46 protein-coding genes are annotated in these 42,097 nt (G+C 61.4%); 25 read left to right on the top strand and 21 right to left on the bottom strand.

Annotated features, from left to right (window positions below; genetic code table 11):
* Positions 1 to 84 precede the first annotated feature (84 nt).
* The 9 genes from QZ190_RS00770 to QZ190_RS00730 form a co-directional block, all read right to left on the bottom strand.
* Positions 85 to 513 (bottom strand): YidB family protein, encoded by a 429-nt coding sequence (locus QZ190_RS00770; protein ID WP_291912364.1) that lies wholly within the window; start codon positions 511 to 513, stop codon positions 85 to 87.
* A 116-nt stretch (positions 514 to 629) separates the two neighbouring features.
* Positions 630 to 1,424, bottom strand: coding sequence for a uroporphyrinogen-III C-methyltransferase (gene cobA / locus QZ190_RS00765; protein ID WP_291912362.1), 795 nt, complete (start codon positions 1,422 to 1,424; stop codon positions 630 to 632).
* Entirely contained in the window at positions 1,421 to 2,329 is a 909-nt protein-coding gene (gene ybiB / locus QZ190_RS00760; RefSeq protein ID WP_291912360.1) for a DNA-binding protein YbiB, read from the bottom strand. The genes cobA and ybiB overlap by 4 nt, the downstream gene beginning before the upstream one ends.
* A gap of 204 nt (positions 2,330 to 2,533) precedes the next feature.
* Positions 2,534 to 3,358, bottom strand: a complete 825-nt coding sequence (locus QZ190_RS00755) for a carbohydrate ABC transporter permease (protein ID WP_291912358.1) — start codon at positions 3,356 to 3,358, stop codon at positions 2,534 to 2,536.
* Positions 3,355 to 4,233: a carbohydrate ABC transporter permease gene (locus QZ190_RS00750; protein ID WP_291912356.1), complete on the bottom strand. Its 879-nt coding sequence runs from the start codon at positions 4,231 to 4,233 to the stop codon at positions 3,355 to 3,357. Before QZ190_RS00750 ends, QZ190_RS00755 begins: the two co-directional genes overlap by 4 nt.
* Before the next feature lie 18 nt (positions 4,234 to 4,251).
* The gene (locus tag QZ190_RS00745; protein ID WP_291912354.1) at positions 4,252 to 5,595 is read right to left on the bottom strand and encodes an extracellular solute-binding protein; all 1,344 of its coding nucleotides are present in this window, start codon (positions 5,593 to 5,595) and stop codon (positions 4,252 to 4,254) included.
* Complete coding sequence (locus QZ190_RS00740; RefSeq protein WP_291912352.1) at positions 5,595 to 6,716, bottom strand: ABC transporter ATP-binding protein; 1,122 nt, start codon at positions 6,714 to 6,716, stop codon at positions 5,595 to 5,597. Before QZ190_RS00740 ends, QZ190_RS00745 begins: the two co-directional genes overlap by 1 nt.
* A complete protein-coding gene (locus QZ190_RS00735) occupies positions 6,703 to 7,428 on the bottom strand; it encodes a cytochrome b561 domain-containing protein (RefSeq protein ID WP_291912351.1) in 726 nt (241 codons plus the stop codon). Before QZ190_RS00735 ends, QZ190_RS00740 begins: the two co-directional genes overlap by 14 nt.
* Positions 7,425 to 8,348 carry an SMP-30/gluconolactonase/LRE family protein gene (locus tag QZ190_RS00730; RefSeq protein ID WP_291912349.1) on the bottom strand — a complete coding sequence of 308 codons (924 nt, stop codon included), beginning with the start codon at positions 8,346 to 8,348 and terminating at the stop codon, positions 7,425 to 7,427. Before QZ190_RS00730 ends, QZ190_RS00735 begins: the two co-directional genes overlap by 4 nt.
* 193 nt (positions 8,349 to 8,541) lie before the next feature.
* Between QZ190_RS00730 and QZ190_RS00725 the strand changes: the two genes are divergently transcribed.
* Positions 8,542 to 9,615, top strand: coding sequence for a LacI family DNA-binding transcriptional regulator (locus QZ190_RS00725; RefSeq protein WP_291912347.1), 1,074 nt, complete (start codon positions 8,542 to 8,544; stop codon positions 9,613 to 9,615).
* A gap of 68 nt (positions 9,616 to 9,683) precedes the next feature.
* Here the strand turns inward: QZ190_RS00725 and QZ190_RS00720 are convergent, their stop codons facing one another.
* Positions 9,684 to 10,373, bottom strand: a complete 690-nt coding sequence (locus QZ190_RS00720) for a substrate-binding domain-containing protein (RefSeq protein WP_291912345.1) — start codon at positions 10,371 to 10,373, stop codon at positions 9,684 to 9,686.
* Between the two features lie 120 nt (positions 10,374 to 10,493).
* Here QZ190_RS00720 and tsaD point away from each other — a divergent pair, with 120 nt between their 5' ends.
* The 9 genes from tsaD (at position 10,494) to QZ190_RS00675 (ending at position 22,584) form a co-directional block, all read left to right on the top strand.
* Positions 10,494 to 11,543: a tRNA (adenosine(37)-N6)-threonylcarbamoyltransferase complex transferase subunit TsaD gene (gene tsaD / locus QZ190_RS00715; RefSeq protein WP_291912343.1), complete on the top strand. Its 1,050-nt coding sequence runs from the start codon at positions 10,494 to 10,496 to the stop codon at positions 11,541 to 11,543.
* A gap of 138 nt (positions 11,544 to 11,681) precedes the next feature.
* Complete coding sequence (locus QZ190_RS00710; protein ID WP_291912341.1) at positions 11,682 to 12,959, top strand: branched-chain amino acid ABC transporter substrate-binding protein; 1,278 nt, start codon at positions 11,682 to 11,684, stop codon at positions 12,957 to 12,959.
* Between the two features lie 303 nt (positions 12,960 to 13,262).
* Complete coding sequence (locus QZ190_RS00705; RefSeq protein ID WP_291912338.1) at positions 13,263 to 13,874, top strand: hypothetical protein; 612 nt, start codon at positions 13,263 to 13,265, stop codon at positions 13,872 to 13,874.
* Between the two features lie 304 nt (positions 13,875 to 14,178).
* The gene (locus QZ190_RS00700) at positions 14,179 to 15,642 is read left to right on the top strand and encodes an aldehyde dehydrogenase family protein (protein WP_291912335.1); all 1,464 of its coding nucleotides are present in this window, start codon (positions 14,179 to 14,181) and stop codon (positions 15,640 to 15,642) included.
* A 9-nt stretch (positions 15,643 to 15,651) separates the two neighbouring features.
* On the top strand, positions 15,652 to 17,394 hold the full coding sequence (locus QZ190_RS00695; protein ID WP_291912333.1) for a thiamine pyrophosphate-requiring protein: 1,743 nt from the start codon (positions 15,652 to 15,654) through the stop codon (positions 17,392 to 17,394).
* Positions 17,395 to 17,425: 31 nt separating this feature from the next.
* The gene (locus QZ190_RS00690) at positions 17,426 to 18,427 is read left to right on the top strand and encodes a tripartite tricarboxylate transporter substrate binding protein (RefSeq protein WP_291912331.1); all 1,002 of its coding nucleotides are present in this window, start codon (positions 17,426 to 17,428) and stop codon (positions 18,425 to 18,427) included.
* Complete coding sequence (locus QZ190_RS00685) at positions 18,424 to 19,620, top strand: FAD-dependent monooxygenase (RefSeq protein WP_291912329.1); 1,197 nt, start codon at positions 18,424 to 18,426, stop codon at positions 19,618 to 19,620. Before QZ190_RS00690 ends, QZ190_RS00685 begins: the two co-directional genes overlap by 4 nt.
* Complete coding sequence (locus QZ190_RS00680) at positions 19,617 to 21,284, top strand: FAD-dependent monooxygenase (RefSeq protein WP_291912327.1); 1,668 nt, start codon at positions 19,617 to 19,619, stop codon at positions 21,282 to 21,284. The genes QZ190_RS00685 and QZ190_RS00680 overlap by 4 nt, the downstream gene beginning before the upstream one ends.
* A gap of 61 nt (positions 21,285 to 21,345) precedes the next feature.
* Positions 21,346 to 22,584, top strand: a complete 1,239-nt coding sequence (locus QZ190_RS00675) for an MFS transporter (RefSeq protein WP_291912325.1) — start codon at positions 21,346 to 21,348, stop codon at positions 22,582 to 22,584.
* Between the two features lie 153 nt (positions 22,585 to 22,737).
* On the opposite strand, the gene QZ190_RS00670 is transcribed toward QZ190_RS00675, so the two are convergent.
* Positions 22,738 to 24,237: a M81 family metallopeptidase gene (locus QZ190_RS00670; protein ID WP_291912324.1), complete on the bottom strand. Its 1,500-nt coding sequence runs from the start codon at positions 24,235 to 24,237 to the stop codon at positions 22,738 to 22,740.
* 329 nt (positions 24,238 to 24,566) lie between these two features.
* On the opposite strand from QZ190_RS00670, the gene QZ190_RS00665 reads away from it, so the two are divergent.
* Complete coding sequence (locus tag QZ190_RS00665; protein WP_291912321.1) at positions 24,567 to 25,802, top strand: C45 family peptidase; 1,236 nt, start codon at positions 24,567 to 24,569, stop codon at positions 25,800 to 25,802.
* On the opposite strand, the gene QZ190_RS00660 is transcribed toward QZ190_RS00665, so the two are convergent.
* From QZ190_RS00660 to QZ190_RS00650, 3 genes are read right to left on the bottom strand one after another with little or no spacing between them, the layout of a single operon-like run.
* Complete coding sequence (locus tag QZ190_RS00660) at positions 25,768 to 26,646, bottom strand: dienelactone hydrolase family protein (protein WP_291912319.1); 879 nt, start codon at positions 26,644 to 26,646, stop codon at positions 25,768 to 25,770. The genes QZ190_RS00665 and QZ190_RS00660 overlap by 35 nt on opposite strands.
* Before the next feature lie 5 nt (positions 26,647 to 26,651).
* Positions 26,652 to 27,038 (bottom strand): hypothetical protein, encoded by a 387-nt coding sequence (locus QZ190_RS00655; RefSeq protein ID WP_291912317.1) that lies wholly within the window; start codon positions 27,036 to 27,038, stop codon positions 26,652 to 26,654.
* Positions 27,035 to 27,712: a transglutaminase family protein gene (locus QZ190_RS00650; protein WP_291912316.1), complete on the bottom strand. Its 678-nt coding sequence runs from the start codon at positions 27,710 to 27,712 to the stop codon at positions 27,035 to 27,037. The genes QZ190_RS00655 and QZ190_RS00650 overlap by 4 nt, the downstream gene beginning before the upstream one ends.
* Positions 27,713 to 27,808: 96 nt before the next feature.
* Here QZ190_RS00650 and QZ190_RS00645 point away from each other — a divergent pair, with 96 nt between their 5' ends.
* From QZ190_RS00645 to QZ190_RS00605, 9 genes are all read left to right on the top strand, one after another.
* A complete protein-coding gene (locus QZ190_RS00645; protein ID WP_291912314.1) occupies positions 27,809 to 28,702 on the top strand; it encodes an MBL fold metallo-hydrolase in 894 nt (297 codons plus the stop codon).
* A gap of 117 nt (positions 28,703 to 28,819) precedes the next feature.
* Positions 28,820 to 29,635: a fumarylacetoacetate hydrolase family protein gene (locus tag QZ190_RS00640; RefSeq protein ID WP_291912312.1), complete on the top strand. Its 816-nt coding sequence runs from the start codon at positions 28,820 to 28,822 to the stop codon at positions 29,633 to 29,635.
* Between the two features lie 99 nt (positions 29,636 to 29,734).
* Positions 29,735 to 30,031 carry a type II toxin-antitoxin system RelE/ParE family toxin gene (locus QZ190_RS00635; protein WP_291912309.1) on the top strand — a complete coding sequence of 99 codons (297 nt, stop codon included), beginning with the start codon at positions 29,735 to 29,737 and terminating at the stop codon, positions 30,029 to 30,031.
* 3 nt (positions 30,032 to 30,034) lie between these two features.
* Positions 30,035 to 30,325: an addiction module antidote protein gene (locus QZ190_RS00630; protein WP_291912307.1), complete on the top strand. Its 291-nt coding sequence runs from the start codon at positions 30,035 to 30,037 to the stop codon at positions 30,323 to 30,325.
* A gap of 195 nt (positions 30,326 to 30,520) precedes the next feature.
* A complete protein-coding gene (locus QZ190_RS00625; protein WP_291912305.1) occupies positions 30,521 to 30,952 on the top strand; it encodes a LexA family transcriptional regulator in 432 nt (143 codons plus the stop codon).
* A gap of 16 nt (positions 30,953 to 30,968) precedes the next feature.
* A complete protein-coding gene (gene cho / locus QZ190_RS00620; RefSeq protein WP_291912303.1) occupies positions 30,969 to 31,844 on the top strand; it encodes an excinuclease Cho in 876 nt (291 codons plus the stop codon).
* A gap of 208 nt (positions 31,845 to 32,052) precedes the next feature.
* The gene (locus tag QZ190_RS00615; RefSeq protein ID WP_291912300.1) at positions 32,053 to 32,358 is read left to right on the top strand and encodes a hypothetical protein; all 306 of its coding nucleotides are present in this window, start codon (positions 32,053 to 32,055) and stop codon (positions 32,356 to 32,358) included.
* A 31-nt stretch (positions 32,359 to 32,389) separates the two neighbouring features.
* On the top strand, positions 32,390 to 33,547 hold the full coding sequence (locus QZ190_RS00610) for a serine hydrolase (protein WP_291912297.1): 1,158 nt from the start codon (positions 32,390 to 32,392) through the stop codon (positions 33,545 to 33,547).
* 144 nt (positions 33,548 to 33,691) lie between these two features.
* Entirely contained in the window at positions 33,692 to 34,264 is a 573-nt protein-coding gene (locus QZ190_RS00605; RefSeq protein WP_291912295.1) for a pyridoxamine 5'-phosphate oxidase family protein, read from the top strand.
* Between the two features lie 48 nt (positions 34,265 to 34,312).
* Here QZ190_RS00605 and QZ190_RS00600 read toward each other — a convergent pair whose 3' ends face one another.
* Positions 34,313 to 34,717 (bottom strand): dihydroneopterin aldolase, encoded by a 405-nt coding sequence (locus QZ190_RS00600; protein WP_291912292.1) that lies wholly within the window; start codon positions 34,715 to 34,717, stop codon positions 34,313 to 34,315.
* 197 nt (positions 34,718 to 34,914) lie between these two features.
* Here QZ190_RS00600 and QZ190_RS00595 point away from each other — a divergent pair, with 197 nt between their 5' ends.
* Together QZ190_RS00595 and QZ190_RS00590 are read left to right on the top strand one after the other, a co-directional pair.
* Positions 34,915 to 35,304: a hypothetical protein gene (locus tag QZ190_RS00595; RefSeq protein ID WP_291912291.1), complete on the top strand. Its 390-nt coding sequence runs from the start codon at positions 34,915 to 34,917 to the stop codon at positions 35,302 to 35,304.
* Positions 35,305 to 35,452: 148 nt separating this feature from the next.
* Positions 35,453 to 35,845 carry a DUF4149 domain-containing protein gene (locus QZ190_RS00590; RefSeq protein WP_291912289.1) on the top strand — a complete coding sequence of 131 codons (393 nt, stop codon included), beginning with the start codon at positions 35,453 to 35,455 and terminating at the stop codon, positions 35,843 to 35,845.
* A 21-nt stretch (positions 35,846 to 35,866) separates the two neighbouring features.
* Here QZ190_RS00590 and QZ190_RS00585 read toward each other — a convergent pair whose 3' ends face one another.
* Together QZ190_RS00585 and QZ190_RS00580 are read right to left on the bottom strand one after the other, a co-directional pair.
* Positions 35,867 to 36,220 (bottom strand): HNH endonuclease signature motif containing protein, encoded by a 354-nt coding sequence (locus QZ190_RS00585; RefSeq protein WP_291912287.1) that lies wholly within the window; start codon positions 36,218 to 36,220, stop codon positions 35,867 to 35,869.
* Positions 36,221 to 36,310: 90 nt separating this feature from the next.
* On the bottom strand, positions 36,311 to 36,838 hold the full coding sequence (locus QZ190_RS00580; RefSeq protein WP_291912285.1) for a heme-binding protein: 528 nt from the start codon (positions 36,836 to 36,838) through the stop codon (positions 36,311 to 36,313).
* Positions 36,839 to 37,131: 293 nt separating this feature from the next.
* Between QZ190_RS00580 and QZ190_RS00575 the strand changes: the two genes are divergently transcribed.
* Together QZ190_RS00575 and QZ190_RS00570 are read left to right on the top strand one after the other, a co-directional pair.
* Complete coding sequence (locus QZ190_RS00575; RefSeq protein ID WP_291912283.1) at positions 37,132 to 37,626, top strand: ABC transporter substrate-binding protein; 495 nt, start codon at positions 37,132 to 37,134, stop codon at positions 37,624 to 37,626.
* Between the two features lie 62 nt (positions 37,627 to 37,688).
* The gene (locus QZ190_RS00570; protein WP_291912281.1) at positions 37,689 to 38,729 is read left to right on the top strand and encodes an ABC transporter substrate-binding protein; all 1,041 of its coding nucleotides are present in this window, start codon (positions 37,689 to 37,691) and stop codon (positions 38,727 to 38,729) included.
* Between the two features lie 99 nt (positions 38,730 to 38,828).
* On the opposite strand, the gene QZ190_RS00565 is transcribed toward QZ190_RS00570, so the two are convergent.
* The 3 genes from QZ190_RS00565 to QZ190_RS00555 all read right to left on the bottom strand — a co-directional run bounded on the left by QZ190_RS00565 (position 38,829) and on the right by QZ190_RS00555 (position 40,827).
* On the bottom strand, positions 38,829 to 39,902 hold the full coding sequence (locus tag QZ190_RS00565) for a DUF533 domain-containing protein (protein WP_291912279.1): 1,074 nt from the start codon (positions 39,900 to 39,902) through the stop codon (positions 38,829 to 38,831).
* A 179-nt stretch (positions 39,903 to 40,081) separates the two neighbouring features.
* Complete coding sequence (locus tag QZ190_RS00560; protein ID WP_291912276.1) at positions 40,082 to 40,384, bottom strand: type II toxin-antitoxin system RelE/ParE family toxin; 303 nt, start codon at positions 40,382 to 40,384, stop codon at positions 40,082 to 40,084.
* Positions 40,381 to 40,827: a hypothetical protein gene (locus tag QZ190_RS00555; protein ID WP_291912275.1), complete on the bottom strand. Its 447-nt coding sequence runs from the start codon at positions 40,825 to 40,827 to the stop codon at positions 40,381 to 40,383. Before QZ190_RS00555 ends, QZ190_RS00560 begins: the two co-directional genes overlap by 4 nt.
* Before the next feature lie 134 nt (positions 40,828 to 40,961).
* Between QZ190_RS00555 and QZ190_RS00550 the strand changes: the two genes are divergently transcribed.
* Positions 40,962 to 41,222 carry a hypothetical protein gene (locus tag QZ190_RS00550; protein WP_291912273.1) on the top strand — a complete coding sequence of 87 codons (261 nt, stop codon included), beginning with the start codon at positions 40,962 to 40,964 and terminating at the stop codon, positions 41,220 to 41,222.
* A 6-nt stretch (positions 41,223 to 41,228) separates the two neighbouring features.
* Here the strand turns inward: QZ190_RS00550 and QZ190_RS00545 are convergent, their stop codons facing one another.
* Positions 41,229 to 41,978, bottom strand: coding sequence for a hypothetical protein (locus QZ190_RS00545; RefSeq protein WP_291912271.1), 750 nt, complete (start codon positions 41,976 to 41,978; stop codon positions 41,229 to 41,231).
* Positions 41,979 to 42,097: the final 119 nt, after the last annotated feature.

Below are 42,097 nucleotides of genomic sequence, written 5' to 3'. Positions count from 1 at the left end.
GTAAAGGGGCGCGGCGGGCAGGGGGCCAATGAGGGGCAGACGAAAAAACGCCCCGAGGGGCGTTTTGGGGAAAGGCACCGTGGCTCAGGACTTCATGAAGCCTTTGAGCATGCCCAAGCCCTGCGCCATCAAGTCGCCACTGGGCAGCTGGCCATTGGGGGTGAGTTGGTCCACCAGGCCGGGCAGGCGCTCGGACAGGGCAGAGGCCACGTCGCCCGAAGACAGGCCCATTTTGCTGGCCACATCCTGCAAAGGCCCTTGGCCCAGCACGGACTGGATTTGTTCCGCAGAAATTGGCAAATTGGTGTTGTTGGAAATCCAAGAGGCCACCACATCGCCCAAGCCGTTTTTCTGAAAGGCACTGACCAGGCCACCGATGCCACCAATTTCGGGGTTGTTCAGCAAACCCGTCAGCATTGTCATGATTTGGTTGCCGTCTGCGTTGTGCTTGCCCGACAGCGCCGAAGCGGCCTGTTGTGCCACTTGGCCTGCGATTGAATCAAAAAGTCCCATGAATCACTCCCTTGCTCGCGGCGAAAAGTGCCGCGCGGCAAAGTCTAGTGGCTGCGCCGTGCTGTTTTGATTTCGCCAAGTGCAAATTGTTCGATTTTGTAATCGGGGGTGCCAGGTCAAGCCAGCAAGGCAGTGTTCTGCAGGCTCTGCTGCGGGTTGCCCCAAGCCTTGGCCCCTTGCACCACATCGCCCACCACAATGATGCTCGGGCTTTGCAGGCCCTCTCGGTCCATGGTGCCCACCAGATCGCCCAGCGTGGTCAAGGCTTGGCGCTGTGTGGGCAAGCTGGCGTGCTGCACGATGGCCACGGGCGTGGCGGCGGGCAGGCCCTGCAGCAGGCCTTGCGTGATCGTGTCCAGATGGCTCACGCCCATGTAAATGACCAAGGTCAGCTTAGCCTGCTGGGCGGTACGCGCCAGTTGAGGCCAGTCGGTGCCGCTGTCGCCGGGCTTGGCGTGGCCGGTGACGAACACCACGCCGTGGGCGTGATCGCGGTGCGTCAGCGGTGCGCCCAGGCTGCTCATGCCCGCCAGCCCCGAGGTGATGCCGTTGACCACCTGGACGTCAATGCCCGCTGCGCGCAGGTGCTCCACCTCTTCACCGCCGCGTCCAAAGATGAACGGGTCGCCCCCCTTGAGGCGCACCACCTGTTCGCCGGCTTGCACCGCTTGGATCATCAGCTTGTCGATGAAAGCCTGGGGTGTGCTGCTGCAGCCGCCCCGTTTGCCCACATGCACGATGCGGGCCGTGGGTGAGGCGTGGACCAGCACCCCGTCATTGACCAGGTCATCGACCAGCAAAACGGTGGCGCTGGCAATCGCTTTGACGGCTTTGAGGGTGAGCAGCTCCGGGTCACCGGGGCCAGCGCCCACCAAAGTGCAGCGGCCAGTCAAGACAGGGGAAGTGTTCATGCTTTCAAGGCGTGTAAGAGGTGCTGCACTTGCCGTGCGATTGGCGTGGGCACAGGCAGCAGGTCTTTTAAAACGTTTTCGGTGTAGAGGGCGGTGGCCACCGCATCGGTAGCGGGCAGTTCGGGCAATTGGGTCAAAGGACCTTCCTGGAGGTTTTGCACACGGTGCATTTGTCCCTGATGGAAGACATCCATGGCGGGTGTGCGCCGCGCGTCAGCCACGGGTTCGCCCTCGGTGCCGCGCAGCAGCAAGGCGTTCTGTCCGGTCAATTGGAAGGTGGCCGACATGGATTGCTGGTATTCGGGGTGGGTGTAGCTGCCCACCACCAGCGTGGCGGCGCTGCGCGTGCTGCAGGGGTTCATGAGTTTGACCAGGCTGTGCCCGGGGTTGCGCAAACCCACCACGCGGCGCACCGCCAGCAAGCGTTCCAGTCCGGGGTGAAGCACCCCCGTGGGCACGACGGCCACCTGACCGGGTTTGAGGCTTGTTGATGCACCCACCGGGCGGATGCCCAGCACCGCGAAAACAGCTTGGCTGCTGATGCGCTGCTCTTCGGTGGCAAAGCCGTGGACCACCACCGCCACACCTTCGCGGGCCAGCAGCAAAGCCAGCAAAGGGGTCAAGACGGGCAGCTTGCGGGCGCCGTTGTAGCTGGGCAGCACCACGGTGGGCACCCCGGCGTTCCGAATGGGCTGCAAGCGCGCGTGGGTGGCGTCCAGAAAACCGGCCATTTCTTCGGGTGTTTCACCCTTGATGCGCATGGCGATGCAAAACGCGCCCAGCTCCAGGTCGCTGACGCGTTGGTCCAGGACTTGACCCATCAGGTCAGCGGCTTGCTCACGCCCAAGGGCACGTGCGCCGTCTTTGCCGCGCCCGATGTCCCGGATGTAGTGACTGATGCTCATGAGCGCATTGTGCGGGAAAACTGATGACTATGGGTTATATGCATATGCCATCTCCATCGCTGTCATGCCATGGCGCACTTGGCTCGGCGAGCCTTCGTGCGAGGCCAAAAAGCCAACAAGGGGCGCACCGCTTCAGGCTGTGTGCAGCTGCTGGCTAATTACCGGCATGCCCGGCTCAGGTTGCACCAGTTTTGAATCGGTGTATCAGCCCTTGACCGCACCTGCCGTGAGCCCGGTGATGATTTGCCGCGCCGCGATGAACGTGAAAATCAGCGGGGGTATGGCGATCAGGCTGGTCATGGCCATGACTTTGCCCCAGTCAACGCCCAAGTCGGTGATGAACAGGCTGGCTGCGACGGGCAGGGTGCGTGTTTGCCGATCGGTCAGCACAAGCGCCAGGATGAATTCGTTCCAGGCGATGCGGAAAGTGAAGATGGATGCCGCCGCCAAACCCGGCCCCATGAGTGGCAAGAGCACTTTGGTGAAGATCTGGAACGGGCCACAGCCATCGATGGCGGCGGCTTCTTCCAGTTCAATTGGCACTTGCAGCACAAAGCCGTACAGCAGCCAAATGGTGAAAGGCAGATTGACGGCCACATACAAGAGAATCAAGCCCCAAAGGCTGTTGACCAGTTGCCATTCATTCCAGATCAGGAACACGGGAATGGCCAGCACAGCCAGCGGCACGGTGCGCAGCAAAAGCGTGGTGTAGGCCACCGCCTGACGGCCCGGAAATCGGAACCTGGCCAGACCATAGGCGGCCATGCAGCCGAGCACCAGGGTGATCACGGTGGACACGATGCCGACAAACAGGCTGTTGCCCAGGTAGCGGTCGAGCTTGTCTTCTTCGATCACGGCCCGGTAGTTTTCCAGCGTGGGCATGAAGATGAAGTTCAGCGGCTCGGCAAAGATGTCCACTTGCTGGCGCAAGCTGGTGGCAAAAATCACCCAAATGGGGGCCAGGCACAACAAAGCCAGAAAAATCAGAACGGTGTAGTGGGAGGTGGTCATCCACCATGAGCGCTTCATTGGGGCTCTCCTTTCATGGGGTTGGACAGTCGCAAGGCACCCAGACTCAGTGCTGTGACCACCAGCAGCAGCAAGATGCTGATGGCAGCGGCCACGCCCAGTTGTTGGCCCACAAAGGCTGTTTTGTAAATGTGCAGGGCCAGGATTTCGGTGCTGTCACCCGGGCCGCCAAACGTCAGCACATAGATCACCTCCAAAACCCTGAAGGCATCAATGAGGCGCATCATCAAGGTGATGGCGATCACATGCATGACCATGGGCAGCTTGACCCACAGGGTTTGCTGCCACCAGCTGGCGCCGTCGATGCGGGCGGCTTCGATGACGGAGTGGTCAACCCCGGCCAAGGCCGCGATCATCATGATGAAGACAAAGGGCGTCCACTGCCAGATGTCTGCGATGACGATGGCCATGAAGGCCAATTGGGGGTCGGCCAGCCAGGTTTGCGCGCTCAGGCCCAGCAGTTTGAGCACGGCATTGGCCAGGCCAAATTGGGCGTCAAAGATGTAGCGCCAGGTCAAGCCCACGGCGATGGGGGCAATCATCATGGGCAAGATGAACAGGGTTCTGAAAAATGACATGCCCTTGACGGGTTTTTCCAGAGCCAGGGCCAGCGCAATGCCCAGCAGCATTTCTGCCGTGACGCAGACGGCGGCAAACAGCAAGGTGGTCAGCAAGCTGTTCCAGACCCTCGGGTTACCGAAGGCCTGGACCACGTTGTCCCAGCCCACCCACTGGGAAGATGCCCAGGGTGTGCCCATGGACCAGTCGTAACCGGCCAGCTGGAAAGCGCTCAGCACCGGGTAGAGGCAGGCCGCTGCCATGACGAGCACAGCGGGGCCAATGTAGAGGGCTGCAATCCAGCGGGAAGTTTTCATGTCAAAAGTTGGGGACGATCAGATTTTGTAACCGGCTTGGCGCATGATCGCGGTGACCTGCGGAACCATGTCGTTGAGCGCTTTTTCTGCGGTCTTTTTGCCGGTGAGGGCTTCACTCAAGCCCACGCCCAGCGCCTGCACATTGATGTTGTCCCACACCGGGATGATGGGACGCCAGTCGGGTGCGCTGTATTTCAGCGCTTCCTGGAAGGTGATGAATTCGGGGTACTTGCGCACCGCATCCTGGTCGCGCAGGGTGCTGTTGCGCATGGGGGCGCCGCCCGCCATCGTCACGGCTTTGTCTTGCGCTTTGCTGGTGAGCCATTGCATGAGCAGGAAACTGGCCTCTGGGTTTTTGGCATTTTTGGGAATGGCCAGCCCCAGGCCACCGCTTTGCGAGGCGCGGCGCATGCCTTTGGGGTGCAAGGCCCAGCTGACGTTGCCCACCACTTTGCTTTTGCTGGGGTCGTTGACCAGGCCTGCAATGGAGGTGCTGTCCAGGTACATGGCGGCCTGTCCTTGCAAAAAGGCGGTGTTGCTCTCGCCCTGACCGTAGCCGGGAATGCCTGCGGGGCCGGTGGCCACAACTTCTTGCAAGAACTTGAGGGCTTCGATGCCGAACTTGTCGTTGAAACGGGGATTCCACTTGTCATCAAAGACGCTGCCGCCCAGCGGGTTCAGGTGCAGCAGCCAGGCATGCACCACCTGGTGCCCGGCTTGCCCTCGGCTGGCCAGGGCGCCAATGCCTTCCTTGTCCTTGAGGATGCGCAAAATCTTGCGGAAGTCTTCGTAGTTTTCGGGCACCGTGAGGTTGTGCTTGGCAAAGATGTCGCGGCGGTAAGCCAAAACGCTGGTTTCAGCGCCATAGGGGATGCCATACAGTTTGGCGCCAGGCCCTGCCAAATAGCCTTTGGGGCCGCCGACCAGGCCCAGGTTTTCGAGGTAGATGGGGACAATGTCCTTCATGTCGTAGGCGGGGTCGGCCAATGCGGGATTGGCAAAGAAGGGCTCCAGCGGCTGGATCAGATTCTTGGCCACATATTCGCCTTTCCACATGACGACGTAGCAGCCCAGGTCGAAGTCGCCAGAGGGCTTGGCCATCTCCAGCAGCTGCTTTTCTTTCATGCGGCCCATGGCCAATTTGTCCACCTCGACCTTGATGCCGGTTTCTTTGGTGAACTGCGGCAAGATCTTGATCATCGCGTCGTAGTGCGGGTGCGCTGGCGTGCTGAACACCACGGTCTTGCCCGCGTATTTGGCGTAGCGGTTTTGCGCTTGCACGCCGCTGAAGGGCAGGGCAGCGCCAAAAACGGTGATCGCACCCGTTTTGAGTGCGTCGCGTCGGCTTGGGAATGAACTCATCATTTGTCTCCTGTGTTGTGAAGGGAAGGGGAACTGCTGGGTTTCAAGGAAAGCCCGTTGCTGGCGTTGAAGACATGCAAGGAAGCGGGCTCGACATTCAGGTGCAAGGGCTGGTGCAGCGCGGCTTTGGCATTGCCTGGCAGCACCGCGCACACGCGCTGCCCCGAAGGCAGTCGGCCCACGACCTGGCTTTCCGTGCCCAGGTATTCCACGACCTCGACGTTCATGCGCAGCGTGCCGCCTTGCGGTGTGGGGCTGAGCATTTGTGGGCGAATGCCGACGGTGAGCGGCGTGTTGGCCTCCAAGGCTTGTGCAGCCAGCCATTCAGGGGCTCGAACTGAAAAGCCCTCCATTTGCAGCATGAGTTGGCCCTCGGCGGTGTGCAGCTTGGCTTCAAAAAAGTTCATGGTCGGGGTGCCGATGAAGCCTGCGACAAAGAGGTTGGCCGGGTGGTTGAACACCTCGCTGGGCGTGCCGACTTGCTGAATGCGGCCTTTGTCGAAGATCACGATGCGGCTGGCCAGCGTCATGGCCTCGACCTGATCGTGGGTCACATACAGCGTGGTTTTGGCCAGGCGCTGGTGCAGCAGGGCCAACTCTGCCCGCATGTGGCCCCTGAGTTTGGCGTCCAGGTTGGACAAGGGCTCATCGAACAAAAAGACCTGGGGTTCACGCACGATGGCGCGGCCAATGGCCACGCGTTGGCGTTGGCCGCCGGACAGTTCTTTGGGCTTGCGCTTGAGCAGGTGTTCAATGTTCAGAATCTTGGCCGCAGAGGCCACTTTGGCATCGATGTCTGTCTGGGGGCGGCCTGCCAGGCGCAGGGCAAACGACAGGTTTTGCGCCACATCCATGTGGGGGTAGAGCGCATAGTTCTGGAACACCATGGCAATGTCGCGGGCCATGGGGTGGGCGTTGGTGACGTCTTTGCCGCCAATGATGATTTGGCCTTGGGTGACTTCTTCCAGGCCGGCCACCATGCGCAGCGTGGTGCTTTTGCCACAGCCCGATTCGCCCAGCAGCACGACAAATTCGCCCGCCTGGACAGACAGGTTGAGTTCACTGACGACAGTGACCTCGCCAAAACGTTTGACGAGGTTGCGAAGTTCAAGATTGGCCATGTTTTTGTGGTTCAAAAGGTCGTCGAATGCCCCAGCCGATGGGGGGGAGGTGGTTGCCGGGGTGACGGGGGTCAGGCCCCCAGATGGCTTGGTAGGTGTCGATGCAGCGGCCCTGCTTTTGCCATTGCCAGGCCAGGCCCAGCAAGCTCAGCCACCACAGCCCCAGCACCAGCGGCATCCAGCGCGGGGCATCGGCCAGCAGCAGGCCTGCAACCATCACACCCATGGCGGCCAGCACACAGGCCCAGCCCAGCCACTTGTGCAGGCGCTCAAACCAGACCCTGCGGGGTGTCATGTCGTAATGGTCCCCCCTGAGCTGCAGGGCTGTGGGGCCGCCTTTGCTGCCCCGCAAGAGCCCACCCATGATTTGCAGCCAGCCCAGCAGCATCAACAGCCAGCCTGCCGTGCCGTGCACATGGGCCAAGGGGCTCGGTGATGCGTGATTCCAAATGACATAAATCCCCACACTGGCCAGCGCCATGCCTGTCCATTGCAGTGTGCGGTGACCATGCCACCACCCCTTGTGGTCCAGCACGGAGGGCCAGTTTTGTGAAGGCAGCACTTTGAAATACCGGGCCAGCAAAGCACCACCGGGCAGCAAGATGCCCCAAGCCAGCACCATCAGCCGGGCATGCCAATACACCTGCGGTGCAATGGCGTGGGTTGCCGCCCCGCTGAGCGGCGTGGCCAGCCAGTGCCAGACTTCACTCATGCCGTGGCTCCCCGGGTGTTGAGCCTGATGCGGTACAGGGATGTGCTCGCGCAGATGAACAGCTCATCGCCGCCAGGCCCGCCAAAGCACAGATTGCCCACCTTTTCGGGCACCGGGATGCGGCCCATGCGGGTGCCGTCCGGGTGAAAGATTTGCACACTGTCTTCGCTGCTGGTGTAGACAAAACCGTGTCGATCAACCCGAAAGCCATCGGCCAGACCGGGCGTGATCAGAGCAAAGATGCGGGGATCGCGCAGCCGGTTGCCGTCCACCACCTCCAGGGCCACGATGTGGTGGTGGCCTGTGCCATCTTGGCGCAGGGCGGCCGAGGTGTCGCTCACGTACAGCACGCGCTCATCGGGCGAGAAGGCCAAACCATTGGGCTCCTCCAGCCAGTCGGTGGCGATGCTCAGGTTTTGTGTGTGCGGGCAATAGCGGTAAACGTGGTTGGCGCCGATCTCGGACGGGGCTTTGTGGCCTTCCCGGTCCGAGAGGATGCCGTAGGGGGGGTCGGTGAACCAGATCGAGCCATCCGACTTCACCACCAGATCGTTGGGGGAGTTCAAGCGCTGGCCACGGTAGTTGTCCACCACCACCTCGTCCGCAAGTGGCTCGCCCTGCGAGCCCAGCCGTGTGCGGATGATGGCGCGCTGACCATGCGAGGCATGGAGCAAGTCGCCGCCCTGATCCAGCACATGCCCGTTGGTGAACTCTGCATCGCCCCGCCAAACCCGCAGGCCATGCTGAGCGTGCCAGGACAAGATGCGGTTGTTGGGAATATCGCTCCAGATCAGCTCGCTGCTTCGGGGGAGCCAGGCGGGTCCTTCGCTCCAGGCGGCACCGCTGCAAAGACGTTCAAGCGCACCCGCGCCTTGGGCTACTTTGGCGAGTCGGGCGTCGAAAACTTGCAGCGAGGTCATGCGGTTAAGTTCAATGTCATCAATAAGTGCTATGTTCTTTGGAAAATTGGTTACCGGTAACTCGTGTTTACCCTAAAACAAAATATTTAAAAAATTTAGTGCGTCGCATTGAGGTGTATTGGCCCAATGTGTGCGCAAATCATGGCAAGCTCGGTCACGGCAGATCGCTTGACCGCAGGCACAGGAGCGCGTTTTGAACAGCAAGAATTCGAGCCCATCAGACCCTTTGGCCATGGATGGCCAGGGTCAAGTCACGATGGCGGACATTGCGGCCCAGCTGGGCGTATCCAAGATGACCGTGTCACGGGCGCTGAGCCAGCCCACGCGTCGGCGCAGTGACGCCAGCGAGGCCTTGCGCCAGCGCATTTTGATCACCTGTCAGGAGATGGGCTACGTCATGGACCAAACGGCGCGGACGTTTTCCTCCAAGCGTTCTGGCTTCATTGCCACCCTCATCCCGGCGCTGAACAACTCGAACTTTTCGGACACGGCCCATGGTTTGACTTCAGCCGTTGAATCTGCGGGCATGCAGGTCCTCATGGGCTACACGGACTACGACATGCCCACCGAAGAGCGGTTGATTCGGACCCTGCTCATGCGCAGGCCCGAGGGCATCGTGGTGACGGGGGGAAGCCACACCCCCCTGGCCATCAAGCTGCTTGAATCGTCCGGTGTGCCGGTGGTGGAAACCTGGGATTTGCTGGATGAACCCATCGAGCACAACGTGGGTTTTTCCAACGCCCAAGCGGTCAGCGAACTGGTGCTTGCATTGCATGGCAAGGGTTATCGCCGCATGGGATTTTTGGGTGGATTGCCGCAAAGCGATGCACGGGGGGCCGAGCGCAGACGGGGGTTTTTGGAGGCGATGCGGCAACTGGGCCTCGATGCAACACGGACCTTGGCCATTGGGAGCGCGCCTGTCTCCATGGAGGCAGGCGCTCAGGGGGTGGCGCACATGGTGACACGTTGGCCCGATTTGGAGGCGGTGGTTTGCGTGTCAGACCACGTTGCATTCGGAGCCTTGTCAGAATGCCAACGCCGGGGCTGGTCTGTGCCTGGCAGGCTGGCCATTGCCGGTTTTGGCGGGTTTGAGGTCGCCAAAGCCTGTCACCCACAAATCACGACCGTGGCGGTCGACAGTGCTGGCATTGGCAAAGTGGCTGGGCAGTTGTTGCTCAAAGCCATATCGCAGGCTCGATCAGGTCAAAAATTGGCGCCTGAAACCGTGGTTGTGCCTTATCAAATCGAGATCAGGGGCAGCACCTGAACTGCTCAAAGGGGCTGAGGCGCTCCCGCGAAGTTGATTTGGCGCATGGCCAGTCCGAGCGGCTGCATTCAGACGGCCTGCATGCCGTGCTGCTCTTTGGTGCTGGTACACGCGGCAGATGCCCAAAAAGCCAACAAGGGGCGCACCGTTTCAGGCTGTGTGCAGCTGCTGGCCACGCTGCCTGAAAAGGTGGTGGTGATCTGCACCGCCTGGGGCATGGGGCCAAGGACCGTGATGCCTGCCACGCCGCGCATTTCGCTCAGTTGCTGAAAGCCCAGCGCCACTTCCCCCCGGGCCAGCAAGGCACCCACCGGCACGCCGGGCTTGGCCTGCACCAGCTTCGACTCGATCTGCGTGAGGATGCCCCAACGCTCAAACAGTTGGCGCAGCTGCACCCCGCTGGGGCCGGTGGACAGGCCCACTGAGGGCGCGGCCAGCACGGCTTGGCGCAGCGCGTCTTCGCTGGAGATGTCGGGCACAGACTGGCCCTCAGGCACAGCCACAGCCACACCCGAATGCACCAGGTCAACCCGGCTGCCCGCCAGCACATGGCCGCTGGCGATCAGTTTGTCGATGGCGTCGCTGGACAGCACCACCGCGTCAAAGGCCTCGCCCGCTTGCACGCGCTGGGCCGCATCGATCCCGCCGACCGATTCGACTTGCACTTGCACGCCGGGCGCTTGCGCTTGGTACAGCGCCACCAGATCGGCCAGGAGCGGCTTGGTGGCCATGGAGGAAATCAGTCGCAGTGTGGTCATGGCTTGAGCTTTGAAATGCAGGGGTGAAAGGCGCAAGGCCCCTTCGCGATGGGGCACTGCATGGGTCAGGATTATGGTCAAGGTGCGATGAGCCCCCATGCCCCGCTTAAACTCGCTGCTATGCAAATTTTGGGTATCGAATCATCCTGCGACGAAACCGGTGTGGCCTTGGTGGCCACCACGGGCGCTGACATGCCGCGCTTGTTGTCGCACGCGCTTTACAGCCAGATCGAGATGCACCAGGCCTATGGCGGCGTGGTGCCCGAGCTCGCCAGCCGCGACCACATCCGCCGGGTGCTGCCGCTCACCCGCCAGGTGCTGGCAGAGGCGGGGGCCACTTTGGCGGGCATCGACGTGGTGGCCTACACCCGGGGCCCTGGGCTGGCCGGGGCTTTGCTTGTGGGTTCGGGCGTGGCCTGTGCTTTGGCGGCTTCTTTGGGCAAGCCGGTGCTGGGCGTGCACCATTTGGAAGGGCATTTGCTCTCGCCGTTTTTGAGCGCCGATCCGCCTGAGTTTCCCTTCATCGCCTTGCTGGTCTCAGGTGGCCACACGCAGCTCATGCGGGTGGACGGCGTGGGTCGCTACGAGCTGCTGGGCGAGACGATTGACGACGCTGCAGGCGAAGCCTTTGACAAATCGGCCAAGCTCATGGGTCTGCCTTACCCCGGTGGCCCGGGCCTGTCGCGTTTGGCTGAGCAGGGGAATCCTGCGGCCTACAAGCTGCCGCGCCCGCTGCTGCACAGCGGGGATCTGGACTTTTCGTTTGCGGGCCTGAAAACAGCGGTGCTCACGCAGAGCCAAAAAATCGGGCCTGCCGCCCACACCGAAGGCGCGCCCGAGCGGGCCGATTTGGCCGCATCGACCCAAGCCGCGATTGTCGAGGTGTTGGTTAAAAAGTCGATGACCGCGCTTAAGGCCAGCGGCATGAAGCGCCTGGTGGTGGCCGGTGGCGTTGGGGCCAACCGCGAGCTGCGCGCGCAGCTCAACGCCGCCTGCGCCAAAGCCAAGGTGCGCGTGCATTACCCCGAGCTGCACCTGTGCACCGACAACGGCGCCATGATCGCCATGGCCGCTGCCATGCGTTTGCAAGCCGGGGCGCAGGCTGCCGAGGCGCGTTACAGCTTTGATGTGAAGCCGCGTTGGCCGCTGCACGAGCTGGCCGGGGCTTGAAGCCTCGAAGCGGGCCCCGGACAGGTCTTGAGCAAGTCCTGTTGAAATTCGGGTTAACCCGAGGGTGCTGACCCGCACTGGTTAAACTCCGCCCCTTTGCTTGTAAGGGCCGGTTCTCGGCCCTGCGTCTGTCTTGCCATGCATTCACTGCCCTTTTTCTCGCGCCGCACGCTGCTCGCCTGTGCTGCAGCCCTGTCTTTTGTGCCCGCCCATGCCCAGTCGCCCGCGCCCATTCGCCTGGCCTTGATCGAGGGCCTGAGCGGCCCCTTTGCCAACACGGGGGAATCTGTGGTGCGCAACATCGCCTGGGCGGTCGAGCGGGTCAATGCCCGTGGCGGCGTCCCCACCGCACAAGGCCTGAGGCCCATGGTGCTGGCGCGCCACGACAGCAAAGGCCAAAGCGAAGAGGCTTTGTCGGCCCTCAAATCGGCCATCGACGACGGTGCACAGGTTGTGTTGCAAGGCAACTCCTCGGCCAATGCGGCGGCCCTGATCGACGCGATCAACAAGCACAACGAGCGCGAGCCCACCCGGCGCGTGCTGTTTCTCAATTACTCGGCGGTCGATCCGGCCTTGACCAACGAGAAATGCAGCTTCTGGCATTTTCGTTTTGACGCCCACGCCGACATGCGCATGGCGGCGCTCATGCAGGTCTTGCGCGAAGACCCCAGCGTCAAATCGGCTTATTTGATCGGTCAGGACTACAGCTTCGGTCAGGCCGTGTTGCGCGAGGCCCGGCGTCAGTTGGGCGCACAGCGCCCGGATGTGCAGATCGTGGGCGACGAGCTGCACCCCATGGGCCGGGTGAAAGACTTTTTGCCCTACGCCGCCAAGATCAAGGCCAGCGGTGCGCAGGCCGTGATCACGGGCAACTGGGGCAATGACCTGACGCTCTTGGTCAAAGCCGCACGCGAGGCCGGTTACGAAGGCAAGTTCTACACCTTTTATGGCAACGCCCTGGGCGCGCCTGCAGCCATTGGCGAAGCCGGTGTGGGCCGTGTGATCGCGGTGGCCGACTGGCTGCCCAATGTGCCGGGCCAGGCCAGCGCCCAGTTTTACCAAGACTTCCGCCAACGCTTTCCCAAACCGTCCGAAGACTATGTGCATGTGCGCATGCAACTCATGATCGAGGCGCTGGCGCAGGCGGTGGAAAAAGCCGGGGGCACCGACCCGGTAGCCATGGCCATGCAACTGGAAAAAGCCCGCGTCAGCATCGCCGGGCAAACCGGCAGCATGCGCGCGCAAGACCACCAGTTTCAGCAGCCGCTGGTGGTGGGCGTGATGGCACGCCAGGGGACCCCCGGCGTGCCGTTTGACGTGGAAGGCTCGGGTTACGGCTTCAAAGTGGTGCGCCAGATCAAGGCCGAGCAGGCCCGTCTGCCCAGCACTTGCCAGATGGTGCGACCGGGGGGCTGAGCGGTTTTGGGGGCCAATGCCCACTCGCCAGCACAGTGAGGTTGGCGGTGCAGGTGTTGCGTCGTCAGCCCTGTGGCAGGCCTGCATCAACAGGCCTGGGAAATTGAAACAATATGTAATAACCCGGTAATTGTCTTTTGTATTTGAAAATTAATTACTAAGATGTCACAAAAATGAAAACGACAAATCCGATGAAAGGTGAATATTCGGATTTTTAAGGGGCTCGATTGAATTCTTGTCAGTCCCTTGGCTTTTTCAAGAGGTCATCTGCTGAATTCATTTTTTTGTATCGAAAGGCAAAAAATGAGCATCGTCAAATATTTCAATCACGGTTTTCAACGCGACATCGGCAAACTGCAATTCAGTGAAGTGCCGCAAGTGCTCAAAGACATCCTGAACGACAAGGACCTGATCCAGTTTGGCGGCAAAAATTGGTCACGCGTCGAGGGCGACCTCCAAGACATCGACCCTGAGCTGCGCCCCATGTTCGTGTTGTGCTTGTTTGCTTTGGTGGCCACAGACCAATGCATGCAGACGTATTTCAAGCAGCACTACGCCGACTGGCGTACGCAAACCGCTTACCCCAAATTTGGCTGGACCCGGTTTGGTTTGTACAACGAAAACCCGCTGAAACTGTTGTCTGTGCCCGAGCAGATGCAACTGGTCGATGCGGCGAAAACCAGTGCCTTGATGCGTGAATTTGTGGGCTTTTATCGGACCCTGGTGGCCGACTATTGCCATTTACACGCCCCGCAGTTGTCGGCCGATCTGTTCTTTTCCAGGCTGCTGCAAGACGAGATTTTCTCCATGGCTGAGGGCCAGGTGGTGGCCGCATTCAAGCAAGCGGCACCTGCTTTGATTCAGGGCCACACTCTGGACGCATCGGCTTCAGAGGGCTATTTGCTGGCGGCCTGAGTTTCGGTGATCCAATCCCTGAGAGGGGCCGTTCTTTCATGAAAGCCGGTGGTTTCTGACCTCTTGGTCGCTGTTTTTTTAGGTCGTTGACCGCCCCTGAACAGGCGCAGTTCAGGTGGCACGTTGAGGAGATGCGGCCGCGCCACTTGTGCGTTTGTCAATGATAAGTACGCAGGGTTTGACCCAATGGCCGATCGCGTCACAGTGGCTAGCATCAAGGTCTGATTTACTTAACATGCTAAGCAATTGGCATGGGCGTCCCAGACTTGGGCCTGCTTTGTTCTGTTCAAGACCGGCCAGCACCATGAAAACGTCCCCAGACACCCGCATCGCGCACAACTACATCGACGGTCAATGGGTCATGCCCAGCGACGCACACACACTCGGCGATTCCTTCAACCCAGCCACAGGCGAACAAGCGGCCCAGTTCGTGGCCGCCAGCGTGCAAGAGGTAGACACCGCCATCGCCTGCGCCCGCCGCGCCTTTGAGTCCACCACCTGGTCGCAGCAGCCCAAACTGCGCTCGGACGTGCTGCGCCTGTTTGCAGACCGCCTGGAGCACAACAAAGCCCAAGTTGTGCAGACCCTGGTGCGGCTCAATGGCAAGTTGCAGCGCGAGGCCGAAGGCGAAGTCATGGCCGGTATTTCAGAGCTGCGTTATTACGCCGGGCTGGCCCGCAACCTGTTTGGCCGTGTCATCGAGATGGAGCCCGAGGTGTACTCGCACATCGAACGCGAAGCCATTGGTGTGGCGGCGATCATCGTGCCCTGGAATGCGCCCGTGACCTTGCTGGTGCGCTCTTTGGCCCCAGCGCTGGCGGCAGGCTGCACCGTGGTCATCAAGGCGGCGCACCAGACCGCGCTGGTGCACACCCAGGTCATGGCCTGTTTGGTGGCCGACGAGCGCATTCCGGCGGGCGTCATCAACTCCTTCATCGAGCAAGACATCGTGGCCACGCAACACCTGTGTGCGCACCCTGAGGTCGATGTCATCAGCTTCACCGGCTCGACCTATGTGGGCAAGCAAATCGCCTTGTCCACCGCCAGGAACCTGACTCGCCTGTCGTTGGAGCTGGGCGGCAAAGCCCCGGCCATTGTGCGATCAGACGCTGACCTGAGCGCCGCTGTGCGCGGGATCGTGGGCGGCGCTTGTGTCATGGCCGGTCAAATGTGCACCGCCATCAGCCGGGTGCTGGTGCACGAATCGGTGGCTGCCGACTTTTCTGCCCAACTGGCGCAGGCTTTGGCGCAGGTCAAAGTGGGGCCGGGCGATCAACCCAGCTCGGGCATGGGGCCGCTGATCGATCAGCGCAACCAAGCCCGTTTGCTGGACGAAGTCAGGGCGGCCGCGCAAGACTGCCGCGTGCTGCTGGCCGGTCGTGTGCCCGATGACACGCCCCGTGGCGGTGCGTTCATCACACCATCGCTCGTGGCCACGCAAGACCTGAACAGCCATTTTGTGCAGGACGAAATTTTTGGCCCCTTGGTCACGCTGGAAACTTTTGCGACCGACACCGAAGCGGTGGATCGGGCCAACGCCACGCGTTACGGCTTGGCCGCATCCGTCTGGACCCAGGACCACCGCGCTGCCCGCAAGATCGCCCGGCACATCAAGTTTGGCAATGTGTGGGTCAACGCGCACAACCGCTTGTTTGCCGAGATCGAAACCGGGGGCTACCGCCAAAGCGGTTTTGGTCGTTTGCACGGCGTCGAAGGCCTGAACGACTTCATGGAAACCAAGCACGTCTTCATGCCTTGCAACGATTGACCCCCACCGATGACCGATTCGACCACGCCTGAGACACAACACACCACCGCCCGGTTTTTTCTGGAAGGCCTGCAAGAAACCGGCATCCGTTACCTGTTTTCCAATTTGGGCACCGACCATGTGACCCTGATCGACGAGATGGCCCGGCTGCAGGCCGAGGGCCAGGCCATGCCTGAGGTGGTGTTGTGCCCCCATGAAAACGTGGCCATCCACATGGCAGGGGGTTACGCTGCCGTGACAGGCCAGGGGCAGGGCGTCATGGTGCATGTGGACGCAGGCACGGCCAACGCCGCCATGGGCATGCACAACCTGATGCGGGCGCGTTTGCCGGTGCTGCTCATGGCGGGCAAAGCCCCGTATGCCCTGCACGGCGAAGTGCCCGGTGCCCGCGACAACTATGTGCACTATGTGCAGGACCCGTTCGACATCGCCTCGCTGGTGCGCCCCTATGTCAAGTGGGACTACAACCTGCCCTCGGGCGTGGTGGCCAAAGAGGTGGTGCGCCGCGCCCACAGCGTGATGCACACCGAGCCTGCAGGGCCGGTGTACATGACACTGCCGCGCGAGACTTTGATCGAGCCCTGGACGACCGAGCAAGTCAAGTCTTACCCCGCTGCCCGCTACGGCGCGGTGCGCATGGGGGCTTTGCCCACCGAGGCCACGCTGCAAATCGCCCGCGAGTTGATGGCCGCTGACAACCCGCTGGTCATCACCTCGTATTTGGGGCGCAAGCCCGAGGCGGTGCAGGCCCTGGAGGCGCTGGCCGAGTTGTGTGGCATCCGGGTGGTGGAGTTCAGCCCCACTTGGCTGTGCATCTCGCGCGAGTCGCCTTGCTTTTTTGGCTTTGACCCCACGCCGCTCTTGCCTGAGACCGATTGGGGCTTGCTGCTCGACATCGACGTTCCTTGGCTGCCGCACCAGACCCGCCCCCGCGAAGACACCCGCTGGGTGCACATCGACGTGGACCCGATCAAGAAGGACTTTCCGGCCTGGGGCTTTGCCAGTGATGTGCGCTGGCCGGCCGACTGTGCGCTGGCCTTGCGCGACCTGCACCAGGCCGTCACGGACTTGGCCGACGAGGCCTTTCACCAACGCGTGGCCGAGCGCATGGCCCGTTGGCCTGCGCAGCGCCAGCAGCGGCTGGACCGTGTGGCCGCCGCTGCACAAAACCCGGGCACAGAAGACGCCCTGAACCCGGCTTGGGTGTGCGCCCAGATCGGTTTGCAGTTGCGTCCCGATGACGTGGTCATCAACGAAGCCATCCGCAATTCGCCTGCGGTGCTGCAGCAAATTCCGCGCACCCGTCCCATGAGCTTCCTGGGCGGTGCAGGGGGTGGTTTGGGTTACAGCGCCGGCATGGCGCTGGGCGTCAAATTGGCCCGACCCAACGATCGGGTGGTGCACATTGAAGGCGATGGCGGTTTTCATTTCTCCACGCCCACGTCGGTGTATGCGGTGGCGCAAGCGCAAGGCCTGCCCATCCTCACCGTGGTGCTGGACAACGGCGGCTGGCAAGCCGTCAAAGAAGCTGTGCTGCGTGTGCACCCCGACGGGCCAGCGGCCCAAGCGGGCGAGTTCCAGGCTCGCCTGAAAGGCGAGCAGCGCCGGTTTGAACAAGTGGCCCAGGCCTTTGGTGCGCACGGTGAGCGGGTCGCCCGGCCCGAAGACTTGCCTGCGGCCATCGCCCGCTGTCTGCAGGCTCTGGACGAAGGCCGCGCCGCTTTGCTGGTGGCGTCGGTCGCCAAGATTTGATTTTTAACCCCGACAAAACAGGAGACACACCATGACCACTCGCCACACATCCTCTTCGCGCCGCAAACTGGTGACCGCTGCCGCCGTGTCTTTGGCCACCTCTATGGTTGCATTGGCCCCGGCCCAATCCTGGGCGCAAGCGGCCTGGCCCAACAAGCCGGTGCGCATCGTGGTGCCTTATGCCCCGGGCGGCGCCAACGACATCCTGGCCCGTGTGGTGGCTGAAAAATTGGCGCCGTCATTGGGTCAGCCGGTGTTGGTTGAAAACAAACCCGGCGCGGGTGCCGCCGTGGGGACCGAATTTGTGGTCAAAGCTGCGCCCGATGGCTACACCTTGCTGATGGCGGCCAGTGGCCCCATCGTGTTCAATCCGGCTCTCGTGGCCAAGCTGTCCTACAACCCCATCACCGACCTGGTGCCCATCTCGTTGGCGGGCTCATTCCCCATGATCCTGGCCGTCAACGAAGCCTCGCCCGCCAAAACCTTCAACGACCTGGTCGCCTTGTCCAAGGCCAATGCCGACAAAAGCAACTACTCCTACCCCTCGGCCTCCTTTCAGTTGGTCATGGAATTGGTCAAGGCCAAGTCCGGCCTGAAGGCTTTGAACGTGCCCTACCAGGGCAGCGCCCCGTCCATCAACGCGGTGCTCACGCAAGAAGTGCAAATGACCTTGATCGACTCCGGTCCCATCGCTGCGCTGGTCAAGTCGGGCAAGCTGCGTGCCTTGGCCGTCACCTCTGAGCAGCGCCTGGCCAGCTACCCGCAAGTGCCCACACTGAAAGAGCAGGGCATTGATTTGGCGGTGAACTTCTGGAGCGGTTTGTTGGCCCCGGCCGGCACGCCTGCGCCCATCGTCAAGCGCTTGCAAGAAGAAATGGCCCGCATCATGGCCTTGCCTGATGTGGCCGAACGCATGGCCAAACTCGATATCCGACCCGTAGGCGGCAGCAGTGCTGACTTTGCCAAAACCATTGCCACCGAAATTCCTCTGTGGACCCAAGTGGCCAAAGACAACAACATCAAGGCCCAATGAGCACACACCAGCGCATCGCCATTGCCGGGGCGGGCATTGCGGGTTTGACCACCGCCTTGGCTTTGTTGCAGCAGGGTTTCAAGGTCGATGTGTTCGAGCAAGCCTCGCAACTGGGTGAGTTGGGTGCGGGTTTGCAAATATCGCCCAACGGTTCGCGCGTCTTGCTGGCGCTGGGCCTGGGCGAGGCTTTGCAAAGCTGCGTCAGCCAAGCCCGGGGCAAAGAAATCCGCATGTGGAACACCGGCCAGCGCTGGAAGTTGTTTGACCTGGGCGACGATTGTCTGGCGCGGTTTGGTGCCCCTTACTGGATGGTGCACCGGGGCGATTTGCACCGGGTATTGTTGGACGCCTTTGAGGCGCGATCAGACCGGCCCGTGCGCCTGAACGCGCGGGTGGTCCAGGCTCACAACATCGATGCGGGGGTGTCTTTTGAGTTGAACGACGGCTCGCAGCACAGTGCCGCGGTATTGCTGGCGGCCGATGGGGTGCATTCGGTGCTGCGCGAGCAGTTGCTGGGTGAAGACAAGGCGCAATTCACCGGCTTGCTGGCCTGGCGCGGCTTGGTGCCGGTGGAGCGCGTGTCTGAACACTTGCGGGCGCAGGTCGGCACCAACTGGGTTGGGCCGGGGGCGCACGTCATCACCTACCCGGTGCGCGGTGGGCAGCTGATGAACGTGGTGGGCATCATCGAGCGCGAAGGCTGGCGCAGCGAGTCCTGGACCGAGCCGGGCACCCACGCCGAGCTGCTGCAAGACTTTGGCCACTGGCATGCCGATGTGTGCGAGCTGATGTCGGCCATCGAGCAGCCTTTTAAATGGGCTTTGCTTGGCCGTGCCCCACAAACCGGCTGGGCGCAGGGCAACATCTGCCTGCTGGGCGACGCCGCGCACCCCACTTTGCCGTTTTTGGCGCAGGGGGCCAACATGGCGCTCGAAGACGCCGCCGTCATGGCGCGCTGTCTGGCCTTGCATGAACCCACCGAAAACGCCTTGGCCCGTTTTGAAAAACTGCGCTGGCAACGCACCGCCGACATCGTCAACCGTTCGCGCGACAACGCCCAGCGCTTTCACAACCCCCAGCTTTCAGACCCCGCCAAAGCGGTGGACTATGTCAGCAGCGAGTGGGAGCCCGAAAAAGTCCGCCGCCGCTACGACTGGCTGTTTGAATACGACCCTTTGAAAGTGCCGCTATGAGTTTGAATGCACCCGTTGTGGTGGTGGGCGCGGGGCCTGTGGGCATGACCCTGGCGCTGTGTTTGGCGCGCCGCGGCATCGCCTGCACTCTGGTTGAAATGCGGCCTGCAGGTGCGCTGCCGGATGTCAAATGCAACCACATCTCGGCCCGCAGCATGGAGTTGTTTCGCGCCTTGGGTGTGGCCCAAGACCTGCGTGCCGCAGGCCTGCCGGATGACTACCCGCACGACGTGTCGTACCGCACCAGCACCGTCGGTCAAGAAATCGCACGCATCCACATTCCCGGGCGCAGCACCCGCCTGACCGACCACAGCGGCCCCGACGGCGATTGGCCCACGCCCGAGCCACCGCACCGCATCAACCAGCGCTACATCGAGCCGATTTTGGCGGGGCATGTGGCCCAGCAACCCTTGGTCACCACGCTGTACCGGCACCAAGTGCTGGACTTCGATCAAACCGACGGCCAGGTGAACGTGCGCATTCAAAACCTGGACACGCCCGACGCGCCGCCGCTGCACATGCAAGCGGCTTATCTGGTGGGCTGCGACGGTGGCCGCTCGGCAGTGCGCAAAGCCATTGGCGCCAAACTGGTGGGCGACGAGGTGGTGCAGCGCGTGCAAAGCACCTGCATCCGCGCGCCGGGTTTGATGGCGCGGCTGAAGGCCCCGGCCGCTTGGGCCATGTTCACCGTCAACCCCCGGCGCAGCGGCAACATTTACGCCATCGACGGCCAGGAGGTTTGGTTGATCCACAACTACCTGCGCGACCACGAAGCCGACTTTGACGCGGTGGACCGCGACTGGGCCATCCGCACCATCTTGGGTGTGGGCGAAGACTTCGAGTACGAACAGATGAGCCGCGAAGACTGGTTCGGCCGCCGCCTGGTCAGTGACAAACTGCGCGTAGGCCGCGTCTTTCTGGCTGGTGACGCCGCGCACCTGTGGGTGCCTTATGCCGGTTATGGCATGAATGCAGGCTTGGCCGATGCGGCCAACCTGGCTTGGCACCTGTCCGCGCAAATCGAAGGCTGGGCCGCGCCCGAAGCTTTGTCGGCCTACGAGAAAGAACGCCACCCGATCACCGAGCAGGTCTCACGCTTTGCCATGAACCACGCACACGCCATGAGCCAGCGCCGCCGCGAGATTCCGCTGAATTTGGAAGAAGACAGCCCCGAGGGCCAGGCCGCCCGCGAGGCCTTTGGCCAAAACTTGTACGACCTGAACGTGCAGCAATACTGCTGTGCAGGCCTGAACTTTGGCTATTACTACGACCAGTCACCCGTCATGGTTTACGACGGCGACAAAGCGCCCGAGTACAGCATGGGCAGCTTCACCGCATCCACGGTGCCCGGCTGTCGTGCGCCGCATTTCTGGCTGGGGGAGGGCCAATCGGTCTACGACGCCTTGGGCCCTGCTTACACCTTGCTGTGCCTGAAGCCGGGCTTTGACGGTGCGCTGGAGGCCCTGCAAGCCGCAGCCGAACACCAAGGCATGCCGCTGCGGGTGCTCGATGTGTCGGGTGTGCAAGACCTGCCGCCCGAATACCAACACCCCTTGCTCATGGTGCGTGCAGATGCCCACACCGTGTGGCGTGGGCACAGCCTGGAAGACGGCTCGGCCCAGGCCTTGGTGGCCACCTTGTGCGGCCGACGTGCTGCGGTCTGAGGGCAGGTGGCTTGTCCCGCATTTGCCAAGACCCCCTGTGCTCGCCTGCTAACCTATGGGCATGAGCTCATCCACCGCTGCTGCTGAACACCTGATCGACTCTGCTTACGCTGCCAGGCGTTTGCTGGTCACCTTGGCCCTGATGACGCTGGGGGGCTCCAGCATGTACGTGGTTGCCGTGGTGCTGCCTGCTGTGCAGGCCGAGTTCGGCGTCAGCCGGGCCGATGCTTCCTTGCCCTACACCTTGATGATGATCGGCTTTGGTGTCGGGGGCCTGTTCATGGGCCGCTGGGCCGACCGCGCGGGGGTGCATGTGCCTTTGTTTTTGGGCGGTGTGGGCACGGGCCTGGGTTTCATCGCGGCCAGTCTGTCGGGCAACATCTGGTGGTTTGCGCTGGCACATGGCTTGCTTTTGGGGCTGATCGGCAGCTCCACTACTTTTGCGCCCTTGGTGGCCGACACCTCTCTGTGGTGGCGCAAACGCCGGGGCATTGCCGTGGCGGTGTGCGCCAGCGGCAACTACGTGGCCGGGGCCATCTGGCCGCCTTTGGCGCAGCACGGCGTCGAGACCGTGGGCTGGCGCAGCACCTATGTGGCGCTGGGCCTGTTTTGTGGCATCGGCATGGTGCTGCTGAGCCTGCTGATGCGCCAGCGCCCGCCCTTGCTGCAAACCCCGGTGGTGGGCAGCGCCCAGGCTCTGCAATCGCAGCGGCCCTTTGGCCTGAGCCCCAACAACGCACAGTTTTTGCTGTGCGTGGCGGGTGTGGCTTGTTGCGTGGCCATGGCCATGCCGCAGGTGCACATCGTGGCGTACTGCACCGACCTGGGTTTTGGCGCGGCACGCGGCGCAGAAATGCTCTCGCTCATGCTGGCCAGCGGCATCGCCAGCCGTTTGATTTCCGGGGCCATTTGTGACCGCATTGGCGGCTTGCGCACGCTGGTGCTGGGCTCGGTTTTGCAGGGCGTGGCGCTGCTCTTGTTTTTGCCATTCAATGGTCTGGTCTCGCTCTACATCATCTCCGCCTTGTTCGGCCTGTTTCAAGGCGGCATCGTGCCGGCCTACGCCATCATCGTGCGCGAATACTTTCCGGCCAAAGAAGCGGGCTCACGCGTGGGCGCGGTCATCATGGCCACCCTCTTGGGCATGGCTTTGGGCGGCTGGATGTCGGGCAAGGTGTTTGACCTCACCGGCTCGTACCACGCGGCGTTCATCAACGGCGTGCTGTGGAACGCGCTCAACCTGAGCATCGCTTTGTGGCTGCTGTGGCGCGTCAAGCGGGCGGCGCTGCAGCCCGCTTGACCCGGGTGTTTTGAGACCCGGTCTTGTTGGTGCGTGTTGAGGCTGAAACCCGCTTCTGCAGAACACCGATCGCGGTCGCAGACCACTCCCACGGGTCAGCCTTGGGTTCAGATGGGCCGTGTGTTGATCGGTGGGGACAGTCTCTGACCGCGATCAGTCGGTCGCTGACCAGCTGACCCCCGCATCCAACGGGTAGATCGGCCGGCGCAGTTTTTTGAATTGCAATTCGCTGTAATCCGAGGTGCAGGCCCCGGCCCCGGCGCACTCCACTGTGGCGCGGGCCAGGTGGCCCAGGCCAGCGCGCCAGTGCACCCGGCTTTTGAGCACCACAAAATCCTTTTGCGTCGGGTCGATGCCCAGGCACAGCAGGGCGTTCACGTCAAAGGGCTCGACATGGCGCGAGATCAGCGCCACCTCCACATCGCCTGTGTCGATCACCACCGCCTGGCCCATGTTTTGCCGGGCACCTTGGCTCATGGGGCCTTTGTTGCGGTACTTGCCGTTCGAGATCAGCTTGACCACGCCGCTCAACTCAATCGGTGCGCTGCGGTGCGGCATGAGCGGCATGGCCATCTTGCCGCCCACTTGCAGCCGCACCTGCGCACCAATGCCCGCTGCAATGGCTTCTTGCACCGCCTGCGGGTCAAAAATCGCAAACACCGCCACGTTGCGCAAACCCTGGCGCAGCACCTCGGCCAGCACGGCGGTGGTGTCCATGGTGCCGCCCGAGGCCGCGTTGTCGTAATGGTCGAGCAACATGACCGGGAACTCGGTGAGGGTCTTGGCTCGGGCCACCGAAGCCGCCAGCGGCTCCACCCCGTAGACCCACTGCGCGCGGCTGTCCCAAGCCATTTGCATCAGTTCGTCGCGCAGGCGCTGGGCCAGCGCCGGGTCGTTGTCGGTCACCACCACCACCGACAGGCCCGCGTTCTCGATGTCGGCATGCGGAAAACCGGTGAACACGCTGGCGCACAAAGCGCCTTCGGCCTCCATTTGCTGGGCACGCGCCTGGATCGAGCGGTTGGGCTCGTCCAGCGAGCTTTGCCGCATGATGTGCGGGATCATGGGCAAGCGGCCCCAAGCTGTGGTGGGCTTGGCCTGGCCTTGGAGCAGCTTGAGCAGGGCCGTGCCCGCCCGCACGCCGGTGCCATACATGTCCACATGCGGGTAGGTCTGGTAGCCCGCCACGGTTTGCGCCAGCTCGACCATGTCGGCGTAGACGTTGGCGTGCATGTCATAAGCCACGCCAATCGGCGTTTTGGGGTCGATGGCGCGGATGCGGTGCAGCAACTCGCCTTCGCCGTCTTCATGGCTTTCGCTCACCATGGCGCCGTGCAGGTCCAGCAAAATGCCGTCAAAACCGCCCCGCGCCACGGCCTGCAAAATGGCCTGGCTCATGGACTCGTAGGCATCGTCAAACACCAGCCCGCTGGGCGCGGCGTGTGCACCCAGGGCCAGCTCGAACTCCGCTCCCGCGTGCTCGGCCAAATCAATGAACGCCCCTGTGGCCGTGCCCGTGCCGCGAAACGCCGCAATGGCCGCGTCGCCACGCGGTGGCGCTTCGCCCGGGCCCAGTGCAAAGCGCTGCAAGTCGGTGGGCACCGGCGAGAAGGTGTTGGTCTCGTGCATCATCATTGCGATCAGTAAACGCATGGCAGGGTCTCCAGTTCAACAGACGTCCATGATGGCCCCGTGTGCTGGCATGTCACAGTCACCGAGGTGCCAGTGCGAAGGCGAATCTCAGTGGGTCCGGGTTGACGTGTCGGGCCATGGGCATGAGACTCATGCTTGAACCGCTGTCGAAGGAGCCTGCCCAGTCGGCGATCGATTTGGATGCCACCTCAAAACCTGCCGCAGGTCTGATTTAGTAGGAGCCCACCCCGTGGGCGATGGGCGTGCAACTGTCCGCAAAACCATCGCTCTCGAGGTGAACTCCTTCAAGCCAAGTTTCTTCGCAGTTCAAGCCATTTTGGAGACAAAACATGTTCCCTTGCATCGACACGCTGCACGCCGCTTCGGCACAAGAACGCGGCCAAATTTATGGTCAAGATGCCAAGGACCGCATCCAGCACAGCGTGGTCACTTACGCCCGATTGTTTGCCGCCTGCGGCATCGACTGGGCCAGCGCTTGCGAGCGGGCCATGCGCTTTGAAGGCGTCATTGCGCAGGTGGATGCCGACCTCATGGCCGAGCTGCGCGGCATGGCCCAAAGCAGCGGCCAGAGCCTGGGCAGCCTGATGGCGCTGAACTGCCGCACCGAAATTTTGCCGCCCACGTTTTTGGCGGATGCGCCGCACCTGAAAGACGCCGCATCAGCGGCCCTGGCCGCCAACCGCGCCGCAGGCCTGCCCGACTGGCTGGAGCAAGCCGCCTGGGACAGCGCCCTGCACGACGGCGAATGCACCGCCATGGGTGTGACCGCCGCGGCCAGCCGCACCGGCCAAGCCTGGCTCGCGCAAAACTGGGACTGGATGGGCCGCCAGCGCGAAGCCCTGGTGGTGCTGCACACCCAAGGCCCCAGCGGCCAAAGCATCACCACCCTGACCGAGGCCGGCATGCTGGCCAAGATCGGCATCAACCAATCGGGCTTTGCGTTGGGCCTGAACATCTTGCGCTCGGTGCGCGACGGCAGCCGCCTGGGTGTGCCGGTGCATGTGCTGCTGCGCCATTTGCTCGACTGCCGCTCGGTGGCGCACGCCCGCGAGCGTTTGCAGGTTTTGCAGACTGAACTGGGTTTGGGCTTTGGCGCGGCCTCCAATGTGCCTTGCGCCGATGCCCAGGGCCAGGCCGCCTGCTTTGAGGTCTCGCCCGCGGGCTGGGCCGAGGTCACGCCCACCCGTGGCGTGGTGGTGCACACCAACCATTTTGTGTGCGAATCGCTGCTCGCCGAGCAAGCCCCCATGGGCCCGGGCTTGTCCAGCCACAACCGCTTGGGCACCGCACATCAACATGCGCTGCAAACACCCATCGGGCAAGCCGAGTTGGAGCACTTTTTGCGCGACGAATCGGACGGCTTTTTGTCCATCTGCCGCAGCCCTGACCCGAGCGTGCCGCCCGAAAGCCGCGTCGAAAGCGTGGCCGGCATCGTCATGCACACCCAGCCGCCCGCCATGTGGGTGGCCTGCGACGTGCCCAGCCGTGTGGCCTTTGAATCGGTGCCTTTGGCCGCTGCGTCCCGTCAGCTCAGTGAGCGATTGGAACCGGCCATCGTGTCTTGAGCAGGTCCAGCACATCCTGCCAGGCCTGCGGGCCGGTCACAGGGTTGCGCCCAGCATGAACGCCCATGCCCGGATGTTGGCCGTTGGGCACACGGGGCAAGTGTTGGACTTGTCCCACCGGGTTGTCAAAACCGTGGTGGCTGTCCGGGTACAGCTTGAAGCTCATGCCCGCTTTCTCGGCCAAAGCCACACAGGGCTCAGCAGGGGTCCAATCGTCCAAGGCCCCAAGCAGCATGTGCACAGGCCAAGTCGGCTGATAAGCACGCCGCAGTGCATCGGCGCAGCCCGGATAAAAGGCCAAAGCGATGTCTGGCGTCACGCTGGACGGAGGGAGTTTTTGTGTGCTGTCCGAACTGGCCAGCACGGCACTGCCACCATGGGACCAACCCAGCAAGGCAACCCGTTGCTGATCTGTCCAGGCTTGTTGGGCAAGCCAAGCCAAGGTGGTGTGAACGTCACTGCGCCGATGGCTCTGCCGCACCTGGCGTGATGCCATGCGTTGTTCGCACAAACTGGTTTCTTGTCGGGGTGTGAGGCTGTCGGGCCAAACCACGCTGTAGCCTCGGGCCAGCAGTAAATCGGTCATGCCCTGATGGCGTGCACTGAGCTGGCCTTTGCGCGAACCGACCGTGGCGTACATGCCGCCACATCCGTGCAGTGCCACCACCACTGGGCGCTGTGTGTCACTTGGTTGTTGAGGGGGATGGAACACCCAAACTTTCAGCGCCAAACCGTTGGCACTCGGCAGAAGTTCCGACACGGGCTGACCATAGGCCGATGCCCCAAGTCCCAAACTCAAGAACAGCCAAAGACGGCAGCTGCGCAGGTGTTGAAGAAGGTGCATGGCCCTTAACCCCGCGAGTTTTCAACCAAGTGCCGCACCGCGTCAGACACCCGCATGCCCAGCTGCAGGCCGTGCGCCAGAGCCAGCGCGTTCAGGCCGTTGACCACGCCGTTGTCCAGCCCGTCTTGCGCTTCGCCAATGCGGGCCGAGGTGTGCGCATACAAAATGGCCAGCACGCCCACGGCCTGCAACTCGTGCAGCGCTACGCGACCGGCATCGTCTTTGCCACCCCCTGCATCGTTGAAGGCCACAGCAAAAGGCTTGTGGGTTTGCGCGGTCACAAAATGCGAGGCTGACAAGCCGCCGTGCGAGCCCGACACGATCACCGAGCCGGCATGCGAGGCGTTGACCAGCGCAATCGAGTCCAGCAGCACCAGTGCGCGTTGGGTCATCGCGTTTCTCTGGCCACATCCTGCTCGAAGCTGGCTTCCTTCAAGGGGGCTTTTTCGGCCATCCAGCCGCTGTAGACGGTTTGGAAGTCGGTCACGATCTGCGCCAGCGGCATGTCGTCAAAGGTGCCGCGCTGGTTCACGTACTCCATGTGCCGGTTGCCTGCCTTGTCAAAGGGGTGGTAGATCGAATCGTTTCGACCATCAAACTCCAGTGGCAGCAGGCCGAACTTGTCGCACAGCTCGATGTTGAAAGCGGGTGTGGCCTTGACCCATTGGCCGTCCAGCCAAATGTCGGCATAGCCGTGCCAGATGAACACATCGGTCTGCATGGTCTGGCGCAAGCGCTCGGTGCTCAAGTGGTTGCGCACATCGGCATAACCCAGGCGGGCGTGCAAGCCCGCCGCCCGGCAGGCTGCGGCCATCAGCGCCGCTTTGGGCACACACCAGCCCGAGCCTTGGGCGATGACCGAGCTGGCCCGCATACCTTGGGGCGACAGGTCGATGCGGTAGGGGTCGTAGCGAAAGCGGTCGCGCACCGCCAGGTACAGCGACACCGCGCGTTCGCGGTCGGAGGCGCCTTGCGCGTGTTGGCGCGCCAGGGCGATCACGTCCGGGTGGTCGCTGTCGATCAGGGCCGTGGGGGCCAGGGTGGCGGGGGAGGGCAGGTCGGTCATGCGGTTCACTGTAGCGCGCGCGGCAGCATCGGGGTGTCACGCTGGCTATAGTGGCCTGTCGCGCCCTGGATGGGGCGCAGTTCAGGAAAGGAAGCCATGACCTCGGTTTTGAATTTTGGTGCGGTTCGTGTGCACCTGGGTGAAAAGTCCGGCAAGTACCCCGACGGCAACCAGCTCATCGTGCAGGGGGCCGACACCCGGGTGGCCTTTGACACGCCTGAAGTGGCCAACCGCATCGGCCCCGAGCTGGACACGGTGGACCTGGTCATCTTGGGCCATGTGCACGAAGACCACATGGCGGGGCTGCACCGCCTGCCCCAAGCCCGAGTGCAGGTGCACGAGGCCGACTTGGCGGCGGCCCAATCGTGGGACGGCTTGTGCCAACACTATGGCTACCCCCAAGACGTGCTGGACGCGATGCTGAGCATCGTGCAAAAGGATTTTCATTACCAGCCCCGGCCCGACGCCACTGGCTACAGCGACGGCGCGGTGTGGGACTTGGGCGGCGGCGTGCGCGTGCGGGCGCACCACCTGCCGGGCCACACCGCAGGCCACTGCGCCTTGGTGGTCGAGAGCGAAGGTCTGGCCTTCATTGGCGACATCGACCTGAGCAGCTTTGGTCCGTATTACGGCGACGCCACCTCCAGCCTGAGCGACTTTCGGGAAACCTTGAAAAAAGTCGCCGAGCTGGACGCCCGCATCTGGGCCACCTCACACCACAAGGCGGTGGTGACCGACCGGGCGCAATTCATGGCCGACCTGGCGCGCTTTGCCAGCAAGATCGACGAGCGCAGCGCGCAGCTGCTGGGCTATTTGCAAGCCCCGCACAGCTTGGACGAGCTGGTGAGCCGCCGCCTGCTGTACCCCGCAGGCTACGACGTGCCCTTTGTGCCTTGCGCCGAACGCAACACCATCGGCATGCACTTGGATGAACTGCTGGCGCAGGGGCAAATTGCCCGTCAAGGCGACGGCCGTTATGTGGCCCTGTGAGTCCACCCGCAGCCACGGCGATGTGGCCTGGGTCTGCAAGGCTTTTTGCAGCGCTGATGCAGCACGCGCTTGGCCCGTCAGCATCGTTCTATTTCACTTGTCATCAGGAGACACCCCATGACCCCCGAACAACTCTTGCAGCACCACGACCAAGCCATTTTGTGGGGCCAGGCCCCCGGCGTGGTGGGCGGCCCCGACACGGCTGCGGCCTACCAACAAGCCTTGGCTGTGCGCCAGTTGCGCCAGCAGCGCGGCGAAGTGGCCAAAGGCTACAAGATCGGTTTCACCAACCGCACGCTGTGGCAGCGCTACGAGGTGTTTGGCCCCATGTGGGGCACGGTCTGGGACACAGGCCTCAGCTTTGCCGAGCCCGCTGCATCGGGGTCTGCCGAAGGCAGCATCGACCTGACCCACACCTGCCAGCCCCGGCTGGAGCCTGAAATCGTCTTCGGCATGAAAGCCACGCCCCCAGCCAACGCCAGCCCGCAGCAATTGTTTGAAGCCATCGACTGGCTGGCCCCCGGTTTTGAAGTCGTGCAGTCGCACTGCCTGGACTGGAAGTTCACCGCCACCGACACCATGGCCGACAGCGGCTTGCACGCCCGCCTGCTGGTGGGCCAGCGCCTGCCCGTTGAGCAACTGGCCGCCGATGCGCAGGCCCTGCACACCCTGCTGGCGCAGGCCCAAGTCACGCTGTTCAAAAACGGCCAGGCGGTGGAGCAGGGCTGCGGCACCAACGTGCTCGACAGCCCGCTGAATGCCTTGCACCACTTTTTGAAAGAACTGCGCCAATGCCCCGGTGCGGTCGACCTGCAAGCGGGCGATGTGATCACCACCGGCACCTGGACCGACGCCTGGCCGCTGCAAGTGAGCGAAAGCTGGCGCGCCGAATTTTCTGAGCCGCTCGGCAGCCTGAGCGCCCATACTTGTTGACATGTCATGAAGTCTTGAGCGACAGGAAAGGGATGGATTTTTTGTAGGAACCCACCTGTGAGGTGGCGATGTTTGTATTCGATCGAATACAATCGACGCATGTACCAAGTAGAGACCACAAAAGACTTTGATGCTTGGCTGGATGGACTCAAGGACAGTCTGACTCGCAAGCGCCTTGGAATGAGGTTGCGCAAAGCTCAACTCGGGAACCTGGGCGATGTGAAGCCCGTAGGCGAGGGCGTCTGGGAAATGCGCGAATTTTTTGGACCAGGCTGGCGCATGTACTACATCCAGCAAGGTTCTGTGTTGATCGTGATGCTTGGCGGTGGCGACAAGTCCACTCAAGCGGTTGACATCGCTGCGTCTGTTCAGTTGGCCCGTTTGTTCAAGGAGTGAACCATGAAACCCGATACCCGACCCTTCGACATCACAGAGATGCTGCAAGACGATGAAAGCATTGCCGAGTACCTGACTTTGGTGATGGAAGACGGTGATCCTGCATTGTTGGCAGCCACTTTGGGTGACATTGCCCGTGCCCGTGGCATGACACAGATCGCAAAAGACGCGGGCATTGGCCGCGAGGCTTTGTACAAAGCGCTTCGTCCGGACGCCAGCCCTCGGTTTGATACCGTCGCCCGTGTGTGCAAGGCCCTGGGTGTGAAGTTGGTGGCGCAGCCGGTGGTGGGTTGAGTTCATCTGGCGGCTGCAGCGATAGGCACAAAGCAACACCCGCAGGGCCTTGAGAGACCGACACCGCTGGCCATAAAAAAACGCCCCGAGCCGCAAAGACCGGGGCGTGAATCAACAAAAATGTCAGGCAACTGCAAGAAGCATGACCACGCCAGTATACTGTAAATATAAACAGTATATTGAGCCGTTCACGCCATGCATGCCCCCGACACGCCCCAAGCCCTGCCCCCCGGAAACTGGTGGCTGCAGGCCTTGCCCGCCAGCATTGCGGCGGGTTTCCCGTCGCCTGCCGAGGACCATCAGGTCGAGCGCATCGACCTCATGCAGCAATTGGTCAAACACCCGCAGGCCACGTTTTACATCCGCGTGCGCGGCGAGAGCATGCGCGACGCCGGCATCCTGGACGGCTCGGTGGTGTTGGTGGACCGCGCCATTGAGCCTGCCGATGGGCACATCGTGCTGGCCGTGATTGACGGTGATTTCACCTGCAAAACCCTGCGTTTGCCCAGTGAGGGCTTGCGTCTGCAAGCGGCCCACCCCGACTACCCCGACATCGTGCCCAAGGACGGCCAAAGCGTGGACATCTGGGGCGTGGTGATCGCGACCATTCACCAACACGCCACTTGATCTGACATGATCTGACATGGCCACCATTTCCCCTCGCCACCGCCGCGACGACTTTGAAGAAAGCCGGGTCTACGAATACCCGCAGCACCTGCGCGAAGCCATCGAAGACGCACCCACCGGGGCAGGCGTCTACACCTTCCATGGCCAAGAAGGCGATTTGCCGCTGTACATCGGCAAAAGCATCAACATCCGCGCCCGCCTGCTCTCGCACCTGCGCACCCCCGACGAAGCGCGCATGCTGCGACAGACCCAGCGCATCAGCCACATCCGCACGGCGGGCGAGATCGGGGCGCTGCTGCTGGAGGCGCAAATGATCAAGGCCCAGCACCCGCTGTTCAACCAGAAACTGCGCCGCAACCAACAGCTGTGCAGCCTGCAAATGACGGGCGAGGTGCCGCAAGTGGTTTACGCCCGCGACATCGACTTTGCCAGCCAGCCCGAGCTGTATGGCCTGTACGCCAGCCGCCATGCCGCGCTGGATGCGCTGCGTGCTGTGGCCGACCAAAACAAGCTGTGCTACGGCCCGCTGGGCCTGGAAAAACTGCCCCCCGGCAAAGCCTGCTTCAGGTCCGCCATCCGCCAATGCGCGGGCGTGTGCCGGGGCGATGAAAGCCCTGAGGCGCACCGCGAGCGCTTGTTCAGCAGCCTGCTGGCGCTGCGTGTGGAATGCTGGCCTTACCCGGGTGCGGTGGGTTTGGTCGAGCGCGATGGCGAATTCACGCAAATCCACGTTGTCCAGCACTGGTGCTATCTGGGCAGCACCCCCAGCGCCGAAGCCGCCCGCCAACTGAGCCAAACCGCCAGCCAAGTGGCTGCCCATTTTGACGCCGATGGCTACAAAATTCTGTGCCGCCCTGTGCTTACGGGCAGTGTGGAGATTTTGGTGTTGTAGGGTGTCCGTGCAATCAGTCTTGGGCGGCGGTCATCTTGAACGCATTGGGGGCCAAGAGGGTGATGGATCCGGGCAATTTGCAATGAAAGAACAATTGGACTCTACGGGTTATTTAGCAGAAAATATAAAAATGACAATGAAAAGCCAACTGATCTGTCCAGTGAAATCCATGCTGCCCATGGCCCCGATCGACTGAATTCAGTTTGCGATGCATGTCGACCAGCAGCGCCCGGGCGACACGTACTTTTCCCGATTCATCCGGGACATGGGCACCCCGCAGACTCGTGCGCCGGGTTTGATGAACAGCATCGGTGGCTACGGCTGCTTGACCTGGACCGACAACGCTCTGGCGGCCTACAGCTTCTGGGCCACCGGTTATGGGGGGCTAAGCATCGCATGGAGCACCGACCCGGCCAATCAGCGGGTGTTTGTGCTTTTCAGCAATTCGGCTGATAGGCATGTCGACCCGATCTGCCCCATCGCCAGAGCATGGCTTGCGTTGGGCAGCAAGTAGTTTGTGACAGGTTATAAAAATGGAGCGATCAATGAATGTGCGGACAAAAAATTTACTCGCATTGGGTTTGGCATCCCTCACTATTTTTTATGCTGGGGCGGCGCTTGCACAAAACAACAAGGGCCAAATAGGAACCGATCAATTTTGGGCAGATTTTTCCAAAGGCCTGGAGTGGCTTCCCACCTCCAAGTCCGTTTCTGCGTCGCCCACAGTGTCCAATTTGGAGATAGCGACGGACAGTTTGAATTCCAGCTTATCCCCTCTGGTCGATCAGGCATTTGATCCCGATGTTCACCGCATCGTCATCCTGTCGCACAAGCGCAGCATCATTCACCGCAAATACAACGAAAGATGGGTCAACGAGAAGTCTCGTCCCTCCAGCGCATCCATGGCCAAAAGCTTGACGGCATTGGCTGTTGGCAAAGCCATTTGCAATGGCGCCATCGCCAATGTGGACGAGAGCGCCTCTGTGTATTCCAGCAGGCTGCGCGGCACCTCTTGGGGGAACGCGAAGATCCGTCATTTATTGGCCATGAGCAGTGGCTCGAACAAGCCCGTTTATTCGCCAACAGGTTCGCCCACACCACAAGTGCAAGCTGAGACACTGGCCAAGTCATACCAAGGCAAGATGACGCATGAATTCGTGAGCCTGATGGTGAAAGCGGATGAAAAGTATGCCCCGTCGGGTCAACAGGGCTTGTACAACAACCTTGACACACAGGCCTTGGCCTTCTTGGTGGAAGACGCTACCCGTCAAAAATTCATTGAATTTTTTGAACGCGAGATTTGGCACGCTATGGGTGCCAGCCAAGGGGGTTCTTGGTCCCACAACAGTCTGGGCCAAGTTGCAGCATTTTCGGGTTTTACGGCACATCCCTATGACTGGATCCGATTGGGCCACTACGTTTTGGAGGAGCGCGCCAAAGATACATGCTTTGGCCAATTTCTGAAAGAGGCCACGACACGGCAAAGTCAGGTGGTTTTACCCAATGGCTCCGCCGCGTACGGTTTTCAAACATGGTTGGGGTGCGGCGGCGTCGATACCTTTTGCTTCTTGGGCCACGGCGGGCAGCGTTTGCAAATGAGCCCATCGACAGGTCTTGTGATGTATGTACATGCCACCAGTTTGTCTGCCAGCCAATCTTTGCTGGCCATGTACCGTAGTGTGGCCAGTCGTTACCCGAAATAAATTCAAAGCAACTCAAGGTGATGGATCGCTTGGGGGGCGTTGCGGCGTGGCATGGTCTAAAAAGGGGTGATTGGGCTGATGCCTCGGGCCATTTGATTGATTTTACCTATCCTCTTTCATCTTTGCCCCCTTAACCCCCGATCCATGAAAATCCACCTGCAAACGCCCGAGGAAATACGCCCGCAAATCTGGAAAGAGCTGGCCCGTGCCAGCTTGGACCGGCACCACGAGTGGCGCACGCCCGTGCTGGCTTGTGTCGACGCTAACGGTTTGCCCGATGCCCGCACCGTGGTGTTGCGCCAGGTGGATGCGGTGGCCGGGCAGCTGACTTTTTACACCGACAGCCGCAGCCCCAAAGTGGCTCAATTGATGACTCAAGCTTCAGCGATGTTGGTGTTTTGGAGTGCGCGTTTGAGTTGGCAATTGCGGGTGCGGGTGGCCTGTTCGGTCATCACGTCTGGCCTGGAGGTCGAGGCGCTGTGGCAAAAGGTCCAGCAGTCGGCGGCTGCGGGCGATTATTTGTCGCCTTTGCCGCCAGGTGCTGTGTTACCGCTAGGCGGCGCGGCAGACGCCGAAACGGTCAATGCCCCCGCGCCAGCGCACAGCTTTGCCATGCTGCGTGCGCAGGTGCTTCAGATGGACTGGTTGGAGTTGTCGCGCGACGGGCATCGCAGGGCGCGGTTGAGCGCCAGCACTTGGAAGTGGCTCACGCCTTGAGTGGGGCGCGTCCCGAGCAGGCGTCAGGGCCCAGAGCCTGGGCGTTGCTCAGGCCTTGACGCCTCGCATGCGCTGCAGTTGCGCGCCACCCACATTCAAGCGCACGCCCAAAGATCCGCTGCCCGCACGCACCGGAAATTTGCGCAGAGCCATCTCGAGCGCCTCAATCGCCGGGTAGTCCGCGCAGGCCTGCACGATGCGCGTCATCAGCCGCTCTTGGGTCTCGTACAGCCCGTCGGCTGCCAGTCGTTCGATCTCGATCACCAAAGGGTCGTAATCCAACACATGGGCCATGCCATCTTCGGGAATCAGCACCAGATCGGGATCGATCCACAGCGTCAAGTCCAGCGCGTGGTACTCGGGCACGGTGTCGCCGGGGGCGTAGGTGCCGATGCGGGTGCTCAGATGGAAGTCTTTCAGTTCGATCCGGCTGGTGGTGGGTGTTGTGGGCATGGTGGTTTCTGGCGGGTTCGCGGTTTGTGCTTCAAGGATTGACGGGGCAAATCGTCGACTATCGTACTCGTATCAGAAATTCATTAAAAAATTTTAAAAATATCTGAAAATTAATAAATAAATTAAATTCCGGGTTACCATCTGCATTCGTGCATGATTTTCAAGAATTATGTTTTGTCATTTTTTGAAAGTCTGTCATGTTTTCTTTGCTGAAGTTTTTTTACCTCTTGTTCAAGTCCTTTCCGGACCTGCTGAACATTGACCGCAACGCGCTCAAAGGCGTTCCCGACCAGACCAAATACCTGAGCATGATCCTGCTCAGCTGCTTTTGGTGTTTGGCGTTTGGCCTGTATGTGGGCGAACTGGTCTTCATTGGCTACAACATGATCGGCCATGTGGCCGTGCTCACCATGGCCTTTGTGACTTGGTGGACTTTCAAAAGCCTCAGCCTCAAAAATGCGGCATCACCCACCGTAAACTACCTGCGCATGCCCGACCGCAGCAGCCGCTGTGACGAATATTCCCCTTTGCAGCGCGAGCAAATGGCCGCCAAGTTGGCCGCTTTTGCCGTGCCTCAAAGCGTTTAAACCACAAAGCCCAAGCGGGGCTTGGGCTCCCTTGATCCTTCATGGCGATGCCTGATGGGTTGCGCGATTGCTACCTCAGGCTTGAGGGGCATCGCAGCAGTTTTGCAAATGCCATAAGCTGAAAATATCCCGACCGACTGGAATGCTTGTGAGCGACATTATTTTTATTTTGACCGTGGCCTTGCTGTTTGGCGGCATGGTGTTGTATTCGTTCGGTTTTGCGGCGTTTGTTTTTTCCGCCTTGCCCGCTGATGTGGCTGGGCCTTTGCTGCGCAAAGCATTCCCGCACTTTTATGCATTTGTCGCCGTGACCGCCTTGGTCGCCGCAGGCCTGGCCGGACCCGACAATGAGCTGGCCGCCAGTCTGATGTTGATGATCGCCTTGACCACTGTGCTCACGCGCCAGCTGCTCATGCCCGCCATCAACCGCGCCACCGACACGCAAGCCAGGGCCCGCTTCAAAGTGCTGCACAGCTTCTCGGTGCTGATGACGCTGAGCCATATTGCCGCAGCGGGTTTTGTGCTGACGCAATGGGTCTGAGGACAGGGATGAGGTCGGGGCTCAGCGCTGGCTTTTGAGCCGTTGGCTCTTGCGGCTTTTTTCAAAAAACGCGTCCGGCTTGGTTTGCACCCACCGGATGAAGCGGACCATCTCTTCGGGCTGCTTCAGGGCCTCGACCGTCGCGTAAGTGCGGGCCAATTCGGTCTCGGTGAACAGCGCATGGATTTGGCGGTGACAAATGCGGTGCAGCACCACGGTTTGTGCGCCACCGTGCGACTTGGGCACCAAATGGTGCGCGTCTTGTTGACTGGGCGGAATGGGCCGCTCGCACAGCGGGCACAGCATGGCATCGCTGCGCGGTGCGGGCAGGGCCTCAAGCTGGGCTTGAATGAGTTTTTGACGGATGCGCCCCATCACGGCTGCAAGACTTTTTGGACCATCGCCCAAGGCTACAACAGGTGGTCAGCGGCGCAGGCCGCATCGGGCCATTGAGCCTGCCCGCTTTCAGGGCATCAGGTCAATCAAGATCTCGTTGCGCCGGTTCCAAGGCAGGGTGAAAGGGTCGTCGTAGCGGGCGATTTGGGCGGTGGGGCTGAGCTTGAGTTGGCGGGCCTGCGCCCAAGCCCGCAGGCGCTCGGTCTGCTCCTGGATGCTCGCTTGGGTGGTAAAGCCGCTGAAGCGAACCGCCACTGTCTCGTGCTCGGGCACGGGGCGCAACTGGATTTGCGGGTTGAGCGGCTGGGGCAGGGTCTGCACGCTTTCAGCGGACGGCATCACAAAATGCACGCGCCAACCTTGGTCTTCGGGCACCACGGTCACGGGCGCGGTCATGGAAATTTTGCGCTGCGCACCCAGCCCGGCTTGCAGGTTGTCGCCAAAGATGTAGGACGCGATGCGCCGAAAGCCGCTGCGGCTGGCGGCATCGAAATCCCCCTGAATTTGCGTTTGGGCCACCGTGAAGGCGGCGTAGCGGCGCACCTCAAAAGGCGGGTCTGAGACGAGCACGGTGTAACGCGGTTCTTCAACGGCCATGGCGGCTCCACAAAAAAGGAACAGGACGGGTGATAAGAGGGAGGGCAAGAGGGAAAAAAGCCAGAGCATCATGGGACAAGTCGGTGTTGGGGTGGGTGCATTGAATCAAATTCATCCTAGCAGCATCGGTCTCTTACCGCACGGATGCCGCCACTCAATGCATCCTTATTCGCCATCACGGCAGACCTGGTGCTCGCCTCTGAACGACATGCCCAAGCTTGGGGCATGAAAACCATAGCCTCTGTTAGCATGCGCCGACAGGTCAATACAGCACTCATTTCGGGATTCAAGACATGCACAACCGCTTCGCACGCGCCATCGCCATCGGTCTTTTGGCAGGGCTCAGCTTGGCCCCGGCGGCCTACAGCCAAAGCCCATCCCAGCCGCTGGTTTTGCGGGTGGCCAACCAGGGCGACGTGCTGTCGCTCGATCCGCATTCGCTCAATGAGGCGGTGCAGCTGTCTTTCCTCTACAACGTGTTCGAGTCGCTTGTCACGCGCGACAAGCAATTGCGCCTGGGGCCGTCGCTGGCCACTGCTTGGCGGCTTAAGTCGCCGATGGTGTGGCAATTTGACTTGCGCCAGGGGGTGGTCTTTCATGACGGTGCATCGTTCGGGGCCGACGATGCGGTGTTCTCTCTGGACCGTGCGCGGGGCGAAGGTTCGGATGTGCGCTCGCAATTGGCCACGGTCAAGGAAGTGCGCAAGACAGGGCCCTACCAGATCGAAATCGAGACGGCACGACCCAACCCAACCCCATCTTGCCGGATGTCATCTCCAACATCCTGATCCTGAACAAAAAATAGGCCGAAACCAACAACGCCACCCGACCGGTCGACCGCCGAAAAGGGGTGGAGAACGCCGCCACGTTCAAGGCCAATGGCACGGGTCCTTTCAGTTTGAAAGAGCGCCAACCCGGTGTGCGCACCGTCATGGTTCGCCATGCCAGCTGGTGGGGACAGCATGAAACCAACATCGACGAAGTGTCCTTCATGCCGATTGCTAACGATGGCACACGCGTCGCAGCCCTGGTCTCCGGCGAGGTGGACCTGATCGATCCCGTGCCCCCGCAGGATTTTCAGCGCGTCAAGGAACGGCAGGTCTTGACCGTGCTGCAGTCGCCCGAGGCGCGCATCATTTTTCTGGGCTTTGACCAGCACCGCGATGAATTACCGGGCAGCAGCGTCAAAGGCAAAAACCCCTTCAAGGATGTGCGGGTGCGCAATGCGCTCTACCAGGCCATCGATACCATCGCCAGCAAAGTCATGCGCGGCCTGGCCCGGCCCACAGGCGGCATGATCAACGACGGGATCCGCGGTTTTTCAGCCGACGCGGAAAAACGCCTGCCCTATGACCCGGAGGCGGCGCGCAAGCTGCTGGCCGATGCAGGCTATCCGGCGGGATTCGAGATCACGATGCAGTGCCCCACTGACCGCTACGCGAACGACGGTGAAATCTGCCAGGCCGTTGCTGCGAACCTGGCCCGCGTCAATGTGAAGGTGCGGCTGCAGACCGAGTCCAAGGCGACCTATTTCCCGCGTGCCCTCAAGCGAGAGCTGTCGTTTTTCATGCTGGGTTGGTCGCCAGCCGGCTTCGACGCGCACCACCTCTTGCTCACCGCGCTGGCTTCCCCGGCGGGTGCGCAGGGCCAGTGGAACTTTGGTGCCTACAGCAACCCCCAGCTGGATGACCTGACCCACCGCATCCAGGTCGAGACCAACGAGGCGCAGCGCAACCGCCTGATCAAAGAGGCGCTGACCCTGCACGCCAACGATGTCGGCCACATCCCCTTGCACCAGCAAATGGTCACCTGGGGTGCCAAATCCAATGTTGACGCTTACCAGCGTGCCGACGGTTTCATGTTGTTCAAGTGGGTCAAGTTCAAGAAGTGACCCCGTTCGGGGCAGCGCGCTTGGCCAACCCGCCGCATCCAGGTTTTTGAGGTCGCGGCTTGGGGCGGCTGACTTGGCCAGATGGCGCGCCGCAGCCATTCAGCCCCGGACCATGCGCATCACCTCGCCCGCGTCCAGGGTGGACGCCCGGGTCTGGATGTCACCCAAGTGCTGCTGTTGCAGGGTCTTGCCGCTGCTCAAAAGGCCTTGGTAAGTTTGGCGCAGCAAGTCGGTGGACATGACGCGACCGCCTGCGTAATAGCGTTTGGCCAAATGGCCGAGCGCGTAAGTGCTGGCAAATGAAAACGCCATGCCCGTGGCCTGGCTGCCAATACCGCCGAGCAGCTTGCCCCCCGCCTTGCCCAGCAAACCGCCCAGCAGCTTGCGGCCAAACTCTTCGATGTATTGCGAGGTCAGACCCACGCCCGCAGCGGCAATGAATTCCTTGATGTGGCCTTGGTCGAGCGACACGCCGTGGGCCTGGCCCACGCGGTAGACCATTTTGATTTGCAGCGGAATGATGGCCATGGACGCCCAGGACTGGGGCAGCAACTCCAGCGCGCCGTTCAAGATGGCGTAGTTGAGGATGGAGCGGTCGATGGCGGCGTTGTCCACAGCGGGCGCAGCGGCCGCAGTGGGGGCGGCGGGCGAGGCGGGCGCAGCAGGCACAGCGGGCGTGGTGTGTGCCAAGGTCCCGGCCGATGCGGCGGACGCTGCGCCGGCCAAGGCGACGCCTGACAAAGCGGTGGCCGCCCGTACAGCGTGCAGCGGCGCGGCGGCCTCTTCGGCATAGGCGGCTTGGGCCAATGCCTGGGTGTGCGCGGTAGTCTCGGGCTCCGCACCACCCAGCTGCAAATCGGTTTTGAGGCGCTGCAAAAACGCGGCTTCGGCCGGGCTGCACAGGCCGTCGGCGTGGCACACGGCGGTAGCCCACTCATAGGCCAGTTGGCGGTGCATCGGGTCTTGCAGTTGCGCTGCGGCTTGCTGCGCCGACAAACGCCCCAAGAGCGCGGCCTGCACAGCCTGGGCCAGTTGCTTGGCGCCGCCTTGCTCGTCGAGCTGCAAGGACAAGTCGCGCACAAAGTCACGCTCGTCTTGGGACTTTTCACCATCGGCCATGGCGGCGTGAACCATGATGGCCAAAAGCGCTTGCTGGGTGGGGGCGTTGATCATGTGACTTGGAAGAGGTTGAAAACAAAAAAACCAATTCAAGCACATGGGGCCAAAAGAGCACCTGTTGGCGAGGGGCAATGACCTGTTGCTAAAGGGAATTGACGTGCTTTGCGCAGGCGCTGCGCTTTTGACAACGACGCGCGTCATGGCGATAGGTGTAAAAGAAGAGGGCACGCCCCTCAAGGTGTTTGTTGCGCTGCGTGTTTCACACGCAAGATTTCGACGGTTCGGCTCTCGGTCAGCACGCGGTAAAACACGATGTAGTTCGGGTGCACCACCAGTTCGCGCAACCATTCTGGCAAACCCGGCCGACCTTGTCGGCCAAGCTGTGGGTGCTGTGCCAGCCTCCCGGTCTTGTCGCGCAGTTCTTGACCGAAGCTCTGGGCTCGCGTGGGGTTGTCCTTGCCGATGTAGCGCACGATGGCGCGCAAGTCTTCGCGGGCCATCGGACGCCATGCGACGCGAAAAAGCGGCTGCGTCATACTCGCTTGTTCTGAGTCAAGGCGTTCAGCTCGGCGGCCATGTCGGCCATGACGTCATCGTGCGCAATGCTTGGTCGCGGGTCATCCAGCGATGCCTGGATTTCGCTGGCCAGCCACTGGTTATAGGCGGCGGCTTCGTGTGCGCCGCGCATGGCGTTGGCCCTTCCTCGGTTACCCGAATTCGTTTCTTTGTCGGCAGGGTCGTAGTCGGTCGCGTCGAACTGGCCTACGGTGATGCCAATTTCGCGTAACACATTGAAGGCCGTCAAAGGATTGCCAAAGCGGCGCGGCTCGGTGCTGCGGGCCTTTGACAGCAGGGCTCCAGAGCCGCTGCGGGTGTCGATCTGAACCAGAAACGCCCCGCCTTGCCCCTTCAAGATCACACCCGACACACCGCCGGCATCGTTTGCAGCACGCAGCTGCTCCAAGGTTATGCTTTGCATGATGGGCTCCTTATATGTTGCGCTTGAAAACAAGATTGATTGTGCAGGTATTCAAGGAGCTGTGCAATCTGGCGTGGTCTGTCACCGTGTGATGCGGGGGGCAGTCCTCGGGACAAATCAGCCATGGAACACCCATGAACTTCCACGCCAAAGCCTTGCTGGGCTTTATCGCTTTTCACGTCATCGTCACGGGCGGTGGCCTGATGTTTGACCAGGTACCGCAGGCGCTTGGCCAAGGCGCGAACGACAACGACGCTAAGCTGGTGGGCGCGGTGCTTTGGGCGGTGTGGTGTTTGACGCTGTCTATGGGCGCGCTGGGGATGGCGTATCTGAGCCGGGCAGCTTTGAAGCTGGTGCGGGGGAGTTGGTGGCGGGGTTGTGTTTCAGGAGAGTAAGACTGGTTAGGTATCACCGTCGGACTTTTTATAGTTCAGAAACGCCCTGCGACCTTCTTGTGTGAATCTGATCGCTCTACCTGTTGCTGTAGTCAATCGCTCTATCAGATTCCGATTCAACAACTCACCAAGATCAAACTCTACCTTTATTCTGTCAATACCAGATTTTTTAATAATTTCAAACTCGTTGGCACTACCGCCGGAGGTACTAAGAAGATGCAGGAGACTAAATTCAGATGGTGACAGTTCGTTGTTCAAATGAACTGTCTTTGACAAAGAACCGGAATCTGCGGGCTTGCTATCAAGGGCCGCTTTTAGGCTAGTGATCTCTTCGTTCAATCGCTGAATCTCCTCACTGCTGCGACGGTCGCGGGCTACAAATTCAGCGCGGAGTTGCGTAGACCTTTCGAGAGTCAACGGTGTCTCGTTTGTTATTCGTTGCTTGATTTCGTTAATTTCCCTCTGACGCTTCAATGTAAATTCGTAGACGAAGCGTGCTGGGTATGGATAGAGAAATACATACGCTAGAGACGTCATCAGTGGGAAGGCGAACCCCTTAAGCAAAATCGCAGTCCAGTCTGGGAAGGCTAACCTATGGACGAGATCGAAGGTTGTTGTGACCGAAGCATCCGAGAACAGGATGACCAAGAACTTCCAATTCCACACCACCCATGAGATAAGAAATGCCCCAAGTAGTGGGCTTGAAAAGCGCTCGACGAGCGTTTGCTTTGCGGATTGGAGTATGTCTTCGATCATCGGGAGTCTTAGAGGCTTAACAGGCTGCTGAAATACTCACGTCGTCAGAGGGGCCCTGTTGCCCCGCTTCACGATTTGCCCGATTTTCTTTTCGTATTTTGAAATTTCAGCCCCCAGGG

It is taken from the genome of Limnohabitans sp., from assembly GCF_017848645.1.
In the GTDB taxonomy this organism is placed as follows: domain Bacteria; phylum Pseudomonadota; class Gammaproteobacteria; order Burkholderiales; family Burkholderiaceae_C; genus Limnohabitans_A.
The sequence above is the reverse complement of the archived record's forward strand: the minus strand, read 5'-3'. Positions and strand labels throughout refer to the sequence as shown.

Excerpts from the sequence above, each read along its gene's own strand:
- QZ190_RS00770 (WP_291912364.1), bottom strand. The coding sequence starts at position 513 with ATGGGACTTTTTGATTCAATCGCAGGCCAAGTGGCACAACAGGCCGCT.
- cobA (WP_291912362.1), bottom strand. The coding sequence starts at position 1,424 with ATGAACACTTCCCCTGTCTTGACTGGCCGCTGCACTTTGGTGGGCGCT.
- ybiB (WP_291912360.1), bottom strand. The coding sequence starts at position 2,329 with ATGAGCATCAGTCACTACATCCGGGACATCGGGCGCGGCAAAGACGGC.
- QZ190_RS00755 (WP_291912358.1), bottom strand. The coding sequence starts at position 3,358 with ATGAAGCGCTCATGGTGGATGACCACCTCCCACTACACCGTTCTGATT.
- QZ190_RS00750 (WP_291912356.1), bottom strand. The coding sequence starts at position 4,233 with ATGAAAACTTCCCGCTGGATTGCAGCCCTCTACATTGGCCCCGCTGTG.
- QZ190_RS00745 (WP_291912354.1), bottom strand. The coding sequence starts at position 5,595 with ATGAGTTCATTCCCAAGCCGACGCGACGCACTCAAAACGGGTGCGATC.
- QZ190_RS00740 (WP_291912352.1), bottom strand. The coding sequence starts at position 6,716 with ATGGCCAATCTTGAACTTCGCAACCTCGTCAAACGTTTTGGCGAGGTC.
- QZ190_RS00735 (WP_291912351.1), bottom strand. The coding sequence starts at position 7,428 with ATGAGTGAAGTCTGGCACTGGCTGGCCACGCCGCTCAGCGGGGCGGCA.
- QZ190_RS00730 (WP_291912349.1), bottom strand. The coding sequence starts at position 8,348 with ATGACCTCGCTGCAAGTTTTCGACGCCCGACTCGCCAAAGTAGCCCAA.
- QZ190_RS00720 (WP_291912345.1), bottom strand. The coding sequence starts at position 10,373 with ATGACCACACTGCGACTGATTTCCTCCATGGCCACCAAGCCGCTCCTG.
- tsaD (WP_291912343.1), top strand. The coding sequence starts at position 10,494 with ATGCAAATTTTGGGTATCGAATCATCCTGCGACGAAACCGGTGTGGCC.
- QZ190_RS00710 (WP_291912341.1), top strand. The coding sequence starts at position 11,682 with ATGCATTCACTGCCCTTTTTCTCGCGCCGCACGCTGCTCGCCTGTGCT.
- QZ190_RS00705 (WP_291912338.1), top strand. The coding sequence starts at position 13,263 with ATGAGCATCGTCAAATATTTCAATCACGGTTTTCAACGCGACATCGGC.
- QZ190_RS00700 (WP_291912335.1), top strand. The coding sequence starts at position 14,179 with ATGAAAACGTCCCCAGACACCCGCATCGCGCACAACTACATCGACGGT.
- QZ190_RS00695 (WP_291912333.1), top strand. The coding sequence starts at position 15,652 with ATGACCGATTCGACCACGCCTGAGACACAACACACCACCGCCCGGTTT.
- QZ190_RS00690 (WP_291912331.1), top strand. The coding sequence starts at position 17,426 with ATGACCACTCGCCACACATCCTCTTCGCGCCGCAAACTGGTGACCGCT.
- QZ190_RS00685 (WP_291912329.1), top strand. The coding sequence starts at position 18,424 with ATGAGCACACACCAGCGCATCGCCATTGCCGGGGCGGGCATTGCGGGT.
- QZ190_RS00680 (WP_291912327.1), top strand. The coding sequence starts at position 19,617 with ATGAGTTTGAATGCACCCGTTGTGGTGGTGGGCGCGGGGCCTGTGGGC.
- QZ190_RS00675 (WP_291912325.1), top strand. The coding sequence starts at position 21,346 with ATGAGCTCATCCACCGCTGCTGCTGAACACCTGATCGACTCTGCTTAC.
- QZ190_RS00670 (WP_291912324.1), bottom strand. The coding sequence starts at position 24,237 with ATGCGTTTACTGATCGCAATGATGATGCACGAGACCAACACCTTCTCG.
- QZ190_RS00665 (WP_291912321.1), top strand. The coding sequence starts at position 24,567 with ATGTTCCCTTGCATCGACACGCTGCACGCCGCTTCGGCACAAGAACGC.
- QZ190_RS00660 (WP_291912319.1), bottom strand. The coding sequence starts at position 26,646 with ATGCACCTTCTTCAACACCTGCGCAGCTGCCGTCTTTGGCTGTTCTTG.
- QZ190_RS00655 (WP_291912317.1), bottom strand. The coding sequence starts at position 27,038 with ATGACCCAACGCGCACTGGTGCTGCTGGACTCGATTGCGCTGGTCAAC.
- QZ190_RS00650 (WP_291912316.1), bottom strand. The coding sequence starts at position 27,712 with ATGACCGACCTGCCCTCCCCCGCCACCCTGGCCCCCACGGCCCTGATC.
- QZ190_RS00645 (WP_291912314.1), top strand. The coding sequence starts at position 27,809 with ATGACCTCGGTTTTGAATTTTGGTGCGGTTCGTGTGCACCTGGGTGAA.
- QZ190_RS00640 (WP_291912312.1), top strand. The coding sequence starts at position 28,820 with ATGACCCCCGAACAACTCTTGCAGCACCACGACCAAGCCATTTTGTGG.
- QZ190_RS00635 (WP_291912309.1), top strand. The coding sequence starts at position 29,735 with ATGTACCAAGTAGAGACCACAAAAGACTTTGATGCTTGGCTGGATGGA.
- QZ190_RS00630 (WP_291912307.1), top strand. The coding sequence starts at position 30,035 with ATGAAACCCGATACCCGACCCTTCGACATCACAGAGATGCTGCAAGAC.
- QZ190_RS00625 (WP_291912305.1), top strand. The coding sequence starts at position 30,521 with ATGCATGCCCCCGACACGCCCCAAGCCCTGCCCCCCGGAAACTGGTGG.
- cho (WP_291912303.1), top strand. The coding sequence starts at position 30,969 with ATGGCCACCATTTCCCCTCGCCACCGCCGCGACGACTTTGAAGAAAGC.
- QZ190_RS00615 (WP_291912300.1), top strand. The coding sequence starts at position 32,053 with ATGCATGTCGACCAGCAGCGCCCGGGCGACACGTACTTTTCCCGATTC.
- QZ190_RS00610 (WP_291912297.1), top strand. The coding sequence starts at position 32,390 with ATGAATGTGCGGACAAAAAATTTACTCGCATTGGGTTTGGCATCCCTC.
- QZ190_RS00605 (WP_291912295.1), top strand. The coding sequence starts at position 33,692 with ATGAAAATCCACCTGCAAACGCCCGAGGAAATACGCCCGCAAATCTGG.
- QZ190_RS00600 (WP_291912292.1), bottom strand. The coding sequence starts at position 34,717 with ATGCCCACAACACCCACCACCAGCCGGATCGAACTGAAAGACTTCCAT.
- QZ190_RS00595 (WP_291912291.1), top strand. The coding sequence starts at position 34,915 with ATGTTTTCTTTGCTGAAGTTTTTTTACCTCTTGTTCAAGTCCTTTCCG.
- QZ190_RS00585 (WP_291912287.1), bottom strand. The coding sequence starts at position 36,220 with ATGGGGCGCATCCGTCAAAAACTCATTCAAGCCCAGCTTGAGGCCCTG.
- QZ190_RS00580 (WP_291912285.1), bottom strand. The coding sequence starts at position 36,838 with ATGGCCGTTGAAGAACCGCGTTACACCGTGCTCGTCTCAGACCCGCCT.
- QZ190_RS00575 (WP_291912283.1), top strand. The coding sequence starts at position 37,132 with ATGCACAACCGCTTCGCACGCGCCATCGCCATCGGTCTTTTGGCAGGG.
- QZ190_RS00565 (WP_291912279.1), bottom strand. The coding sequence starts at position 39,902 with ATGATCAACGCCCCCACCCAGCAAGCGCTTTTGGCCATCATGGTTCAC.
- QZ190_RS00560 (WP_291912276.1), bottom strand. The coding sequence starts at position 40,384 with ATGACGCAGCCGCTTTTTCGCGTCGCATGGCGTCCGATGGCCCGCGAA.
- QZ190_RS00555 (WP_291912275.1), bottom strand. The coding sequence starts at position 40,827 with ATGCAAAGCATAACCTTGGAGCAGCTGCGTGCTGCAAACGATGCCGGC.
- QZ190_RS00550 (WP_291912273.1), top strand. The coding sequence starts at position 40,962 with ATGAACTTCCACGCCAAAGCCTTGCTGGGCTTTATCGCTTTTCACGTC.
- QZ190_RS00545 (WP_291912271.1), bottom strand. The coding sequence starts at position 41,978 with ATGATCGAAGACATACTCCAATCCGCAAAGCAAACGCTCGTCGAGCGC.